Annotated in this window: 50 protein-coding genes and 4 pseudogenes (1 of these 54 cut by a window edge); 34 read left to right on the forward strand and 20 right to left on the reverse strand. The window is 53.2% G+C overall.

Annotated features, from left to right (window positions below):
• The 4 genes and pseudogenes from JCM12308_RS33000 to JCM12308_RS12850 all read left to right on the forward strand — a co-directional run.
• Positions 1 to 1,995, forward strand: a pseudogene (locus tag JCM12308_RS33000) (nitric-oxide reductase large subunit) (it extends 40 nt beyond the left edge of the window).
• Positions 1,995 to 2,129, forward strand: coding sequence for a hypothetical protein (locus tag JCM12308_RS32295; protein WP_280138371.1), 135 nt, complete (start codon positions 1,995 to 1,997; stop codon positions 2,127 to 2,129). Before JCM12308_RS33000 ends, JCM12308_RS32295 begins: the two are co-directional and overlap by 1 nt.
• A 287-nt stretch (positions 2,130 to 2,416) precedes the next feature.
• The gene (locus tag JCM12308_RS12845; protein ID WP_054783989.1) at positions 2,417 to 3,766 is read left to right on the forward strand and encodes an MATE family efflux transporter; all 1,350 of its coding nucleotides are present in this window, start codon (positions 2,417 to 2,419) and stop codon (positions 3,764 to 3,766) included.
• A gap of 143 nt (positions 3,767 to 3,909) precedes the next feature.
• On the forward strand, positions 3,910 to 4,326 hold the full coding sequence (locus tag JCM12308_RS12850) for a hypothetical protein (protein ID WP_054784079.1): 417 nt from the start codon (positions 3,910 to 3,912) through the stop codon (positions 4,324 to 4,326).
• Between the two features lie 8 nt (positions 4,327 to 4,334).
• On the opposite strand, the gene JCM12308_RS12855 is transcribed toward JCM12308_RS12850, so the two are convergent.
• Positions 4,335 to 5,174, reverse strand: coding sequence for a helix-turn-helix domain-containing protein (locus JCM12308_RS12855; protein ID WP_054784080.1), 840 nt, complete (start codon positions 5,172 to 5,174; stop codon positions 4,335 to 4,337).
• Between the two features lie 126 nt (positions 5,175 to 5,300).
• Between JCM12308_RS12855 and JCM12308_RS12860 the strand changes: the two genes are divergently transcribed.
• Complete coding sequence (locus JCM12308_RS12860) at positions 5,301 to 5,537, forward strand: DUF2061 domain-containing protein (RefSeq protein WP_054783990.1); 237 nt, start codon at positions 5,301 to 5,303, stop codon at positions 5,535 to 5,537.
• Between the two features lie 12 nt (positions 5,538 to 5,549).
• On the opposite strand, the gene JCM12308_RS12865 is transcribed toward JCM12308_RS12860, so the two are convergent.
• The 4 genes and pseudogenes from JCM12308_RS12865 to JCM12308_RS12875 form a co-directional block, all read right to left on the reverse strand.
• Positions 5,550 to 5,963, reverse strand: a complete 414-nt coding sequence (locus JCM12308_RS12865; RefSeq protein WP_054783991.1) for an NUDIX domain-containing protein — start codon at positions 5,961 to 5,963, stop codon at positions 5,550 to 5,552.
• A 73-nt stretch (positions 5,964 to 6,036) separates the two neighbouring features.
• Positions 6,037 to 6,675 (reverse strand): peptide chain release factor H, encoded by a 639-nt coding sequence (gene prfH, locus JCM12308_RS12870; RefSeq protein ID WP_054783992.1) that lies wholly within the window; start codon positions 6,673 to 6,675, stop codon positions 6,037 to 6,039.
• Positions 6,672 to 6,917 (reverse strand): RtcB family protein, encoded by a 246-nt coding sequence (locus tag JCM12308_RS32300; protein ID WP_280138372.1) that lies wholly within the window; start codon positions 6,915 to 6,917, stop codon positions 6,672 to 6,674. The genes prfH and JCM12308_RS32300 overlap by 4 nt, the downstream gene beginning before the upstream one ends.
• Positions 6,918 to 6,931: 14 nt before the next feature.
• Positions 6,932 to 7,828 (reverse strand): annotated as a pseudogene (locus JCM12308_RS12875) (RtcB family protein); the annotation flags it as partial.
• 287 nt (positions 7,829 to 8,115) lie between these two features.
• Between JCM12308_RS12875 and JCM12308_RS12880 the strand changes: the two are divergent.
• Entirely contained in the window at positions 8,116 to 9,156 is a 1,041-nt protein-coding gene (locus tag JCM12308_RS12880; protein WP_054783993.1) for an NAD-dependent epimerase/dehydratase family protein, read from the forward strand.
• Between the two features lie 12 nt (positions 9,157 to 9,168).
• On the opposite strand, the gene JCM12308_RS12885 is transcribed toward JCM12308_RS12880, so the two are convergent.
• Entirely contained in the window at positions 9,169 to 9,807 is a 639-nt protein-coding gene (locus JCM12308_RS12885; RefSeq protein ID WP_054783994.1) for an NAD(P)-dependent oxidoreductase, read from the reverse strand.
• Between the two features lie 10 nt (positions 9,808 to 9,817).
• Complete coding sequence (locus JCM12308_RS12890) at positions 9,818 to 10,933, reverse strand: NAD(P)/FAD-dependent oxidoreductase (RefSeq protein ID WP_054783995.1); 1,116 nt, start codon at positions 10,931 to 10,933, stop codon at positions 9,818 to 9,820.
• A gap of 123 nt (positions 10,934 to 11,056) precedes the next feature.
• Between JCM12308_RS12890 and JCM12308_RS12895 the strand changes: the two genes are divergently transcribed.
• The 9 genes from JCM12308_RS12895 (at position 11,057) to JCM12308_RS12935 (ending at position 19,409) form a co-directional block, all read left to right on the forward strand.
• A complete protein-coding gene (locus JCM12308_RS12895) occupies positions 11,057 to 11,500 on the forward strand; it encodes a MarR family winged helix-turn-helix transcriptional regulator (protein ID WP_054783996.1) in 444 nt (147 codons plus the stop codon).
• Positions 11,501 to 11,551: 51 nt separating this feature from the next.
• Positions 11,552 to 12,022, forward strand: coding sequence for a DUF3592 domain-containing protein (locus tag JCM12308_RS12900; protein WP_208609154.1), 471 nt, complete (start codon positions 11,552 to 11,554; stop codon positions 12,020 to 12,022).
• 221 nt (positions 12,023 to 12,243) lie between these two features.
• Positions 12,244 to 12,882, forward strand: a complete 639-nt coding sequence (locus tag JCM12308_RS12905; RefSeq protein ID WP_054783998.1) for a VOC family protein — start codon at positions 12,244 to 12,246, stop codon at positions 12,880 to 12,882.
• A 363-nt stretch (positions 12,883 to 13,245) separates the two neighbouring features.
• Positions 13,246 to 14,694 (forward strand): NCS1 family transporter, encoded by a 1,449-nt coding sequence (locus JCM12308_RS12910; protein WP_208978536.1) that lies wholly within the window; start codon positions 13,246 to 13,248, stop codon positions 14,692 to 14,694.
• 166 nt (positions 14,695 to 14,860) lie between these two features.
• Positions 14,861 to 15,391, forward strand: a complete 531-nt coding sequence (locus JCM12308_RS12915; RefSeq protein WP_054783999.1) for a GNAT family N-acetyltransferase — start codon at positions 14,861 to 14,863, stop codon at positions 15,389 to 15,391.
• Between the two features lie 104 nt (positions 15,392 to 15,495).
• Entirely contained in the window at positions 15,496 to 16,011 is a 516-nt protein-coding gene (locus JCM12308_RS12920; protein ID WP_054784000.1) for a YgjV family protein, read from the forward strand.
• A 64-nt stretch (positions 16,012 to 16,075) separates the two neighbouring features.
• A complete protein-coding gene (locus tag JCM12308_RS12925) occupies positions 16,076 to 17,263 on the forward strand; it encodes a type III polyketide synthase (protein WP_054784001.1) in 1,188 nt (395 codons plus the stop codon).
• Positions 17,256 to 17,777: an isoprenylcysteine carboxyl methyltransferase family protein gene (locus JCM12308_RS12930; protein WP_054784002.1), complete on the forward strand. Its 522-nt coding sequence runs from the start codon at positions 17,256 to 17,258 to the stop codon at positions 17,775 to 17,777. Before JCM12308_RS12925 ends, JCM12308_RS12930 begins: the two co-directional genes overlap by 8 nt.
• A gap of 114 nt (positions 17,778 to 17,891) precedes the next feature.
• A complete protein-coding gene (locus JCM12308_RS12935; RefSeq protein WP_054784003.1) occupies positions 17,892 to 19,409 on the forward strand; it encodes an aldehyde dehydrogenase (NADP(+)) in 1,518 nt (505 codons plus the stop codon).
• Positions 19,410 to 19,601: 192 nt separating this feature from the next.
• Here the strand turns inward: JCM12308_RS12935 and JCM12308_RS12940 are convergent.
• The 8 genes and pseudogenes from JCM12308_RS12940 to JCM12308_RS12970 all read right to left on the reverse strand — a co-directional run bounded on the left by JCM12308_RS12940 (position 19,602) and on the right by JCM12308_RS12970 (position 27,767).
• Positions 19,602 to 20,704: pseudogene (locus tag JCM12308_RS12940) on the reverse strand (ABC transporter ATP-binding protein).
• 11 nt (positions 20,705 to 20,715) lie between these two features.
• Positions 20,716 to 21,585 carry an endonuclease/exonuclease/phosphatase family protein gene (locus JCM12308_RS12945; protein ID WP_054784004.1) on the reverse strand — a complete coding sequence of 290 codons (870 nt, stop codon included), beginning with the start codon at positions 21,583 to 21,585 and terminating at the stop codon, positions 20,716 to 20,718.
• A gap of 30 nt (positions 21,586 to 21,615) precedes the next feature.
• Positions 21,616 to 22,605 (reverse strand): LacI family DNA-binding transcriptional regulator, encoded by a 990-nt coding sequence (locus tag JCM12308_RS12950; RefSeq protein WP_208978537.1) that lies wholly within the window; start codon positions 22,603 to 22,605, stop codon positions 21,616 to 21,618.
• Between the two features lie 11 nt (positions 22,606 to 22,616).
• Entirely contained in the window at positions 22,617 to 24,152 is a 1,536-nt protein-coding gene (locus tag JCM12308_RS12955) for a beta-galactosidase trimerization domain-containing protein (RefSeq protein WP_244271894.1), read from the reverse strand.
• Positions 24,149 to 24,712: an alpha-amylase family protein gene (locus JCM12308_RS31560; protein WP_244271895.1), complete on the reverse strand. Its 564-nt coding sequence runs from the start codon at positions 24,710 to 24,712 to the stop codon at positions 24,149 to 24,151. The genes JCM12308_RS12955 and JCM12308_RS31560 overlap by 4 nt, the downstream gene beginning before the upstream one ends.
• Before the next feature lie 3 nt (positions 24,713 to 24,715).
• The gene (locus tag JCM12308_RS12960; protein WP_008551094.1) at positions 24,716 to 25,537 is read right to left on the reverse strand and encodes a carbohydrate ABC transporter permease; all 822 of its coding nucleotides are present in this window, start codon (positions 25,535 to 25,537) and stop codon (positions 24,716 to 24,718) included.
• Complete coding sequence (locus JCM12308_RS12965) at positions 25,534 to 26,487, reverse strand: carbohydrate ABC transporter permease (protein ID WP_054784005.1); 954 nt, start codon at positions 26,485 to 26,487, stop codon at positions 25,534 to 25,536. Before JCM12308_RS12965 ends, JCM12308_RS12960 begins: the two co-directional genes overlap by 4 nt.
• On the reverse strand, positions 26,484 to 27,767 hold the full coding sequence (locus tag JCM12308_RS12970; RefSeq protein ID WP_208978538.1) for an ABC transporter substrate-binding protein: 1,284 nt from the start codon (positions 27,765 to 27,767) through the stop codon (positions 26,484 to 26,486). The genes JCM12308_RS12965 and JCM12308_RS12970 overlap by 4 nt, the downstream gene beginning before the upstream one ends.
• Positions 27,768 to 28,693: 926 nt before the next feature.
• Between JCM12308_RS12970 and hmgA the strand changes: the two genes are divergently transcribed.
• The 7 genes from hmgA (at position 28,694) to JCM12308_RS12990 (ending at position 41,001) form a co-directional block, all read left to right on the forward strand.
• The gene (gene hmgA / locus JCM12308_RS12975) at positions 28,694 to 30,058 is read left to right on the forward strand and encodes a homogentisate 1,2-dioxygenase (RefSeq protein ID WP_054784006.1); all 1,365 of its coding nucleotides are present in this window, start codon (positions 28,694 to 28,696) and stop codon (positions 30,056 to 30,058) included.
• A 113-nt stretch (positions 30,059 to 30,171) separates the two neighbouring features.
• Positions 30,172 to 31,698 carry a Fic family protein gene (locus tag JCM12308_RS12980; protein ID WP_054784007.1) on the forward strand — a complete coding sequence of 509 codons (1,527 nt, stop codon included), beginning with the start codon at positions 30,172 to 30,174 and terminating at the stop codon, positions 31,696 to 31,698.
• Between the two features lie 271 nt (positions 31,699 to 31,969).
• Complete coding sequence (locus JCM12308_RS29860; protein WP_280138373.1) at positions 31,970 to 35,182, forward strand: beta-ketoacyl synthase N-terminal-like domain-containing protein; 3,213 nt, start codon at positions 31,970 to 31,972, stop codon at positions 35,180 to 35,182.
• Positions 35,164 to 36,516 carry a polyketide synthase dehydratase domain-containing protein gene (locus JCM12308_RS32305; RefSeq protein ID WP_373282362.1) on the forward strand — a complete coding sequence of 451 codons (1,353 nt, stop codon included), beginning with the start codon at positions 35,164 to 35,166 and terminating at the stop codon, positions 36,514 to 36,516. Before JCM12308_RS29860 ends, JCM12308_RS32305 begins: the two co-directional genes overlap by 19 nt.
• Positions 36,480 to 37,508: a hypothetical protein gene (locus JCM12308_RS29870; RefSeq protein WP_208978541.1), complete on the forward strand. Its 1,029-nt coding sequence runs from the start codon at positions 36,480 to 36,482 to the stop codon at positions 37,506 to 37,508. The genes JCM12308_RS32305 and JCM12308_RS29870 overlap by 37 nt, the downstream gene beginning before the upstream one ends.
• Positions 37,508 to 39,640 (forward strand): type I polyketide synthase, encoded by a 2,133-nt coding sequence (locus JCM12308_RS29875; protein WP_244271905.1) that lies wholly within the window; start codon positions 37,508 to 37,510, stop codon positions 39,638 to 39,640. The genes JCM12308_RS29870 and JCM12308_RS29875 overlap by 1 nt, the downstream gene beginning before the upstream one ends.
• On the forward strand, positions 39,640 to 41,001 hold the full coding sequence (locus JCM12308_RS12990; RefSeq protein WP_054784008.1) for an aminotransferase class I/II-fold pyridoxal phosphate-dependent enzyme: 1,362 nt from the start codon (positions 39,640 to 39,642) through the stop codon (positions 40,999 to 41,001). The genes JCM12308_RS29875 and JCM12308_RS12990 overlap by 1 nt, the downstream gene beginning before the upstream one ends.
• 19 nt (positions 41,002 to 41,020) lie before the next feature.
• Here JCM12308_RS12990 and JCM12308_RS12995 read toward each other — a convergent pair whose 3' ends face one another.
• Both JCM12308_RS12995 and JCM12308_RS28305 read right to left on the reverse strand, forming a co-directional pair.
• A complete protein-coding gene (locus tag JCM12308_RS12995) occupies positions 41,021 to 41,788 on the reverse strand; it encodes an SDR family NAD(P)-dependent oxidoreductase (RefSeq protein WP_054784009.1) in 768 nt (255 codons plus the stop codon).
• A 52-nt stretch (positions 41,789 to 41,840) separates the two neighbouring features.
• On the reverse strand, positions 41,841 to 42,110 hold the full coding sequence (locus tag JCM12308_RS28305; RefSeq protein ID WP_164845295.1) for a hypothetical protein: 270 nt from the start codon (positions 42,108 to 42,110) through the stop codon (positions 41,841 to 41,843).
• A 124-nt stretch (positions 42,111 to 42,234) separates the two neighbouring features.
• Between JCM12308_RS28305 and JCM12308_RS13000 the strand changes: the two genes are divergently transcribed.
• The 7 genes and pseudogenes from JCM12308_RS13000 (at position 42,235) to JCM12308_RS13030 (ending at position 49,560) form a co-directional block, all read left to right on the forward strand.
• Entirely contained in the window at positions 42,235 to 43,215 is a 981-nt protein-coding gene (locus JCM12308_RS13000) for a polysaccharide biosynthesis/export family protein (protein ID WP_208978543.1), read from the forward strand.
• Positions 43,216 to 43,388: 173 nt separating this feature from the next.
• Positions 43,389 to 44,753, forward strand: a complete 1,365-nt coding sequence (locus JCM12308_RS13005) for a KpsE/RkpR family capsule polysaccharide export protein (protein WP_054784011.1) — start codon at positions 43,389 to 43,391, stop codon at positions 44,751 to 44,753.
• Positions 44,754 to 44,761: 8 nt separating this feature from the next.
• Complete coding sequence (locus tag JCM12308_RS13010; RefSeq protein WP_054784012.1) at positions 44,762 to 45,529, forward strand: ABC transporter permease; 768 nt, start codon at positions 44,762 to 44,764, stop codon at positions 45,527 to 45,529.
• Positions 45,529 to 46,184, forward strand: a pseudogene (locus JCM12308_RS13015) (ABC transporter ATP-binding protein). Before JCM12308_RS13010 ends, JCM12308_RS13015 begins: the two are co-directional and overlap by 1 nt.
• The gene (locus tag JCM12308_RS13020) at positions 46,185 to 47,504 is read left to right on the forward strand and encodes a capsule polysaccharide biogenesis protein (protein WP_208609152.1); all 1,320 of its coding nucleotides are present in this window, start codon (positions 46,185 to 46,187) and stop codon (positions 47,502 to 47,504) included.
• Entirely contained in the window at positions 47,501 to 48,799 is a 1,299-nt protein-coding gene (locus JCM12308_RS13025) for a capsular biosynthesis protein (protein WP_054784013.1), read from the forward strand. The genes JCM12308_RS13020 and JCM12308_RS13025 overlap by 4 nt, the downstream gene beginning before the upstream one ends.
• 14 nt (positions 48,800 to 48,813) lie before the next feature.
• Positions 48,814 to 49,560, forward strand: a complete 747-nt coding sequence (locus tag JCM12308_RS13030) for a formyltransferase family protein (RefSeq protein ID WP_054784014.1) — start codon at positions 48,814 to 48,816, stop codon at positions 49,558 to 49,560.
• Between the two features lie 41 nt (positions 49,561 to 49,601).
• Here the strand turns inward: JCM12308_RS13030 and JCM12308_RS13035 are convergent, their stop codons facing one another.
• The gene (locus JCM12308_RS13035) at positions 49,602 to 50,507 is read right to left on the reverse strand and encodes a DMT family transporter (RefSeq protein WP_208978544.1); all 906 of its coding nucleotides are present in this window, start codon (positions 50,505 to 50,507) and stop codon (positions 49,602 to 49,604) included.
• A gap of 308 nt (positions 50,508 to 50,815) precedes the next feature.
• Between JCM12308_RS13035 and JCM12308_RS13040 the strand changes: the two genes are divergently transcribed.
• Complete coding sequence (locus tag JCM12308_RS13040) at positions 50,816 to 51,244, forward strand: hypothetical protein (RefSeq protein WP_083417217.1); 429 nt, start codon at positions 50,816 to 50,818, stop codon at positions 51,242 to 51,244.
• A gap of 11 nt (positions 51,245 to 51,255) precedes the next feature.
• On the opposite strand, the gene JCM12308_RS13045 is transcribed toward JCM12308_RS13040, so the two are convergent.
• Positions 51,256 to 51,525 (reverse strand): DUF2798 domain-containing protein, encoded by a 270-nt coding sequence (locus JCM12308_RS13045; protein WP_014290339.1) that lies wholly within the window; start codon positions 51,523 to 51,525, stop codon positions 51,256 to 51,258.
• A 258-nt stretch (positions 51,526 to 51,783) separates the two neighbouring features.
• On the opposite strand from JCM12308_RS13045, the gene JCM12308_RS13050 reads away from it, so the two are divergent.
• The 4 genes from JCM12308_RS13050 to JCM12308_RS13065 all read left to right on the forward strand — a co-directional run bounded on the left by JCM12308_RS13050 (position 51,784) and on the right by JCM12308_RS13065 (position 56,396).
• Positions 51,784 to 53,148 carry a cytochrome P450 gene (locus tag JCM12308_RS13050; RefSeq protein ID WP_054784016.1) on the forward strand — a complete coding sequence of 455 codons (1,365 nt, stop codon included), beginning with the start codon at positions 51,784 to 51,786 and terminating at the stop codon, positions 53,146 to 53,148.
• 74 nt (positions 53,149 to 53,222) lie between these two features.
• Entirely contained in the window at positions 53,223 to 53,735 is a 513-nt protein-coding gene (locus JCM12308_RS13055) for a GNAT family N-acetyltransferase (RefSeq protein ID WP_054784017.1), read from the forward strand.
• Positions 53,736 to 53,839: 104 nt separating this feature from the next.
• Entirely contained in the window at positions 53,840 to 54,799 is a 960-nt protein-coding gene (locus JCM12308_RS13060; RefSeq protein WP_054784018.1) for an ADP-ribosylglycohydrolase family protein, read from the forward strand.
• Between the two features lie 214 nt (positions 54,800 to 55,013).
• Positions 55,014 to 56,396: a flavin monoamine oxidase family protein gene (locus tag JCM12308_RS13065; RefSeq protein WP_054784083.1), complete on the forward strand. Its 1,383-nt coding sequence runs from the start codon at positions 55,014 to 55,016 to the stop codon at positions 56,394 to 56,396.
• Between the two features lie 85 nt (positions 56,397 to 56,481).
• Here the strand turns inward: JCM12308_RS13065 and JCM12308_RS13070 are convergent, their stop codons facing one another.
• Entirely contained in the window at positions 56,482 to 57,444 is a 963-nt protein-coding gene (locus JCM12308_RS13070; RefSeq protein ID WP_208978545.1) for an HAD family hydrolase, read from the reverse strand.
• Between the last annotated feature and the right edge of the window lie 227 nt (positions 57,445 to 57,671).

Here is a 57,671-nt window from a genome sequence, read left to right on the forward strand (position 1 = left end):
ATGACATCGAAGAAGGCCAGAACGTCTGGCAATCTTTGGGCGGTATGCAGCAAGGTAGCATCTGGGGGCATGGCAGCTACGTGGCGCCGGACTGGTCCACGGACTGGCTGCACAGAGAAGCGCTGGCACTGCGGGATGTTTTTCACCGGGCACGGGTCGGCACAGGCTACACCCCACCAAGTGATGAGCAAAAGGCTTTCCTTCAGGTTCTCATTGAAGAGGAGATGCGGCGCAATCGCTACAATCCAGCCAATGAGACCATCACCATTTCAGATGATCGGGCTACAGCTGTCAAACAGGTGGAAGATCATTTCACACGACTGTTTGCCTCCTACGACAACATCGACGGGCAAAACCTTCGCGATGATTATGCCTTTCCTCCCAACATTCTGATCACTCCCGAACAAGCCCAAAAACTCTCCGCCTTCTTCTTCTGGACCTCCTGGAGTTCAGTGACCAACCGTCCAGATGACACCATCACCTACACCAGCAACTGGCCTCATGAACCACTGGTTGGCAATCAACCAAGCGGTGCTGCGTTCATATGGACCATCATCAGTATCCTCTTGCTACTTGGCTGTGCCGGTGCGCTGTGCTTCTACTACGTTCGCCAGTACGATCTGTGGCGTGAGCGGATCATTCCGGAAGGCGGCGCTGCTGCAAAGAACCCTCTGGCGAATGTGAAGATAACCCCTTCTATGCGGGCGACAGCCAAATACTTCTGGGTGGTTGTGGGCCTCATGATTGCGCAGGTCGCGCTTGGCATCCTCACGGCGCACTATGCTGTTGAAGGTCAGGATCTTTATGGCATTCCGCTGGCCGAAATCATTCCTTACTCCATCTCCCGCACCTGGCACACGCAGCTCGCTGTGTTCTGGATCGCGACAGCATGGCTAGGCACAGGCCTGTTCATGGCCCCACTGCTTTCCGGCAAGGATCCCGCCTATCAAACACTCGGCGTCAACTTCCTCTGGATCTGCCTCATCATCATCGTGGTGGGCTCGTTTGCGGGTGAGTGGCTTGGGGTGAACCAGTTCTTCTCCCGCACCATGAACTTCTGGTTTGGTCATCAGGGCTATGAGTATGTTGATCTGGGTCCGTTTCTGGCAGATCTTCCTCTTCATCGGGCTCCTGCTCTGGCTGGTGCTTGTACTGCGTGCGCTTTATCCAGCCCTCAAAGGCGGCCACAACCGCAGCCTTATCGCCTTGACATTGCTCTCTGCCACCGCAATCGGCCTGCTCTACGGTGCTGGTCTGTTCTGGGGGCAGAACACGCATATCAGCGTTATGGAATACTGGCGCTGGTGGGTGGTGCATTTATGGGTTGAGGGCGTCTTTGAGGTGTTTGCGACAGCCATCATCGCACTCATCTTCGTCAACCTGAAGCTGCTCCGTGCATCTACCGCCGCGGTTGCGGTGATCTTCGCCACTATTATCTTCATGTCCGGCGGTGTGCTGGGCACGTTCCACCACCTCTACTGGAGCGGCACACCGATTGGCGTGCTGGCACTGGGCGCCGTATTCTCCGCACTGGAAGTTGTGCCACTGCTGGTGATTGGCTTTGAGGCCTACCAAACTCACAAACTGGAGCAGAACACCAAGTGGATCGAGCATTACAAATGGCCGCTCAACTTCTTCGCCTCCGTTCTGTTCTGGAACCTTGTTGGTGCCGGTTTGCTCGGCTTCTTCATCAACCCTCCACTGGCGCTCTATTACATGCAGGGCCTCAACTCCACACCAGCGCACGGTCACGCGGCCATGTTCGGGGTTTATGGCTTACTGGGCATTGGGTTGATGCTGTTCTGCCTGCGCTCACTCATTCCGGACAATCGCTGGAGCGACAAGTGGCTGCAACAGGCGTTCTGGGGGCTCAACATCGGTCTGGCCATGATGCTGGCGCTCTCCCTGATCCCACAGGGCATCTATCAGCCTATATCAGCTTTACTGAGAGCTACTGGCTTGCCCGTGCACCGGAGACAATCCACGGTCCAGTGATGACCGCGTTGGTCTGGGCTCGTGTTCCGGGAGATCTGGTCTTCGGCTGGGGCATCTTCGCCATCGTCATGTTCATGTATCGCGCTTACTTTGGGGAACCAATAAACGAGAAAGAACAGGCGGCGAAGGCCTGATTGTGAGCTCTTGTAGTCTGCTACAAGACAATTCTTGAGCCTCGCCCGCTTAGCTGGCGAGGCTCAAAAACGTAGCGACCTAAGCCATTTGTGGCACCCCAGCAACACATGCATTCATTCTGTGTATAGCCATGAGCATCGCGTAAAAGTGTCTCTACAACCTTTGATAGCTATATATACTGATTTCGATTTTTAGTTTTATTTCCGTAAGGTACATTTTCTAATTGCTTAGATTTCCGCTGTTTCATCATGAACTGACGCGGGTTCTGCGCATTTCAGGTCCATTGATGCTGGCTATGTCTGGCCGGACTCTGATGATGATTGTAGATCGACTGTGTCTCGCCGCCTATTCAGAACAGACGCTCACGGCTTCCGGCCCCGCTGTCTTCATGGGCATGTCCGCAATCTCCTTCTTCTCTGGTGTCACGCAAATTGGCCGCTCAGTGATAGCTGAAGCATATGCACGCAGCGGGATTGAAGCAGCCCATAAAATGGGGGGCCGGCTGTTTGCCATCGCCATTCTGTGCGTGTTGGGCCTCATTCTCACATTGCCGTTGCTGATGAACATCTCCCAGCTCAGCGGCAGACCAGACGAAGTGGTTGCGCTGGAAAATGTCTACCTCAGCTGGGCCATGCTGTTTGGCTCCATCATGATTTTGGATAGCGCTGCCAGCTGTTACTTCGGCGCCATCGGCAACACCCGCCTCATCTTCAAAGCCAGCCTTGCTGGGCAGTTGGTCGCCATGCCGATGACCTATCTGCTGGTGTTTGGTGCCTACGGCTTCCCTGAGTTGGGTATGGCTGGGTCTGCCATTGGCACGGTGCTCGGCTCTCTGGCGGTGCTGATTGTCTATCTCCGCAAAACACCCCGCGCCTTGCGGGTTGCGGCCTGGAGTGAAGCCCGGGCCTTGCTCAGCAAATCCCGGCGAGCGCTTGATGTCCTCGCCCTGTTCAAGCGTGGCATGCCCCTTGGCGCCCATGACAGCACAGACGAGATCGGCAATACCGCGATCATCTGGGCCGTCGCCATTGTGGGCACCACGGCGCTGGCGGCCAACAACTTCAACGTGATCCTCAATTACATCGGCATCGTGCCTGTGGTTGGCATCGCCAATGGGGCGACGATTCTGTCCTCGCAGGCCATTGGCCGCAACCAGTATGATCGCATCCCCAAGATCATCAGCGCTTCTCTGTTTGTCGCGTTTTCCTATGTGGCGATTGTTACGGTGATCCTGCAAAGCTTTGACCGGGAGATCACCTCGCTATTCTCTCTTGGCAGTTACGGGCAGGATATCTTCGAGCTCTCCGTCTCCGTCACCTCACACATCTGGTACTATGCGGTTGCGTTTGCTGTGTCTTTCATCGCCAGCGGTATGTTGCAGAGCTTTCATCAGAACACGTTTGTCTTCAAAACCCGCATCCTCACCATGTGGTTTGGCAGCGTTCCTGCCTCCTACCTGATCGCCTACAACTGGAGCATCGAGGAAGGGGCGCTTCAGCTCATCTGGATCTCTCTGAGCACCTTTGAACTCGCTCTCGGCCTGCTGTTCACCGCCAAGATCTTCTCGTGCCTGAGAGACCGCAATGTCCCTGGAGAACTATGGGAAACACCTATTAAGAGAACGGAAGTCACTTAATCCACAGCTTAATATTAGATTTTTCTAATTTATCAAGTAACCCCTCTGGAAATTTAGGATCATCCGGTTCTACGCTAACCGGAGCATGAGCAATTGCGCCTGTGCCTCCTCAGCTCAAACTCAAAATTTCCAAAGAGTGCATCATGTTTTCTCAAAGCAGTTACCAACGAATATTCAGGTTCTTTTGCATCTATGATGTTTTGGCGCTGGCACCTTTTGCTGTCCCCTTCATCAACAGTGCCCACATAGAAACGTTGAGCAACCTCAATGTGGCGCTTGGAGGTCAGGCATGGCCTGTTTTCCTACCAGTTCAACTGCTGTTCGGGCAGATGCTCGGTGTATTGGGAACGGGCTGGGCGATTTGGCGTTGGCGCAACTATTCAGTTTCCATCGGCAGATATGAAGGCGTATTGCGGCTCTTCTTCGCTGCCTCCATGCTTTGGGCCTATGCCCTCTCTCCTCACACACTCCTGCTGGTGTTTGCGGTGATCGATGGTGTTGGAGGAGCACTGCATCTGGCCGCACCGCAAAGGCAGCAGATCTGTCAACGAACAGCATAACAGCCAGACTACTGAATGAGCGTCTCCACGTAATCCGCCACATCTCTGGCATCAACGGAGGCCTCGCGCACAAGCCAGTCGAAGTGGTCGGTCAGGGAGCTGACACGCTCTGCCTCGCGGAAGGCGAGGTAATACTGACCCACATAGATCACCGCCAGATTGGGGCCGAAGATAGTGATAGGGGCGCTGAACACCTTGTGCGCATCAAACAGGAACAAGCGGAGCCGTGGGAACATCTGGCGACAGGTGTCCGCAACAAACTGCAGTTGCTCTCGGCGGGTGTCTTCTTCCAGATGCGCATAGTAGCCAATGCCCTGAGCGCAGGCCTGTATCTCATGCAGTGGTATGGAGATTTCGTAATCCGACTGGCGCGAGCGCAGCCAATCCAGCTGGCCGCGAATGGAGCCCACCACTTCTTCCGCATCCAACCCACGAAATGAGGCGTACTCCCAGGCCAGCATTCTGTCTGTTTTTAAGATATCCGGCAGGGTGGCGGGCACGTGGCGCACTTTCAGGCCGGTTGCTTCCTTGTGCCAGTTGAGGATCTGCTCATCGACAGAAGAGCGCTCTGCCGGGCTCATTGCCATGGCTGCCGCGATGATATCACCGGGACGCTCCGGTCTGTTGGTCAACCCTAGCAACCAGTCGGCACTCACGCCGAGGGACGCTGCAAGGTCTGCCAGCAACTGGCTGTTGGGCAGGCGTGGGATTTCGTTGTTCAGCAACTGGCCGATGGTGGAGCGATCCACACCGGCATTTCGGGCCAGCTGGCTGCGCGTCACATCCGCCTGCACCATGGCCTCCGTCAGACGGTTTTTAAACAAAACAGCTCTGTCACGCTTGTCCATGATAATCACCATTGCAGAATAAAATCACCAAAATGAATTTATTGCAGCTCAAATACCAAATGTCCAATCCGCATTTTTTCCGGTAGCAACGAAGATAGGACTTACATTCTTACCCGGATTTCGCAGATGGATTCAGCCTCACGTATTTTTACAAAATCAGTTACCTGGCAGGTCATGGGCCTCGTCTCTATGACGTTGATCGGCTTTGTGTTTACCGGCTCAGTCACCGTGGGCGGAAGCATTGCAATTGTCAGCTCCATCCTCGGCTTTATCTTCTATTTCCTGCATGAGCTGGTTTGGTCCAACATCAAATGGGGTCGCAAAATCGCTGTCCCGGAAGCCCAGCAGGAGAGCCAGAGTTAACCTTCAGGAGTGCTATTGAAGCGCTCCGCCTTCTTTCAGTTTCTCAAAGACATTTTGGTATTCGGCAAAGGCAAGATCAGGCAGTCTGATCGCTTCCTCGAACGCCACCCATCGCACCTCAGAGTGCTCATCGCCCAGGTTCTCAGGCGTGCCCTGCCATTGGTCAACCGTGAACATATGAAAGGTGACTGAGCCCTCACCGCTTGGGGTCGGAGCTGTAAACTCGAAGACCTTCGCAAACCGCTGCGCTTTGACGCCAACTTCCTCACCAAGCTCTCTGATAAGAGCCTGCTCCAGCGTTTCTCCGTCTTCAACGTGCCCACCCACAAAGCTCCAGAGGCCGGGATAGTTTTTTCGCGATGCAGAGCGCAGGCCCATGAGAACACGACCGTTCTGCACCAGCAGGCCGTTCACAATATCAGTCATCTTGGTTTTTCTCACCGCATCGAATCTGAGCCCGAAAGCGCCATCATAAAGAGGCGCTTTCGGGTTGTTGAGATCAGACTTCCTTAAACCGCTCTCCTTTGAAGCACCTTACCGGATTGCCGCGCTCCAGTTGGTGATGGAGCAAGCGCTCGGATTTCCGCAGGCGTGCACCTTCTTCCGCTGAAAGACCTGAGAGCTTTTCCTGCAAACGCTGTATGGCAATCTGCTTGTTGCGGTGTTGGGAGCGTTCGTCCCGCGCCACAACAGAAAGACCTGTGGGCACGTGGGTGACCCGCACTGCACTTTCGGTCTTGTTCTGGTGCTGCCCACCCGGCCCACCAGCCCGCAGAGTTTCAAAGCGCAGATCTTCTGCGTGGAACTCTCCAGCTTCTGCTGCTGAGACTGGTAGCTCATAGACGCCGATGAACCAATTCTGCCGTTTATGGTTGGGGCGGAACGGGCTCTGGCAAGTCCATTTGATCGTGCCGCACCATGCCCTGGCAAAAGCCTTGGCCCCCTCACCTGCAAGTGTCACTTCAGCAGAAGCAACATTTGCGGAAAGGTCAGCGCGGTCCGGATCACTTGCAAAGGAGAGCCCAAGCTTTTTGGCTGTTTTCTCCATGGCTGCAACGCTGTGGCAAAGCGCGAGCCTGCATTCCGCAGGCCCATCTCCAGATGACAACAGCAGACGAACGGATGTTTTCTCCGTCATCGCTTGCTCCTCCGCTCTTCTGCACCGCGCGCGGTTTTGAACGTAACGACAGGTGTCATCACCCCCACACACGTGGCCAGCTCTGCCTCAACCAGCTGCGCAAGAACATCCTCAGAGTTCTTGTAGGCTTGTGGTGCTTCTTCCACGAGGAGCTGTTTGTCCTCACAGACCACACGACCTCCGTAAGAGGTACGTGACAAGGCATTGCGAACTGATTTCTGCTTGGCAATCCGGCCATGCATGGAGCTCGGTCGTACTTACGCCCCGCTCCATGTGCCAGAGATGCCAAGGCCTCCCGTTTGTTGCCGGTTGGCTTCAGCAGATAGCTCTTTGCATCGCGAGAGCCAGCCAGCGGAACAAGGTCCACATCCGCTTTTGCAGCCCCTTTGCGATGCAGGAAGCCATCGCCATAGCGCTCAATGAGGTTATGGCTGCTGTCGACCACCAGCTCCACATCACAACGCAGAGCAGCGGCTGCTCGTTCTGCAATCATTTGACGGTTCAGGCTTGCCCATCGCACAGCCAGATCATGCAGTTTGAGGTAAGCCGTAGTGCGCTCATCCTCTGCGGCCAGCCCTTCCGAACCAACCTCTGCATAGTCCGCAAAGATGCTGGCCCCAAAGGAGCGGGAGCCGGAGTGAACGAAAAGCAGCACGTCACCTTTGGCAACACCTGCTTTGGCAGCAAGCTCCACATCCTGCGTTTCCGCCAGAATCTGCACTTCGCAGAAGTGGTTGCCACCACCGATGGTGCCAATGGCCGTGACTGCAAGATCATCCGGCAAGCCGGCACTGCGCAAATGCGCCTGCCCCTCAACCGGATCCGTGTAGTCCTGCAACGCGCGCAAGCGGTCCGCCAGCTTTTGCGGCTTCAGCTTGTGAGCGCTTAAGGAGGTGCGGAACACAGTCATGCCGCAGCCGATGTCATTGCCGATCATGTGCGGGTGCACCCTGTCAGACAGGATGGCAACCCCCACTGGACCGGGATGAAGATCAGGAAACGCTGCGATCTGGTGGACCGCCTCAAGCTGCGCAAGTTTATTGAGTTGGACTTCTGCATCCCCAAGGATCCAGGCGGAAGTCCCGTAAAATCGATGGATTGGCGCAGGCGCAACTGTAGCGCTGCCCGCACAATCCAAGCGTAAATTGCCCATGAAAATGGCCTATAGTTCTTGAGAGTGTTTCCGAGCGTTGGCTCGAAAGAAGATCCTACAGGCCGCTAGCGCTGGCTCTGAAAAGGATCAGTGCCCTTTGAAGGGCGAAACACGGAAAGACATGGTTCGCTCCATACTGTGCTGCGCACCTATTGCTGCAGCTGAGGGCTGGGGAGATATCAGAGCCTCATCGGTTGGTCAACATTGCTCTGGTTGTGAAACCTGAAGGTGTGGCTGGACAAACACATACATCCCGCTAGGTTGGGTGCACGAATGGGGAGAACATCATGCGGGTTTTGGTTGTTGGTGGAACGGGATTTTTAGGCGGTGCACTAACAGAGGCACTTGCCAGCGCAGGGCACGAAGTGTCCGTGTTGGTGCGCGGCAACACCAGTCGCTCTCTGCCAGCTGGTGTGACGGCAATCGCTGCAGATCGGCATGGTGATCTGAGCATCTTGCAGGAGCAGCAGTTCGACTGGGCTTTCGACACCTGCGCGTTTGAACCGGGCGCCGTACGCCATCTGCTTGAAGCGCTGGGAGACAACCTGCAGCGCTACGTGTTCATCTCCTCCATCTCCGCCTATGGAACCTTCACCAAGCCCTTGCTGAATGAGCAAGATGCGGTGCCGCTTCCAACTGAGGATGATCTGGCATTGGCCCGCAATCTGGACCCGCAGGATCGCAGCTCAGCGAACTCCTACGGTGCCTCTTATGGACGCCTCAAGCGCGCTTGTGAGCTTGAGGCGGAGGACACGCTTGGAGATCGAGTGACGTCTCTGCGTGTAGGTCTGCTGGTCGGTGCGGGAGATTATACGGATCGGTTAACCTGGTGGGTCCGCCGGATTGATCAGGCCACAGCTGACAAGCCAGAGGTACCAGCCCCTGCTCCAGCCTCCCGAAATGTGCAGATGATTGATGTGCGGGATGCGGCTAGTTTTGCCCTGGCCTGCGCAGAGGAAAAACGCGGTGGGATCTGGAATGTGACCAGCGCACCAATGCAACTGGGCGATATGCTTCAGCAGATCATCTCAGTCTCCGGCTCTCCTGCTCGCCTGAAGTGGGTGGACGAGGAACACATTCTGGAAGCTGACATTCAGCCGTGGACGGATCTTCCCGTCATGATCCCTTCGGCCTCCGACTACACACACTTCATGAACGTGGACACCGCCCGCGCAGAGGCCGCAGGATTGACCTGTCGGCCCCTTTCCGAAACGCTTGAGCCGTTGCTTGCGTGGGATCGGTCACGGTGGGATATTCCGCTGAAGTGTGGCCTATCAGCAGAGCAGGAAGCAGCTCTGTTGGAAGAGCGCTCTGAGGCAGAGGCTTAATGGACGGGACGACTACCGCGTCCCCACAAACGGCGCAGTTTTGAACCAGCGCTCATCGTGAACCGCCCGCAGCATGAAGGCGCAGAGCTGGGTGACGTCTACACGGAAGCCTTGTGTTTCCGTTTCGCTGGTTTGCAGCTGGCCTTTCACATTGGCGGCGATCAACGGTGGGCGAATGGAGGTCCAGTTGAGGCCGGACTCTGCCAGCACGCGCAGTTCCGCTTCCTTAGAAGGGATCACCACTGGCACGATCACGCTGAGAATGGAGCGCATCAGTTTGCGGCTGAGAGTGAGCGGCTCCTCACCGTACCGCGTACCTGCGCTTGCCAGATGGATCACGCGACTTACGCTAGCCTCTTGCATCGCTGCCACAAGCTGCTGCATGGCTTTTTCAAAGTCCGCAGGTTTCAGCGGTGAGCGCCGTGTTTCTGGTGGGCCGATGGTGGTGAGCACGGCGTCGACGCCGTCCACTAGTTCCCGCAGGCTTGCAGCACTGAAGTAATCACCGAAGATCACCTCAACACCCTCCGGCACCTGCTCAGCAGAGCGCGCGCTGCGGACGAGGGCTCGCACGTCATGTCCTTGCGCAAGCGCGGCTTTGCACAGCTCCCGGCCTACAAAGCCGGAAGCGCCCAGTATTCCCAGTTTCATGAAGCTGCCCCTAAGCCTTCGCGGAGGCGCCGAGCGCTTTGCGGCACATGGGGACCAGCATGGTCTTCGCCTTGGCCATGCGCGCAAACCAGTTTGCCTTTACAGTGCCAACCGGCGGAATATCCGCAACACCGCCCTCACTACCAAGAGTGACCAGCATCATGGTGTCGTTGGTTTTGGGCTTGTAGCTCTTCAGCTTCGCCTGCGGGTTCTTGAGCAATTGCTGCACGTTGTGAGCCACAGTCTTCACATGTCCGCGCACATAAAGCGCCTTCTTCACCTCATCGATCCCGGCGACGTCACCAAGAGCAAACACGTTGATCTTGCCCTTCATCTGGAACGTTTCTTCAACGGCGATGTAACCGCGTGCGTCCAGCAGATGAGCCAGATCCTGCTGCATGTAGTCCGTGTTGGGTTTGCCACCGATACACCAGATGATCAGGTCATACTCCACCACAGCCCCACTCGAGAGCTTGGCTTGCCCGGCCTCTGCTTTTTGGGAGGAGGACGGCTCCGGCGAAAGCACCCGCTCGCCGAGCATGAACTTGACCCCGCGCTGCTGCAGCACCTTCACCGCATGATTGGCCGTTTTGCGGGAGGTTCCCTTCAACACCTCACTGCTGGATTCCACCAGAGTTACGGATTTGCCCGGAAAGCTCTCACTGATTTCACCGGCCAGTTCAATCCCAACCGGGCCACCACCAACCAGCAGGATCTTCTGAGCAGCCTCAATGGCGCCGTGGGTTGATTTGAACATCGCATGCCGCTCTTTCGTGGAGCCCTCAATCGGCCGGATCAGGTCAGAGGGATAACGACTGCCAGTGGCAAGAATGGAGATGTCCGCCTGAATAGCGCGCTCTGTGCCATCCGTTGACACCACATGCCCGGTCTCTCCAGTGAAGCGCTCCAGTTTGCCGTGAATGAAATCCACGCCCGTTAGAAAGGAGTGAAACGGGATAACCGCCTGATGGGCATAGTCTGACTGCACAGCCACCCGCGGCATCGCCATGGGCACCTCAAAATAATCAAGCGGACTCACAAGCTGCACTTTTGCGTGCTTTGCAAGCTGCGTGGCAAGGACCGCACCGGCAACACCACCACCATAAATCACAACTGACTTGGACATATCTTCACTCCGTTCTGTTGCGCTTTATATACTCCAATCATTTAATAGTTCAATATTATAAATATTACTTTTTTAAAGCAAACCTGCTAAAACGCCACCTGCAGACGTGAGGAAGCGAGCAAAATGAACGACTTACCAGCCAGCATGCTTGTGCTTTTCCAGTTTCAGGAAATTCTGGGCCGCATTCACAAATCCTACTCTGAGTATGCTGATAAGCTCACCCCCACAGAAACCAATATGCTGCTGCACTTGGGCACGCCCGTGCGCATGGGAAAGCTGGCAGACCTGCTGTTCTGCCTGCCCTCCAACGTGACTGTACTGGTCGATAAGTTCGAAAAACTCGGGCTTTTGCAACGCCAACGCTCGGAAGAAGACCGCCGCGCCATCGAGGTCGCTCTGACAGACAAAGGCCAGGAGCTGCGCACCCAAACAATCGCGCACATCTCAAAAGTCATCGAAGAGCAATCCGGTCTTGATCAGGGAGACTTCGAGAAGATTCTGGAGGTCCTGAAGCAAAAGTCAATTATTGCCGGATCCTGTGGGGCTTGCCCATCAGTTGAGGGTTAAGAGTTAGCCTGCTGTCTTGGCAGCAAACACTTTTCAACCTAACCTATGCATATGACTGAGTATTTTGAACTACTTGCCGCAGGCGACCGTGATACGATTTTACTGACAGCCGCCGGATACTTCGCACTGATGGGCGTGTACTCGTTGATATACATGTACCGGATAAGCAAATGGCCAAGTGTCATCGGTAAATTGCATGAAGAATCGGTCCATGGCTGGGGTGGTGGTTCAGATGATGGAACCAACTACAGAGCGAAGGTGCTTTACAGCTACTCTGTTGATGGTGTGCCCTATGAAAGCGACAGGATTAACGTCTGGCACGTCCAAGTATCCTACAATCTGCGGGCACTGTTGAAATGGCAGCTCCGCTACATAGATCACCACGACAACTCAGAGGTAACAGTATTCTACCACCCCGGTAAGCCGCAAAAGGCTTACCTGGTTGCTCCTGGCTGGAAGCAAATGGCACTGGTATTCATCCTGAGTTTTGGTAGTGCAGCGCTTATCCTTTCGGCGTTATAGAGCATCTGCCAGTTTGTCTCTTTTCCAGCTTAGACCTCTCAAGTCCAACACCGCCAGAACCTCTAAACATATGCATCTACCGCTAGCACTGGACACCTCCGCCAAGGTGTTCCAAACCGTTACGCGTTCTTAAGCCACACATCCCCCGTGGCGATTGCACCCTGTTCGTGGGGTGCACCCATAATCCTCAGTCCTGCCGTAACTTTTCAGAGCCTCACAGCATGTTAAAATTTGACCATATCACGGTGATTGCGCCGACCTTAAGGGATGGCGTAGAGCACGTTGAAGACTGCCTTGGTCTTCAGGTTCCTTTTGGCGTTTGTCATGATTACATGGGAACACATAATCATCGCCTCCAGCTCGGTGGAACGCTCTATCTTGAAGTGGTTGCACTTGATCCAACCAGCACCGCTCCCAACCGCGCACGATGGTTTGGTCTGGATGAACAGAAGACGATAAAAGCCGAGTGGGATGCTGGACGCCGTTTAAGAGGCTGGGTTGCTGGCGTGGAATCCATCGATCCAGTCCTCACCAAACACCCTAACATTTTTGGAGAGCATGTTCCTCTGCCTCAGGGCGATCCTGAGTTTGCCTTTTCAATTGCTAAGGATGGAAGCCTGCCGCTGGAGGGTGCAGCGCCTTCGTTGATTGACCGTTATGGCGTGCCTGAAAACCCTTCAGACATTCCGGATCTGGGTGCACGGCTTGAGACGTTTACTCTGGAGCATCCTGAACCTGAAACCATAAGAGCGTTCTATCGCGACCTCGCGATTAACTTTCCAATCGAAGTTATTTATGGCCCTAAAATCAAATACACAGCCAAGATCCGCACACCTAAAGGGTTGAGGGAGTTAACGTGAGCAGAACTCCCTCTGCTACCTTCAAGAATTACCCCAGAAAATACTTTTACCAACTGATCAAAAAACTTGGTTTTGAAGTTTTCTTCGCCCTTGATAAATATTTTCACTCTAATACTTTTGCGAAAATCTAGTAAAATTTGCTCTGACCTACTTGCGCAATACATATTTTCAGGTTAGTTAGCCGACTTTAGCAGAACAATCTCATCAGGCTGTATTCAGCCTCACAGTGCATGTAGTGCAACTACCGGCAAACGGTAATGTCATCACTACTTCTTGCTGTGGGCGCTGTTTTTGCACGCGCATACTTGCGCCCTGCTAAGATTTACTGTCTCAGAAAATTAGATATACATCAGGATCTAGAACATGGCGCAAACCCAAGTTATGGATGAGACTTCGCGCGGCCAATCCCGCCTCATGGAGCCAGCCATCCTTCCCGTCTGGCTTAATCAACGTGCCATCTCCAATCGCGGTTACATTGGACTTTGGATCTCGATGGCGGTGATCATTGCAACCTTCCAGCTGGGTGCTGGCGGTGTGGCGGGTCTCCCTCTTCCAATCGTTATTGCAACAATCTTTTTCGCCAACCTTCTGCTTGGCATCGTCATGGCGATGACAGCAGACATCGGCACCGAGCACGGCATTTCCTTCGCCGTTTACCTGCGCGCGCCGTTTGGCACTGTGGGCACACACATTCCATCCATCACCCGCGGCATTGTGGCAGCCATCTGGTTCGGCATTCAGACCTACCTTGGCGCACTGGCGCTGAACGGCATCTTCTCCTACCTCACCGGTTTCGATAACTGGGTGATCTGGTACATCGGCTTTGCTGTGCTGCAGGTGATCAACACCGCCATGGGCATCCGCGCCGTGGAGCGTCTTGCGAAAATCGCAGCTCCGGCAATCATGGCCATCTCTGTGTGGATGTACTTCACCCTTGATGGTCTGGCCACAGCAAGCGGAAAAGACATCTGGTCCTTTGCAGGCGACGCAGAAATCTCCATCGTGGCTTTGTTTGTTGCCAACATGGCCTTCTGGTCTTCTCTGGCGGTCGACATTCCAAACATCACCCGCTTCCTGAAAGTAGAAGCTGGCACCAAGAGCTTCTTCAAGCGCAATAAGAACGTGTTTCTGGCACAGTTCATCGCCCTGCCAGTGGTGCAGAGCTGGATCGCGCTGATTGGTGCTGTCTCCTTCATCGCGGCAGGTGACTGGAACCCGATCACTGTTATTCAGGGTCAGGGCACAGGCATCACATTGGTGGTTCTGCTGGTCATGGTCGTGCTGGCACAGTGGTCCACCAACACCAGTGCAAACCTGATCCCGGCCGCGCTGACCTTCGTGAACGCAGGCGCTCCATGGATCACCTACGCCATGGGTCTGGTTCTGGCAGCAATCGTCGGCACACTGGCAATGCCGTGGCTGATCCTTGACCACCTCTTCACATATCTCGGCCTTTACGGCGCCATGCTCGCCTCTCTGGGTGGCATCATGATCTGCGATTACTTCGTGATCCGCAAACGCCGCCTGAATGTGCCAGAGCTTTATGAGGAAGAAGGCCAGTTCAAATACATCGCAGGCTGCAACCCGGCTGGCCTGATTGCCTGGGCCGTGGGTGGTGCACTGGCGATCTACGCCATCGACCTTTCCTACTTCGTTGGCTTCTTCACCGCCTTTGCTCTCTACTGGGTGCTGATGAAGCATGGATCTTGCCGAAGTTCAAACAGGATGAGCTGGTGCACACAGATGATGAGAAGTATCTGGCAACCAGCATCAACCGCAACTGGGTATATCTGGACGGTCAGGGCATGGTGAAAATGGATTGCTCCAGCATTCCGGCCCACGCGCTTTCCCGCGAAGACCTCTAGGCTTTTTCTGAGACTGACATCGAAAGCCCCTTGCGCCCGCCGGCGTGAGGGGTTTTCTCTTTGCACGGATATGCTGTAGGCTGCACCTGTCTTTTTTAATCAGTGCCTGTTTTATGAATACACCCAGCGACCTTGCCTTGCCGCCCCTCACTCTTCACGAAATCTGCGAGGAGGATGCTCTTGATGTTCTGGAGTTTGAGAGCAGCAACAGCACTTTCTTTGAAAAATGGGTACCAGCCCGCGGGCCAGAGCATTTTGAGGAAGAGTCTCTGAAGCAGGTCATTCGTGATCTGATGGCTGATCCAGATCGGTTTTATCTGATGCGTTCTGAGGCGGGTGAACTGGTGGGTCGCATCAACCTGCGCAAGCTGGGTTCCGAGCCTTTGGACACGGCAGAACTGGGCTACCGCGTGGGTGAAAAACACCTTGGCAAAGGCTACGCCAAAGCCGCGGTTGTTGCCGTTGCGGATCTGGTGCGGGCGCAAGGGGATTTGACGGAGCTGGAAGCCTTTGCGGCAGACAACAATCCGGCCTCCTCCAACGTGCTGCGGGCCTGTGGTTTCCGTTGGGATAAAGACGGCACCAAGACCGTCCACCTGAACGGCAACCCGTTGACATTGCATCGCTTTACTCTGACGCTCTGAGCCACAACTTATCCAGCGCGTAGTATCTCTGACCCGCGCTATTACAGACGATCTGCCGGTCTTTCACGCCTACACTCCTCTTCCAATAAGAAAGAAAATGGAAGATGGATCCACTCGTCATACAGGGCTTTGGGCTGGCGGCCTATGCCGTCAACATGGTTGGTTTTTCCACCAAGCGTGATCAGCTGTTTCGCGGCCTGCTTTTTGTCAGCTGCTCCCTGTTCTGCATCCATTATGTGCTCATGGGCGCGTATGTGGCAGGCGCAAACCTTGGCATCAATGGTGTACGGTCCTTCGTTTCCCTGCGCTTTAAAGGCTACACATGGTTTGGCATCTTTGCTGTCATCCAAACCATCATGAGTGTGATGGTGTATGAAGGCCTCATTGATCTACTGCCATGGACAGCCTCTCTCATGAGCGGCTTCGCGCTCTTCTGCCTCAGCGGAATCCAGATGCGCATCGCCATGTTCTCCTGTGCCCTTACATGGATGGTCAACGCCCTCATCGTGGGATCCTGGGGTGGGTCGCTCAACGACATCACCAATGCCACGCTGCTGGCAATCACCATCTACCGTATGAAATCCGCAACTGAACGGGAGGCCGGGCAAGCCGCACTCTGACAATCCGTAGCACTCAATCTCACCCCACCAAAACAACCCCAAAAAACGCCGGATTTTCAGCAGTTTGGTCAAGGCCTATAAAGTTGATGATGCATGTTCTGGCAAGAAAGAAAGCAGGGTTGGAGAGCCGATGCCCGTTTACCTGACCGGCCTTGCGACAGCGGTGCCGCCCTATGAATTACCCCAGACTCTGGTGCTGGACTACGCCCGGCGGATTCTTGGGCCAAAGTTTGCGCAGTTCGAGCGCATGGCTGGCACGTTTCTGACCGCCGGCGTCAAAACCCGTTACTCCTTTGCGCCACTGGAATGGTTTCTGGAACCTCAGGACTGGAAGACCAGAAACGAAACCTATGTGCGCGGCACAACGGAGCTGTTCATCACCGCCGCCCGCAAAGCGCTGCTTAAAGCGGGGTTGCGCGCGGATGAGATTGATACGGTCGTCACCGTCTCTTCCACCGGAATCGCAACACCAACGCTGGAAGCGCAGGCCTGGAAGCAAATGGGCTTCCGGCAGGATATTATGCGCGTGCCGGTGTTCGGGCTGGGGTGTGCTGGAGGTGTTTCCGGCCTTTCCATCGCGCAACAGCTGGCGCAGGCGAAACCGGGCAGCAACGTGCTCATGGTTGCGCTGGAAGGCTGCACGCTCTCCTTCCGCAGTGACCGGCTCACCAAGGCCGATATCATCGCCACCGTGCTGTTTGGTGATGGCGCCGCTGCCGCCTGCCTTTCCACCAGCAAGCCGGAAGGATCTAAACCAGTGTTTCAGCTGGGGGCAGGTCATCAGGAGATGTGGTCGGATACGCTCAACATCATGGGCTGGAACGTGGAAGAACATGGCCTTGGCGTGGTGTTCGACCGCTCTATCCCCGATTTCGCCACTGAGCACTTCCGCGATGTAACAGAGCGCAGTCTCAGTGCCCTTTCCATGGAAAGGACTGGCGTTGACCGCTTCGTCTGTCATCCGGGCGGCGCGAAGGTGGTGCAGGCGCTGGAAGGCGCGTTGGATCTGCCCACCGGCGTTCTGGATGTGGAGCGCGAGATTCTGCAGGAGTTCGGCAACATGTCCGCTCCAACTGTGCTGTTTGTTCTTGAACGAGTACTGGAGCGCACTGCACAGGGCAGCATGGTTATGTGCGCCCTTGGCCCCGGTTTCACAGCTTCCTTCCAACCGGTCAGTGTCGTTCCCTCAGGGGCTGGCGGGCACCGGGACACAACTGACTTTTCAAAACCAGAGGGGGTGATCAATGCCTGATGCTTCCTTAGCTGCCCTGCTGTTTTTGGGTTTCATCATCCTCCAGCGTCTGTCCGAGCTGGTCATCGCCCGCAGCAACACCAAGCGCTTGCTGGAGGAAGGGGCTTATGAAGTCGGCGCCTCTCACTATCCGCTGATTGTCAGCGTGCATGTGGCGTGGATCATCGCGCTTGTTGTGTTGGGCTACGACAAACCGGTCTCCATTCCGTGGCTGATGGTGTTCGCCGTCTTGCAGGTGTTCCGCCTCTGGATTCTGCTCAGCATGGGCCGTCGCTGGACCACACGCATTATTGTGGCGAAAACGCCGCTGGTGACCAAGGGACCGTTTGCGTTTGTGCGTCATCCCAATTACTTGCTGGTGGCACTGGAGATCTTCACCGCGCCCATGGTGCTCGGCCTGTTCCCGATTGCCTTTCTATTCTCCGGCTTTAACGGTGCCATCCTTGCCCTGCGAATTCGCGTGAAGATGAGGCCCTTACGGATCTGCGGTAGAAAAGACCTTTGCACAATATGAAGTTATCGGCTTGAACCTGATAGAAGATAGTGATATATCACTGTCAAGATTCAGCTGTGGGCTGCACATCAGCGCCGCAGCGCCTGCCAGATAACTTCATGTGCCGAGGAAACGATGCTAACAGGTTGCCATCTCATCGCCGGAGAATGGGTCGATAACGCCCAGAAATTCGAGTCATCCCCGTTCTCGGGCTCTGCCCAAAGCTATGCCTGCGGCACCACCGAACTGGTTGACCGCGCCGTCAAGGCTGCCGAAGACGCCTTCATGACCTTCGGCTGGACCACCCGCGCAGAGCGCGCCAAGTTCCTGCGCGCTGTGGCAGACGAGATCGACGCGCGCGGCGCAGAAATCACCGAAGTGGGCTGCGCGGAAACTGGCCTGCCGGAAATGCGCCTCAACGGTGAGCGTGGCCGCACCGTTGGCCAGCTGCGTCTGTTCGCAGACCATATTGAAAAAGGCGAGTATCTGGATATCACCCACGATGAAGCCATGCCGGATCGTGCACCTCTGCCGCGTCCTGATCTGCGCCTCAGCCAGCGTCCGGTTGGTCCTGTGGCTGTATTCGGCGCCTCCAACTTCCCGCTGGCGTTCTCCACCGCAGGCGGCGACACCGCCTCTGCGCTGGCGGCAGGCTGTCCGGTGGTTGTGAAGGGCCATGAGGCTCATCCGGGCACGGCGGAGATCGTGGCACAAGCCATTGACGCAGCGATCAAATCCTGCAGCATGCATCCCGGTGTGTTCTCACTGGTGCAAGGCGGCAGCCGTGAAGTTGGCACCGCCCTTGTGCAGCACCCGCTGATCAAAGCCGTTGGCTTTACGGGTTCTCTGGCCGGTGGCCGCGCGCTGTTTGATCTGTGCGCCTCTCGCCCTGAGCCGATCCCGTTCTTCGGTGAGTTGGGCTCCGTCAATCCAAACTTCATCTTCCCGAATGCCCTTGCCAACCGTGGTGATGCCATTGCGGCTGGCTGGGCTGGTTCCCTGTGCATGGGCGCAGGCCAGTTCTGCACCAATCCGGGCGTGGTTCTGCTGGTGGAAGGCGCTGAGGCAGATGCCTTCATCACTAAGGCTCAAGAAGCTCTGGGCGCTACTGGTGAACAGCCAATGCTGACCGACGGCATCGCAGCGGCCTACCGCTCCGGCGCTGAAAAGATTGCTGGCGAAGCCGGTGTTGAGGAGCTGGTGGGCACAGCCTGCGCAACCCGTGGTGCCAAGCCGTATATGTTCGTGACGGATGCTGAAAACTGGCTCGGCAACAAAGACCTGCAGGAAGAAGTGTTCGGCCCGCTCGGCATTGTCGTCAAGCTGAAGAACATCGAGCAGATGCAGGATGTGGCGCGCACCATTGAAGGCCAGCTGACCTGCACCATCCACATTGATGCTGCAGACCACGCAGAAGCCCGCAAGCTGATGCCATTGCTGGAACGCAAAGCAGGCCGCATGCTGGCAAATGGCTTCCCGACTGGCGTGGAAGTGTGTGATGCGATGGTTCACGGTGGTCCTTACCCGGCCTCCACCAACTTCGGCGCAACCTCTGTCGGCACCATGGCGATCCGCCGCTTCCTGCGTCCGGTTTGCTATCAGGATATGCCGCTGGAGCTGGTTCCGGGTTTTGAAATGGAAGAAATGGCGTAGGCCGGCCTCCCTATAGGCTAAAGCAGCGCGTCCTCCTGAAAACCAGAGCCGCTTTTCGGGAAGGCGCGACAACGGCAAAAGCCCTGAGCATCAGCTCAGGGCTTTTCTTTGTTTACGTCAATCCAGCAGTTCAAGCTGCGGCCTTGCCAAAAAGTGGTAACAGGCTTTCGGCAAGGTTCGCCCCAAAAGAACTTAAGCTGCCAGATTGCGCAGGGTCTCTCCATCAAACACATGGCATTTATCAAGGGCCATGTTGAAGCTCAGCGTTTCCCCAGCATGCACTGTGCGCGGATTATACATGATGGACTGAACCGGAGAGCCTGCCAGTTCCGTAAACAAAGTTGCCTCTGAGCCCAGGTCTTCAGAGAGCAATACAGGCAGTTGCAATTGCGCGATTTCACCGGCTGTCGGCAGGGCATTGCCTTCTGGCGAAATGTCTTCTGGCCGCACGCCCAGCTTCACCGCTTTGCCTGCTTCCAGTGTGTTACGCAGCCGGACCGGCGCACTCAGCTCACTGCCGTCACCCAGTTTCAGCACCGGGTCACCATTGCTGCTGGCCACATGGGCATCAATCAAGTTCATGGGCGGAGACCCGATGAAGGTTGCCACGAACGTGTTGTTCGGCTTTTCAAACACTTCACGCGGGCTGCTACCTGCTCAATGATGCCGTCCCGCATGATCACGATCCGGTCGGCCAGTGTCATGGCCTCCACCTGATCGTGGGTCACGTAGATGATGGTGTTGCCCACGCGTTGGTGCAGCTTTTTGATTTCGATACGCATCTGGGTGCGCAGCTTGGCGTCCAGATTGGAGAGCGGTTCGTCAAACAGGTACACATCTGGATGGCGCACGATGGCACGGCCCATGGCAACACGCTGGCGCTGGCCACCGGAAAGCTGGCCCGGCTTGCGCTTCAGGTAGGGCTCCAACCCCAGAATAGCTGCCGCATCTGCCACACGCTTTTCAATCTCAGACTGGGAAACACCAGCGATCTTCAGCGAGAAGCCAAGGTTTTTGGCAACCGTCATATGCGGGTAGAGCGCATAATCCTGAAACACCATGGAGATGTTGCGCTGGCGTGGTGGCATGTCGTTGACCACCCTGTCCCCGATGAACAACTCGCCGCCCGAAATCGTTTCAAGGCCAGCAATCATACGCAGTGTGGTGGATTTTCCGCAGCCAGATGGGCCAACGAAAACAACAAACTCCTTGTCTTTGATCTCCAGATCAATGCCATGAATGACCTTGGTTGGACCATAGGATTTTTCGAGATTTTTCAGAGTAACTTGTGCCATGCTTTCCCCCCTCAGGCATCCTTCAGTTCCAGCCAGACCGGCAAATGGTCAGAGCCTTTCGCGTCTTCATCCACCCACATGCCTGCAATGCGGTGGCGCAAAGAGGCGCCCACAAACACATGGTCAATGCGGCGGGTGTCAAAATGCGCGGTCTTGCCACTCATCTCCTCATTGCCCAGCCACACCCACGGGTCGACAAAGCCATCCAGCGTCTGCACGCGGCCACCTTCTTCTGATGGCGGGCCGGTGAACACCTCATAGACCGGCGTGCCCGGACCGTTGTTCATGTCGCCCAGCAAAATGCAGTCGGTTGGCATGGTTGGCTGCGGTTCGTCGTTGAGCCAGTGGGCATCGATGCCCGGACCACCACACCATGCACCACCCTCAGACGGAGCTGTTTTGATGCGATCCCTCACAAACTGCGCCTGTACCAGCGCAAAGTCTGGCGACCAGTAAAACAGGTGGGTGTTGTAGACCCGCAGCGGGCCTCCCGGCGCATCGATGACAGCTTCCAGAAGAGCCGCTTGAATGGCGTGACGGGTGATGGAGCCCATCTTAGGCAAAGGATAAGTGCGGGTGGAAATGATCGGGTATTTGGAAAGGATCATTTCCCCGTGCTGACGGCGGCGGTTGACCAGCTTGCCGTTTTCATCGTGAAACGAGGCGTCCATATCAAGACCCGGGCCATAGACCCAGCGATATCCGCCCAGCAAATCGGCCAGTTCCGCGGCCTGATCCACATTGCCGTTTCGTTTCCAGAAGCGGTCAACTTCCTGCAGGCCGATGATGTCGGCCCCTTCAAGTTCTCCTGCAATTCTCTCCAGATCGACTTTACCGTCGATGCCGGTTCCGTATTGAATGTTGTAGCTAACTATCTTCATGGGTTTTTCCGGAGGCTTTCCGAGCAACTCCTAAGGAGCCGCGCAGCTTGAGCGCGCAATTGACGCGAATATTGCGAGGTGGTCAGGCGCCGTTCCATCCAGCCGGCTCAGCACGATCTCCGTCAGATGACGGGCAATCTGCTCAATGGGCTGTTCAATGGCGGTGATGCCCGGCGGGATCAGTCGGAACATATCCGGGTCATCAAAGGTGACAAGATCAATGTCTTTGCCCACCTGTTTGCCGTTGCTGGACAAACAGTCCAGACCACCAATGGTCATCAGGTAATTGGAGAAGAACACAGCACTTGGCGGATTTTCCATGCCAAGGAACCTGTCCATGGCGGTGTATCCATCCAGCTGGCCCCAATTGCCAACGTAAACCAACTCCTCATCAACACTCAGGCCTGCTTGCTCATGGGCTTTTTTGTAGCCCTGCAACCGGTTTTGCCCTGTGCTTCCATTCAGGTCCCCCGTCACCACGCCAATGCGGGTGTGGCCAAAGTCGATCATGCGGCTCACTGCATCTTGCGCAGCAGCCTCATCGTTGACCAGCACCTTATCCGTTTCCACGCCCGGTACATCATTGTTGAAGATGATGACCGGTTGCTCCCCGGTCAGCAGCTCCTGCACCTTCTCCGTCACTTCATGTGTGCCGGACAAGATGATGGCATCGATGCGCCGCGAGGAGGCTGATTCCAGCGCCTCGTTGATGGCATCCGCTTCATCGGAATGGTGAAAGGTTACAATGGAATACCCACGGGCACGCAAAGACCGCACCAGTTGGGTCAAAATCCCCGAGTTGAACTCGTCAAACTTGGGAACCAGATACCCGACTGTGTTCGTGCGCTCTGTTTTCATGGCGCGGGCAAGCGTATTGGCCCGGTATCCCAGATCGGCAATCGCTTGTTCGATCCGGGTCCGATTGTCCTTCCTGATGCGTTGATCATTCAGATAGCGTGAAACGGTGCCAACGGCGACGCCTGCGGTATCTGCTACATCGAGGATGGTTGGTTTCTTCACTGCACTGCCCTTTATTCCGCAGCCACAGCGTTATCTGCCTGTGAGATAACGGCGGCCCCATGGATATGAAGGCTAGGAAAGACGATGTGCAGCTTTTTGTCGAGGCTGTCATACTGCCATGGCAGTGTTTTACCCGAATAAGCGCAGGTCACGTCCGCTGGCTCTTCGTCCATCCGCACCCAGGCTTTGGCTTCTTTCAGCTCCGGTGCATCCTCAATGATCTCAACCGCACGGGTCTGACCATCATTGTACGGCACACCGCTGCCGCGCAGCTGGGTTGGTGCGTAAAGCACGTGCAGCACCTGCCGTTGCTCGTCAGCCTGCTTCATCAAGGACATGCGGGTCGCCGATGGCAGCTCGGTGCCGATCAGCTGGCTTGGCATCAGGCGGTTGATGAGACCGCGCACCAGATACTTGTAAAGCGTCTGGCCCGTTGTGCCGTAAAGGCGGAACAACGGATAAGCCACATACGCCACACTGCCCTTTTGCAGGATTGCCGGACCAAGCGGCGCTGCATCCGGGTCTTCCGGCGTGTGAAGATGCGAGCAGAACTTGTCCCATGTGCGGTTGAAATAGGATGGACGGACGTCAGCCAGCACATCACCATCTGTTGCGCGCAGAGATGCCCCCTTCTCGTACATAACAACAGAAGCATCGACCAGATCATCGTCCAGCTTTCCCCGACAGGACAGATAGCTCGGGTCGTACTCCATTGGTGTGTCAGACAGTTCTGCTCCGATGTCGAGGAGGTATCGCTTGCCCTCAACATCAAGGCCGGACTCGCCAGTGGCCAGAATGGCGCCGCCCGCGTCCGTAAACGCTTTCAGGCGAACCGCAAGGTCGTCATTCAGGCGAATGCTGTCCGGCAAAATAATCAGCTTGTAGTCATCAAAGCTGCTGGACGAAGAGATGAGATCAAACGGGATCTGCATTTCCAGCAGCATGCGGGCAGACGCAGAGTCGCTCGGCTCGCTGCGGTGGCCCAGATGGCTGCCAAGCTGGGAGACCTGCGCCTCAACAGAAAGGATTGCCACTTCCCGCTGGTAGGTCGCGTTGCTCGCATATGGCTCCAGCGCTTTGACGCGGGAATAAGCCGGGCGGATCAGGTTGTAGGTCGCAAAGTCCATATGCCCGTTCGGGTGCAGCTGATCGCCGATGGAACAGCGCGCACCCAGAGACACCATCAGGCAGCACTCATAGGTTAGCGCGTCAGCCCGCTTGAAGCCGCCAAACTCACCCCAGTGCGTATGGAAGCGTCCCGTCATACCAAGGTACGGCAGGTTCAATGTATCCGCGTACCGTGCTGAGACGGGAAAATGGTCATAGCCCCAGCCACCCGTCGGCAGGCTCTCCAGCTCCAGATGACCGTAATATTGGTAGCGCTCATCCTGACCTTTGTAGATGTGGCCAGAGTTGAAGAAAATTCGCGTATCCGGGAACTCTCCGTTGACCGCTTGCGAAAACCTTTCAAAAAAACGCAAAAGAACGCGTTTATCGTGACTCTTGCGATCATCCGCGCTCAGCGGGTCCAAACCCTCTGATTTCATTGAGGAAAGGCAGGCGTTACAGGTGCATTCCCACGAGGCAAGGATGTCCATGAACAGCGCTGGCGGATTATAACGCGCGCAAACTTCCTTCGCGATGTCGATCTGCCGCTGGATCGCGCTTCATGGTTCAGACAGATGGTGTGCCATGTGGGAGTAAGCTGGTTCATGGCGGAGGGTTCGGTGCCCGGATAGTTGGCCGCCGTGTTCTGCGCCTGCATCACACGCCACTCCGGATGCTCGCGGGCCGTCAGCTCATCCCATTGAACTGTCAGGTAAATTGGGGTCGCAATGTCGGCAGCATGACAGGCCTTGATCATGTCTCCCAACAGGTCTGCATTCTGCAGTTCCGGGTGTGGCTTGCCCACGTTGGTGGGGTAATAACTCCAGCCGTGATGGCAGCGGGCGAACAGGGTGACAGAGTCCACCTCGCCATGCTTCAGCGTTTCAACAAACTGCGTCGGATCAAACTTGGACCCGATCCCTCCAATATGTTCAGAGGTATGAAAATCCAGATGAATCTGGCGGTATCGGAAGTCTTTTACTTCTTTTTTCTGGCACATGATTTAGCCCTTGGAGCCGCTGTTATTTTTGCCGTCAGCGGAGAAATACTTCTGGAAGAACAAGAAGATAATGAGTGGTAAGATGGAGGTGATGATTGTCGCAACCGCGCGCTGATCCCAGTTGGGTTCATAGGTTCCGGAGATCGTGGAGAGCATCACCGGCAGCGTCGCATTTTCCCGCAGGAACAACATCGGCAGCAGAAGCGAGTTCCACGTCCACATAAACTGCAGAATGCCAACCGCCGCCATCGCCGTTAACGTGTTTGGTAGCACGATAAAAAAGTAGGTCCGTAAATGCCCACACCCGTCCACCTGCGCCGCATCAATCAGCGAGCGCGGGAAGTTGGAAAGGAAGTTTTTGACCAACAGAACCGACCAGGCGAAGGACAGACCCACGAACGGAATGACCACGGACCAGTAGGTGTCGATCAGCCCCATCTCGCGCCACAGCTTGAAGAGGGGAATGATAACCACCTGATTTGGAACAACAAATGCGTTCACAAGGATCAGCAGTAAGATCCGGCGGAACGGGAACTTGAGATAGTGGAACGCATAGGCCGCTGCTGGTGCGAACAGAACCGGCAGGATGGTCGCGAAGCTGGCCACGGCCAGAGAGTTCAAAAACGCACGGCCAATCGGGTAGTTGACCCAGACCTCACGCCAGGCTTCCAGCGTGAACGTGAAAGGCTCAATCGTCCACCAGCCATTGACAATCTCGCCTTCCGGACGGATCGACATGGCGATGATACCCACCAGCGGCACAATCCAGATAACTGCAACAGACCCCAGTACAAAAACAGGCCATTTTGGAGTTTGGTTGATCATTTGCTCTCCGATGCCTTGTCCAGAATGAGTGGGATGGAACAGACTATAACCGCGAGCAGAAGCACCACCGTACTTGCAGCACCATAGCCCTGCTTGAAGTAGACAACAGACTCCTGGTACATGAAGTAACCAACTGTTTCTGTTGAACGAATTGGCCCACCAGCTGTCAGGATGTGGATCATGTCAAACGCTTTGAGGCTGTTCAGCAGGTTGATGAAGATCGCAATGCGCACACCGGGAAGGCTGAGAGGCGCCATGATGTAGCGCAGGATCTGAAAGTGGGTTGCCCCATCCATATGCGCCGCTTCAATCTGGCTTTTCGGGATCGCCTGAATAGCCGCATAGCAGGTGAGCAGAGGCAGACCAGCCTGTGTCCAGACATAGGCCGCAACGACACCCCAGATCGCGGTGGACGGCTCGCCCAGCCATGGAGACGCCCAGCCTTCCAGCCCAACGATGCGCAGCACGCCGTTGAGAAGACCAAAATCCGGCTGCAAAATGCCCAGCCACATCAAGCCACTAGCGGTTTCAGAGATGCCATAGGCTGCAAAGATGGCCACGCGGAACGGTGCGGTCTGCTTGGGAGCCAGACCGGAAATCAGCGCAACACTCCAGCCGATAAAGACGGAAATACCGGTACAAGCCAGTGTCCAGGTCAGCGTGACACGCAGCGCATTCCAGAAATTCGCGTCATTGAACAGCTTGATATAGTTAGAGAAACCTGCAGGTTTCGGTTGGCTCAATCCGGTCCAGTCAAGAAAACTCACACGGATCGTCTCAAAGAGCGGATACAGCACACCAATGCTGAAGAAGATCAGTGTTGGCGCCAGCAGTGCAAATGCAATCCAGTCGGCGCGGCGCAGGTTACCTCCGAAGAGCCGGGTGGCGAGGCCCGCAAAAGGCCCCGCCTGGGTCTGGGAGGTTAAGATAGACCCATGTTGTACACTCATTGATAAAGCTCACTCGCTTTAGCTTCGAGCGCTGCAGTGACAGCATCAATGTTCGCATCGCTTGGGTCGCGAAGGAATTTCTGCAAGCCAACGCGGAACTCACCGCTCAACTCAGCTGGCAGAAGATCATCAAGAACAAAGAAAACGTCTACGAGCGGCAAAATCTGAGCGTATTTACGCACGATTGGATCGTAGGACGAGGGATCCACGTGCGCGCTCGGTGTTGCAAGGTTCTGCTCTGCAATGATTGCAGCGCCTTCCTTGCTCAGAACGAAATCAATAAACAGTTCTGCACCTTCCGGGTTCTTCGCTTGCTTCATCACAAGGAAGTTCTTTCCGTCAACACTCATCGCGTTGCCGTATTCCGGCTTGATCACCGGGAACTGCATGAAGGAGTAGTCTTTCACCGGAGTCAGTGAGTACTCATTCTTGGCACGCTGGTTTGCCCAGGAACCAATCAGCATGAAGCCGGCCTTCTTGTTCTTCAGCACGGCATCAGCAGCATCTGTCCAGTGAGAGCTGAGCATCGCACCCGGCTCTGCGCAGCAGTCCGCTTCCAGCATGTCACGCAGATTGCGGAAGGTTTCCTTCACACGGTCATCCGTCCACGCCACTTTGTGCTCAGAAAGTTCCTTTGCAAAGGCTGGACCAGCAGTGCGCAGCAGTGCGTTTTCAAACCATTCTGTCTGCGCCCAGCTCCGTGCACCGATGGAAACAGGCAGCATGCCGATTTCTTTCAAGGCACTGAAAGAGCTCAGGAAGTCCTTCCACTGGGTTGGCTCCCCCGCGATACCGGCTTTGGCCAGTGTATCCGGACGATACCAAACACCGGAACGGTTGCCCGCGATGAAGTATGCCCCATAGGTTTTGCCATGATAGGTTGCCAGATTGCGCCAGCTGTCGTTTAGCGCAGATGACCAGCCATACTGCTCCCATGCAGCGTCAATCGGACGGATCAGATCAGCATCCACCAGCTCTTTCTCAAAGGACGGCCAGGTGTTGAGCAGGAGATCAAACTGTTCGCCAGAAAGCATTGCAGAACGAATGCCGGAGCGCGGGTCATCCCCACCCGCTGCTGGATTGATGTCCTTGATCTCATAGTCTGGATATTTAGCGGTGAAACCCTCTTCCAGTGCGATGATCAGATCACGTTCTGAGCCACCCAGCCAGTTGAAGATTACCAGCTCTTTGTCAGCTGCAAATGCGGTCCCCCCGCAAATGTCATAGCGGCAATTGCGAGCGCAGATGCCGAATTCAATATTTTCATAACAAGCTCCCAAATATGAAACGTTATCAACTTAGATAGATTTTCGGAGCGCTGTCTAGAAAAATTTACGTATTTTTGATGAGTGAATGCTACTTGCTACGTCGAATTAGCACAAATCTGCGGCTTTTCTCAGGAGAGTTCAATTGAAATTTCTCATGTATAAATATTTGAGAAATACGATTCTGAGAACTAGTTTGAGAGAATCTGGCTTCAAGGCAGCTCTAAACCGCATCAGATTACAAGCTTAATTGGAAAGGTTTCAAGTTGCTCATCAACAAGGATGCGCGCTTGAGAGACGAACACTCTAAAGCATGACGCAATTAGCTACCATCCCCGACGAAGAGTAGTGAAACTGCACTAAGATTTAGAAGAGTTAGCGCTCTTAAAGGAGCGTAGCGGATGCAAGGTCCGCTTTCAGGATGACAACCACGAAAACAAGCCCCCACTCGCCTTCGCTTTTACGCGCCCAACTCAACCTGAAAACGGACCTAAACGGAGAAATCCCCCATCATCCAGGACAACTGAGAAGCCCTGACCTCCAAAAAATGAACAAATGACTTGCGAGATGATCCATTCACCCACCAGCCCAAAATGGAAGGCGCGCCTCCATGTAGCAGCGGCGAAATTCACTCTCTCACTTGCTCTTTCAGACAAGCTGCTCAGTTGCTGGCTATCACCCTACTGTTATTGAAGAATTAGCCAATCCACGGATCATGGGTGCCGCAGTTTGAAGGGTCAGGATTGTTGGCAGGTAATTCAGTAAAGGCTCATGGCCCCGACATTTTCTTCCCATAGTTTTCGGGAGATGGATTACCTCCACCAGATCGCGTTGATTGCGTGCATCTGGTTCTGTGCTCAGATGCCTTTGCTCGTTCAAGCCTGAGGATTGAACCACCCTCTCTACCCGACCCTAAATCGCTGGCGATGCCCGGAGTGACCATGGAAAAACCAACTGATCAAAACCCAGAGAGCACCCATGACAGCCGCTATGGAACCACACCGGGATACATGGCCGGGTTTGGCAATGATTTTGAGAGCGAGGCCCTAAAGGGGGCCTTGCCACAAGGACGGAACTCACCGCAACGAGTTGAATACGGCCTGTATGCCGAACAGCTCTCCGGCTCCCCTTTCACCGCACCCCACAGGACACTGGAACGCTCCTGGCTCTATCGCATCAGGCCCTCCGTTAAACACTTAGGCCGCCTGCAGAAAATCGCACATCCCTACTGGAAAACCGCCCCCAACAAGATCCCGGATGTCGTGTCTCTTGGTCAGTATCGCTGGGACCCCGTCCCCTTTCCTGAAGGCCAAAAGCTCACGTTCATCGATGGCATCCGCACCATGACCACAGCCGGAGACGTCGGCATACAGATGGGCATGGCAGCACATGTGTATCTGGCCAACGCGGATATGAAGGATGAATACTTTTATAATGCCGATGCAGAGTTGCTGGTGGTGCCCCAGATCGGTCGCCTGAAGATCGCAACCGAGTTCGGCCTGATTGATCTGGAACCGCTAGAAATCTGCATTTTGCCGCGCGGTATGGCGTTTAAAGTCAGCCTGCCAGACGGCAAGGCCAGAGGCTTCATCTGTGAGAATTACGGCGCCAAGTTTACGTTGCCTAACCGCGGTCCCATCGGCGCCAACTGCCTTGCAAATCCAAGGGATTTCAAAACGCCAGTAGCGCAGTTTGAAGACATCGAACGCCCATGTCATGTGACGGTCAAATGGTGCGGAGAATTTCACCGAACAACCATCGACCACTCACCGCTGGACGTTGTGGCATGGCACGGCAACTACGCCCCTTTTAAATATGACTTGCGCCACTTCTCACCTGTGGGAGCAATCAGCTTCGACCACCCAGACCCTTCAATCTTCACTGTGCTTACAGCCCCAACCTCAGAGGAAGGCACGGCCAATATCGACTTTGTGATCTTTCCGCCCCGCTGGCTACCGCAGGAAGATACCTTCCGGCCACCTTGGTACCATAAGAACATCATGTCTGAACTGATGGGCAATATTTATGGGCAGTATGATGCCAAACCACACGGTTTCGTTCCCGGTGGCATCAGTCTGCACAACTGCATGTTGCCCCATGGCCCGGATCAGGAAGCTTTTGAAAAAGCCTCTCACAGCAACTGGGATCCGGTGAAGTTGAAAGACACCATGAGCTTCATGTTCGAGACCCGCTTTCCGCAGCAATTGACTGAGTTTGCTGGAAAAGAAGCTCCTCTACAGGATGATTATGTGGATTGCTGGTCTGGCCTGGAGCGCAAGTTTGATGGCACTCCCGGCTTAAAATAACGCTTTTTCACAGGAGCTGACTGTTATTCGGAGTTTACTCTGAAAAATGACAGGTATTCACATAAGTCTCCCTCTGCGCTATCTTTCGTAACAGTTTTTCATGGGAGCAGTGCATGAGTAAGCCTTTTTCACAGGCCGTAACAGTTTTTCACGAAAGCTGGCTCCCCGTACCTGCAACCCCAGCAGGCTACTCAGCGCTAATTGATGCGTATGACTTAAGAGTACCACTTCCGCACAAACTAAGTGCCATCGGAGATCGACACAAGATCATCGATCAAGACGGCTGGCGCATTTTCACACCTCGCCACGCCCCGGAAGCCACACTGCTGGGCCACCTCACCTTTGCATTGAAAAACGAAGGACTGGATCTGGCACTGCTCAAGCGCTTGTTCCTTGCCTGCGGTCCGGAACCCATTGAAGAACTGGTAAGATCCCGCCCGACGGGCCGCTATACACGGCGCATCTGGTTTCTCTATGAATGGTTGCTTGGCGAGCAACTAGACCTGCCCGATGTTGAGACAGGTACCTATGTGGATGCACTGGATACAGACAAGCAATTCGGTGGCAGCTCTGTCTCCTCACCCCGTCATCGCGTGCGCAACAACCTGCCCGGAACACCTCTGTTCTGCCCTCTCATCTTCCGCAATAAGGATCTGGAGGCCTTTCAGCAGGCCAAACTACAAGAAAAAGCAATGGATGCAGCTGCATCCGTTCCCAAAGATCTGCTCGCTCGCACTGCAGCCTTTTTGTTGCTGAAAGACAGTAAGTCCAGCTTCGCCATTGAGGGAGAACGCCCGGCACATGACCGTATTCAACGCTGGGGCCGCGCCATCGCAGAGGCTGGCAAAACACCGCTGAGCATCGACGAGTTCCTTCGCCTCCAACGCATCGTGATTGGTGACGACCGCTTCGTTCATCTGGGTCTGCGTGAAGAAGGCGGCTTCGTCGGCATGCATGACCGCGAAACCCGTATGCCCGTGCCAGATCATATCAGCGCTAAGCCGGAAGACCTGCGAAGTCTGATGAAAGGCATGATCGACTTTGCACATGACCACGCCAAACATCTGGACCCTGTTCTGGCAGCAGCTGTTCTCGCCTTCGGCTTTGTTTACGTGCATCCATTTGAAGACGGTAACGGAAGGCTGCACCGCTACCTGATCCACCACGCACTGGCACAGCGCGGCTTCAACCCACCCGGTGTGGTGTTTCCGGTCTCCGCAGTGATTCTGGAACGAATCGATACTTACAGACAAGTGCTGGAAGATTACTCAGCTCGCCTCCTCGGCAAGATTGACTGGCAACCCACATCCCACGGCAACCTCACCGTGACCAACGAAACAGCAGACTTTTACCGATTCTTTGACGCCACCGCTCATGCAGAGTTCCTCTACGCCTGTGTAAAACGTACGGTTGAACACGATTTACCCGAGGAAGCCCGCTTCTTACAAAACCACGACCGATTCCAACGCGAGCTCTCCCAACTCATCGACATGCCCGCCCGCCTGTCCGACTTACTCTTCCGATTCCTGAATCAAAATAACGGAAAACTCTCCCACCGCGCGAGATCAAAAGAATTCGAGGCGCTGACCGAAGAAGAAACAAAGCGTATTGAAGAGATTTATGAGCGGTGCTTTGAGTAGAAACGTTTACTTAAGATAATCATACTCGCAACACACAATCATAAAAATAAAAATTAATTTAAATAATACAACAGAACACAATATACACTTAAAACAAACCAACAACGCACCATAAAATAAATTAAAATTAATAAACCAATATTTTACAAAACTAAACCATCAAAAAAGCTAACTCCAAGATTTCAAAATTTTCATCATAATTAGAATTATAACTAAAATCATCAATCTAAAATCTCTGCCATTACATTAGATGATATAAAAATATCTGTTGATGCGTTCTTTTTTGAAAGTACATTCGCGTCTAGGTTATATATGGAAATTTAACTTTAGATACAGGCATCACAGATCTAGATGCCATCCCTGTTTGAGTGAGTTTTGCTGCGTGTTGGAAATTGTAGGCCTATCAGTTCGTGTACCCGGTGCTTCAAGTAAAGAAGCTCTATGGCATCTGCTGAAATCAGAACGGAATAGTATTTCAGAAATACCTTCTGATCGTTGGTCACAGTTCAGATACCTCCATCCGCGCGTATCTGAGCCAGGAAAGGCGTATACATTCAAAGCAGGGATTGTAGAAGATCTCTGGGATTTTGATCCAACCGCATTTGGTATATCCCCCCGTGAAGCAGAGCAAATGGATCCACAGCAACGGATCCTTCTACAGCTTGCTTGGGAGGCAATTGAAGACGCTGGTATTTCGCCAGAAACTCTGGCTGGAGATCATGTTGGCGTTTATGTAGGCGCGTCTGCTCTCGATTATGCTAACGAGAGCCTATTCGATCCGAACGTTGCAACAGGTCACTTCATGACCGGCAACACGCTATCCATTATCTCAAATCGTCTTTCTTACATCTTCGACTTGAAAGGCCCAAGCTTTACGGTCGACACTGCGTGCTCCTCTTCTCTGGTTGCACTTCACGAAGCCTATCGGGCGCTGAGTTCCGGTCGTATTGATTGTGCCATTGTAGCGGGTGTGAACGTACTTGCGAGTCCGTTCCCATTTGTCGGTTTTGCGCAGGCAACCATGTTGTCTCCAGATGGTCAGTGTAAAGCCTTTGATGCCAACGGTAACGGCTACGTGCGTTCTGAAGGTGGTGTAGCACTCGTCATCAAACGGAAGAACGCCCCTCGTTGGAAAGGTCAGCGATCACACGCTGACATTGTAGCTGTTGACGTCAACTCTGATGGTCGCACTGTCGGCATGTCCCTTCCATCGGATGTGGAACAAGCCAATCTGCTTGATCGCGTTTACAAAACGCACGGAATTGATCCAAACCAGCTCGCATTTGTTGAAACCCACGGTACAGGTACTCGTGTTGGCGATCCGGCTGAAGCTGGTTCCATTGGTCGAACTCTTGCACAAAAACGACGCGCACCACTGCCTATTGGCTCAGTGAAAACCAATGTTGGTCACTTGGAGCCGGCATCAGGGTTGGTTGGACTAGCAAAATCTATTCTGGCTCTGCAAAATGATTACTTCCCGGCCAGTCTGCACTTTAAAAATCCAAACCCGGATATCGATTTTGATGGCTTAAACATTAAAGTCGCAGGTGAAGGCGTTGAGCTTCCTCGTACAGGTGCTCCGCGTTTTGCTGGCGTGAACTCGTTTGGTTTTGGGGGTACCAACGCCCACGTCATCATTAGCGATCCGGATACGCCAGCTGAAAATGTAACTCAGCTCAATACTCAGCAAAATCAGAGTGCTTTGCTTCTTAGCGCGCCAACCAAAGAAGCACTCGTTGAGCTCGCACAAAAGTATGCGCAAGAAAACCTTTTGACTGAAAAAGACAGTCGAAAGATTTGTGCAGCAACATTTCATCGGAAGCGGGCTTTTCAAGAAAAAGCCGTCTTTACAGGCGCAGATCTAACCTTGTTGAAGACGGCACTTTCCGACTTTGCGAATGATCAGAAAAACACGAATGTCATCTATTCCAACAAAGCTGCAAGCACTGGAAAATGCGCGTTTGCATTTTCTGGAAATGGCGCTCAATGGGCAGGCATGGGCCGTGATGCCTACGCTGCAAACGGATCGTTTAAGCAGGTCTTTGATAGTGTAGATACAATCTTCGCAGGCTTGTCTGGCTGGTCATTGAAGACTGAACTCTTCAGTGAAACGCTTGAAGAAGATCTTAAAAAGACCAGCATCGCGCAGCCGCTTCTGTTTGCTGTTCAGGTTGCCCTGTGCAAGGCTCTGGAAGATTACGCACTCAAACCAGACATGGTACTGGGTCACAGCATCGGTGAAGTCGCTGCCGCTCACATTGCAGGCGCGCTCACTCTGGAAGCTGCTGTAAATCTAGTTTTCCATCGATCTGCGGAACAAGAAGTGGTTGCTGGTCACGGCACCATGGCAGCACTTGTGCTCCCTGCCGATGAAGCGCGCCGCCTTGTTGCTAAAAGCGGTTTTGATTCCATTGAAGTTGCAGCTGAAAACAGTCCAAAGTCGGTCAGTTTGTCTGGCACCAAAGAAGACATGGACGGCTTTGCTAAGTTTGCCCGTGCCAACCATGTTGCCTTCAGAAAAGTTGCGCTGAACTATCCATTCCACAGTCAACTTATTGAACCCGTTGAGCGGCCATTCCGCAACGCAGTTGGAACGGTTGAATCTACATCAAGTCACATCCCATTCATCTCCACTGTCACAGGTGCTGTCGCTGATGGTGAGGATTTGAATGCTGATTACTGGTGGCGAAACCTTCGCAAACCAGTGCTCTTTTCAAAAGCTGTTGCAACTACTTTGGATCTTGGTGCTGAAACCATCATCGAGATTGGTCCAAAACCAATTCTGCAGAGTTATCTCCGCCAGGTTGCAGCTGACAAAGGCGGAAAAGGTTCCGTCCTTTCCAGCTTATCCAATGAGCAACTGAATGGAGCCGATCCAGTCATTAATCTGGTGGCACACGCTTTTGTTGCAGGCATTAAAGTCGATACAGACAAGCTATTCGGCAAAAACCCAGAGGAGCCAGTCAATCTGCCACCTCTGCCTTGGCAAAACAAAAGCTTCCGCTTTGAAAACAGTCATGAAGCCAACATGGGCATCTTCCGGGGGGGAGAACACCCTCTGCTTGGATGGCGCCCAAACAACAATTACAATCTCTGGACGACCCATCTGGACCGCTTCACCGTGCCATTCCTGGAAGATCACGTCATTAACGGCCAGATGATCTTCCCGGGTGCTGGTTATGTTGAGATGGCTCTTGCAGCAGGCGCTTCTTTGTATGGCTCTGAAGCTGTTGAACTCCGGTCCATGGATATTCTGCAAGCACTTGTCTTAAGCGACGAGTATCTGACGGAAGTTCAAACTGAAATCTCTGGGGAAACAGGCACAGTTAAAATCTCCAGTCGCATGCGCCTGAGTGGTGATGACTGGAGCTGCACGCCGTTGGCCGCGTTGGGAAGCTGGAGACGACAGCTCCTGACATTCAGCTGGATTTTGAAGCTGCGAGCCTCATCAATAGCGGCGAGGAAATTTATAAAGCTGCTCTAACCTACGGCTTAGAATTTGGACCACGCTTCCAGCGCACTCAAAACGTTTCTCAGGTCGATCAAGGTACCTTTATCGTCCATCTTTCTGCACTGGACGAAGTTGATCAGGTTTCTGCTTTCGGCATTCATCCTGCTGAGCTAGATGGGTGTTTCCATGGATTGCTGTCTTTGTTCAGAGAAACAACGACACAAAACAGCCGTCCCAAGGCTTACGTGCCGATCTTCTTTGATAAAGTTCGTCAATATAAATCAGGCTCATCCCCTGCTTATGTGCGCATACAGGTAAAACGTGCGTCTGATCTCTCAATTCTGGCGGATTTCCAGATCTTCGATGAAGATGACAACGTCATCATCGCAATCAGAGGCGGGCGTTTCAGAGCAACCGAGCTCGGCAGAAAAGACAATCCCTCTGATCTGATTTATCGCGTAGAGTCTGCTCTGCAGCGTAACCCATCAGCTCAAGCAAATAAGCTGGCCCACGTCTTCCCTGCGATTGAGGATTACGTTGCTGAAAAGTTCAGGACTGTTGAAGACGAAGCAGAGCGTGAAGCTTACTTGCTGCTCAACGCAGCAGCACAGCGGACGGCTTTCGATATCATCTCAAAGTTTGCCGATGATGATCAGACCGTCACCATCGAAAGCCTGCCTGTCAATCACCGACGCTATTTCATCAATCTTCTGAGCATTCTGGAAGAAGCCGGTGCAGCAACAGACTGTGGTGCAGGTCGATTTGATCTGAACAGTGATTTTGAACTTCCAGAGTTCGATTTGCTGGTTGAAAGTGTGCTTGAGGAAAGTCCGAAAGATATCGCTGCGGCCACAATCCTTGCAACCACCCGCAAGCATGTACTTGAGAGTCTTCAACACGGTACCGTTGATGAGGAAAACCTCGAGCATTCCAGCGCGATGTTGGAACAGTATTGGTATTCCTCTCCAGAGGCACAAACGCGCAGCAAAAGCGTGTCGCAATGGTTGAAGACTGCGCTTGCTGATTGGGATCTGAACACGCCACTACACGTTTTGGATCTGAGCGGCTCTGGCCTGAATCTGGCAAAGGATGTTCAGCAACTTCTTCCAAATCGGATCACGCGTATTTCTATCGCGGACAGCAATCATAAAAGTGCTGCACGCTTGACTGCCAGTGTCCTGGATGAGCCGAACATTACTGTTTTCGACACCAGCAATCAGGATAGCAATCACACTTGGGAAGCAGCGCTGGAACAAGGGCCGTTTGACATTATCGTCTCTTCTGGCCTGCTCCACACAGCGTGTCAGAGCGAGCTCAGCTCTTCGATAAGTTGGGGCAATCGCTCTCAGAAGGTGGCCAGTTCCTAGCGATTGAGCCTCTGACCGACGTCTTCCATGACGTTGCCTTCGGCTTATCTCAAGACTGGTTTGCAGGTTCGTTGTCCGATGAGTTCCCAGTCGGCCCACTTAAGTCAAGCAATGATTGGCTGGATCAGTTCGGTAACACGTCTTTTGAGGCACCGATTGCAATTGAAGCACTGAAAGATGGGGCTTCCGTTGTTCTGCTTAATGCAACGTCTATTGCTTCTAAAGCTGAGCAGCAACCAAATGCACGTCTTGATCTGACAGATAATGATGCTCTCCTTGTTCTTACCGGCAATGCAAAGCAGGAACAGGAGATCGCCAAGGCGATCAAAACAGACGAACGTCTCGCCTCCTGTAATGTCACTATCCTCGATGCTGACAGTGATCAGTTTGATCTGAATGAAGCAAGCGGATGGAAGACTGCCCTGGCGGGGTCTGCCTTCCTCGATGCTGATCAGAAATCGATCATCCACCTTTATGGCCTGGCTGAAACTGGCGATAATCCTGTCGACCAGGTGATGAAGCGCTGCGCAACCTGCGTCGGTCTTGTCAAAGCTTATCCGGGGCTTGCTGGGCAGCTCGCATTCGTTGCTCCTGGCGGCAGTGGTCACAGTTCAAAACAGGAAGCGCCAGTACAAAGTGCTGCATGGACGTTTGCACGTGTGCTTGGAAACGAAGCTCCAGAGCTTACACCTCTTACGCTGGATGTGGGGCTTGAAAAGTCCATAGAGGACATTACCTCAGATGTTCTGGAAGCTGTGTTCTCACAAAATCAGGAGAACGAGCTTCTCCTACCGCATGAAAATCAGGTGGTTTCACGCGTTAAATCCGGTTTTGGCCAATCGTCCTGGGTGCCAGCAGAAAACGTTGAACTTAACTTCTCTGAGGCAGGATCCCTGAACCATCTGGACTGGCGCGGACAGGAGCGTATTGAGCTACACAGGATCAGGTTGAGATCAAGGTCGCAGCAACCGGCCTTAACTTCCGTGATGTGATGTGGACTCTGGGAATGCTGCCGGAAGAAGCTCTTGAAGATGGATATGGCGGTCCAAATCTGGGATTGGAGATCTCTGGTACGGTTACCCGTGTTGGTGAGAATGTGAGTGATGTCTCAATTGGAGACAAAGTGGTCGCCTTCACTTCTGGTGGTTACTCCTCTTATGTAACATGCCCTAAGTTCGCGGTCGCAAAGCTTGATCAGAGCCAGGAGCTGGTATCTGCTGCAACTTATCCTGTTGCCTTCCTGACAGCTTACTATTCTCTCATTCACCTTGGAGAACTCAAAGAAGATCAATGGGTTCTCATTCATGGTGGTGCCGGTGGCGTTGGCCTTGCAGCATTGCAGATTGCAAAACACGTTGGCGCCAAAATTATCGCAACTGCAGGTTCAGAAGAGAAACGTGAGATTCTGCGTCTGCTTGGAGCAGACCACATTCTCGATTCTCGCAGTCTCGAGTTCCCTGACAAGGTCATGGAAATCACAGATGGGAAAGGCGTCCATGCTGTTCTGAACTCCCTCGCTGGCGAAGCGATGGAAGCGAGTATCAACATTGTTCGCCCATTTGGCCGCTTCCTCGAGCTGGGTAAACGCGATTACTACGCAAATACCAAAATCGGCCTGCGCCCATTCCGTCGCAATGTGTCTTACTTCGGCATCGATCTGGACCAGATCCTTCTGCATGACAGTGATCTGGCCCGTAAGCTGATTGAAGATGTTTTTGAGCTGATCAAAGATGGCACCTTCACTCCACTGCCATACCGCGTCTTCGAAGGTCGCAATGTGCAGGATGCCTTCCGACTAATGCAGCGCTCCGGCCACATCGGTAAGATCCTGATTACACCTCCTCAGCCAGAAGAGGTCCGCGTCCCTCAGGAACGCAAGCCTCTGGAGTTCTCCGCTGATGGGCATCATGTTGTCATTGGCGGCCTGGGAGGCTTTGGTCTGGAGATCTGCCGCTGGATGGCGGACAACGGCGCACGCCGTATCACTCTGACAAGCCGCTCTGCAAACATAAGCGAGGCTCATGAGAAGCTGTTTGAGACACTTGCCAACAAGGGCGTTATCGTCTCTGCAGTCAGCTGTGATGTGACCGACCGGGCTGCGATCAACACTCTGTTGACCGAACTGCGCCAGTCTGCGCCAATCAAGAGCGTTACCCACGCAGCGATGGTGCTGGATGACGGTATCATTCAGCAACTTGACGAAAAGCGCTTCCGCAAGGTTCTGGAACCAAAAGTTCAGGGTGCAAGTCTGCTTGATGAACTGACGCGCGACGACGAGCTTGACCAGTTCATTCTGTTCTCTTCGGCGACAACGCTGATTGGTAACCCTGGTCAGTCTCATTATGTGGCTGCCAATGGTTATCTGGAAGGCCTCGCAAGAGCGCGCCGTAAAGCGGGCAAGCCTGCTACAGCAGTTGGCTGGGGTGCGATCGGTGATGTGGGCTTCCTTGCCAGAAACGCAGATGTTTCCAACAAGCTTTCCCGTCACCTTGGTGAGGCAACTATCAAAGCACGCGAAGGCTTGGATATCCTGAAGCTGGCGATGGAACAGGATGATGGATCTGCCCCAAGCGCAGTTGTCCATATCGGCCGCTTCGCATGGGCTGCAGCACATCAGTCTTTGTCTCTGCTCAGCAAGCCTCTCTTCCAGGAGATCGTGGGCCGCACTGACGTTGATGGCGACAGCGATGGAGCAACAGACATTCTTTCCCTGATTGAAGGTAAGTCTGATGCTGAAGCCAAGGAAGTCGTTGCGCATATTCTTGCCGGTGAAATTGGCCGTATCCTGCGCCTTCCTGCGGAAGACATCTCTCATCAGCGCCCACTGGCCGAGTTCGGTATGGATTCGTTGATGGGACTGGAACTGCGCATGGGTATTCAGAAGCGTTTCAATCTGGAGATTCCGCTGGTTTCTATCTCTGGCGGGACATGCTTGGATGATTTTGCAGCTCAGATTCTGCAAAAGCTCCGCAAACGTGAAGGTGGTGATGCCTCTGCTGAGGATGGCTCGCACAATGTTCTTGCAAGCCAGCACCTTTCTGATGATCTCGATGACGCTCAAAAATCAAGCGTGCGCGAGATCCTCGATACTCATCAAGACAAGAGTGCAAGAATTTTGAATTAATGGCCAAGTCAGAAAAGAAAAAACTGAGCAAAGACGACCGTTTAAATGCTTTGAGCGCTGTGCGGCGCTCAAAGTCGGCTGCTCCTAAGCCAAAGGCAACCAAACCAGCTCAGACACAGGCAATCGCTCCAAAATTTGCTGACTTGCCAGGTTTCAAAGAAATTCGCCTTCAAAAAGCCGCGGCGGATCTGTTGCAGATCAACAATCCGTTTTTCCGCGCCCATGAAGCACGTGCCGGAGCAACAACCCAGATTGATGGAGAGACGTACCTTAACTTCTCATCCTACGATTATCTTGGATTGAACGGCCACGAGAAGGTTCAGCAAGCGGCAAAAACCGCCGTTGACCACTATGGCATCTCTGCCAGCGCAAGCCGAGTTGTAGCTGGTGAGCGGGTGATCCACACAGAGCTGGAAGAACTCATTGCGAAGATGCATGGTGTCGAGAGCTCTGTTGCATTTGTCAGCGGTCATGCCACCAACGTCACCAGTATCGGCCAGCTGATGCAGCCGGATGATCTGATCATCCACGACAGCTACATCCACAACAGCATTGTAACCGGCGCCAAACTCTCCGGTGCTGTGCGCCAGTCCTTCCCGCACAACAATCTGGATGCCCTTGAAAATATTCTGGAATTGCGTGCGCACAAACATCCACGTGTACTGATTGTGGTGGAAGGCGTGTACTCCATGGATGGCGATTATCCGGATCTGCCACGCCTTATCGAGATCAAGAAAAAGTATGGTGCGTGGCTCATGGTCGATGAGGCACACTCCATCGGCATTCTTGGCAAAACTGGTCGTGGTATCGCTGAGCACTTCCAGATTGATCCAAAAGACGTCGACATCTGGATGGGCACATTCTCCAAGACACTGGCTGGATGTGGCGGTTATATCGCCGGCTGTAGTGATCTGGTTGATTATCTGAAGCTCACCGCTTCTGGCTTTGTGTTCAGCGTTGGCATCGCCCCACCAATTGCCGCAGCCGTATGTGAAGCCATTCGCCTAATGGAAGCAGAGCCAGAACGTGTTCAGGCAGCACAATCAAATGGCCAATACTTCCTGGAAAAAGCACAAGCGGCAAATCTTGATACCGGTGTAAGCCAGGGCTGCGCAGTGGTTCCGATTATGGTTGGTGATTCCTTGAAGGCAACCGTTTTGGCTGCTCGCCTGCTGGATCGCGGCCTGAACGTACTGCCGATCATTTATCCAGCAGTGCCGGAAAAATCCGCTCGTCTGCGCTTCTTTATTACGTCAGAGCACACTGAGGACCAGCTGGACCAAGCAATTCAGCTGGTGAATGAAGAGATGGCGACTTACAACAGCAACCCCATCTCCATACAGCAAGTCATGTCGGCTTAGTTGACGCTAACCATTTGAATCAGCGCTGATAATTGAAGCGCTGATTTCCAAGCCGCCGTAACTGCCATGGCAGCAGTTTTCCAATCCGAATGCTCAAGGCAAGCTGCCACGGAAACGCATAAAACGCCCTCTTCCGCGCAATCGCCTTCTTGATCTTTTCTGCCGCCTGTTCCGCAGTGAACTCATAGGGGCGCCAACTCTTAAACTGATCTGCCATCGGTGTGAGAATATAACCGGGGCAAATCACCGAGACGAACACTCCCCACTTATGCAAGTGATCGCGCATTGCTTCCCCATAAGCAATGATGCCCGCCTTTGAGGCCCCATAAGCAGGACCGTCTGAAATCGGCTGCATTCCGGCAAGCGAACTGATCAAAGCAATACGCCCGCTTTTACGCTTTTGCATGTAGGGGGCTACTGCAGTGAACAGGTTGACTGTTCCCCCAAGATTCGTCGCAATCTGTGCATGCGCCGTCTCGGCAGTTTCAACAGAACCATCGATGCCATGAGAACCCGTAATGCCCGCATTGGAAATCACCAGATCCAGTGAAATCTCCTGCTCCAGTTCATCGATCCAACTTTGAACGGCTTGTGCATTGCAAATATCCAGCGGCTTCCAAAGCACCCGGCAGCCACGGTCCTCCGCAGCCCGCACAGTCTCCCCCAACCGCTCCTCATTTCGCCCGGTCAAACAAAGCGTTACACCCACCTCAGCATACCCCAGCGCAATAGCCTGCCCTAAACCCGAACTAGCACCAGTGATGAGAATCGACTTGGGTTTGAACATGTTGAAACAGCCTCCAGACACTCACACCGCGCCATTCATGGCAAACAGATGGTTAATTTCCAACGCGGTCTTGTAACTGCGCACAGCTATGACCGCATTCTCCATAGAAAACAACAGTGAGTTGCATCTGCTTGGGCAGACGCATTTGTTTTTTTGCTGCAAATGGGGTATGAAAGCCCTCATATATGGACTGAGTATTTATTACAATCTCAATTCGATTTTGACGGAAACGTGGATAGAGTTTTATGAAGTTTTCTAGTCGTTTAGCGAATGCAAACAAGATCTCAGATAAGTCTCGACTCTTTAAATCTGCAGCCGTCATTACACCTCTTCTCGCTCTACTAGCTGGATGCGCAGCGCTTCCGTCTGCAGGACCTGTTTCCTCTGAGATCCAAGCAGCTTCGTCTGATCGACGTGCCGAGCCTTTTGACTACCATCTGATTGATTTGGATGACAATGTTACTTCAGTCCTTTCAGCTTACCAGCCGAACGGTCTGGCAAAGGTGTTTACTGGCGGGAAGTGGGCGCCTAAGCATATTGTTGGGATCGGCGATACCGTGTCTGTTGTCGTTTGGGAACAAGGTAATGATCGCCTGTTTACTCCAAATGGTCAGGCCGGTGGCGTCGAACTCGGTCCATTCATGGTCAACCAAAGCGGTGCGATTACAATCCCTTACGTCGGTAAGGTACACGCGCGAGGTAAATCTGTTGAGCGGCTTCAGGAAGCGCTCCAGGTGGCACTCGATCGCAAGGCAACCAACCCGCAAGTAATCGTAACTCTGAAGCAAAACGCCAGCAGCCTTGTGACTGTGAATGGTGCCGTTCGCAAGCCAGGTCAGTATCCATTAGATCTTAGCGGCAAGAAACTGCTTGATGTTGTCGCCAATGCTGGAGGCAATGCGTCACCAGCAACAGAAAGCTATGTCTCAGTCTCCCGAAATGGTAGACAAGCAAAACAACTCCTGAGCAACGTTTTCCTCAACAACGATGAAAATGTCTACGTGCGCCCGGGTGATCGCATTTTTGTCACACACGATCCGCAAACGTTCACAGCATTTGGTGCCGTACCAAAGGTTGGTGAGTACCCACTACAGGCATCCAACGTCTCACTTGTTGAAGCATTAGGCCGCATTGGTGGGCTGGATAAGAATGCAGCGAACTCTCAAGGACTCTTTGTATTCCGCTATGAAGATCCCCAGGTAATTACGCAACTTAAAACAGAGTATCGTGGCACAAACTCTGGCAGGGTTCCAGTGATCTATCGCCTAAACATGCGAGATGCCCGTTCCTACTTCAAGGGGCAGCTATTCACTCTTAGAGATAAGGACGTTGTCTATGTCTCTAATGCTTACGGGGCAGAACTCAACAAGTTTATCAGAATTTTGAGCGGAACTCTTGCGATTGGAAAAACTGCAAGTACATTCTAAGCTGAGGGATTTTGAGCACAGTATAAGCCTCGACAAAGCGGGTTGCCTCTAACAAGGCTTCTCAACTTAGCTTTGCATGGTATGCTGTGTTTAAAGTTCACTGTTCTTATTTTACGAGTTTGGCGTTTCCTTGCTTCGATGAGCATGTGATTTTGAAAAGGCAAAGATGCACTATGGAAAATGGATCAACTGCAAAAGTTGCTGAGATTCGCCCTGAGGCGTCGAAGACTTCAGAAAAAGAGCCCTCAAAACCCGCATCTGAAGCAAGTAAAGCTAAACCAGCAGCAAAATCACCTTTAAAGAGGGTTGCTTCTGTTATTGCTTTGCCCATTGAAAGAACTGAGCAGCAAGGCAGTTCTGCTAAGACAGGTTTCTTCTATTTCAAAGGACTTAGACCTCAACACCTTCGGCGTCGGCTTTTGGCACTCTCTTTCGCTCTTATGGTCCTTCTTCCAAGCTTTCTGGGCGCTACTTACTTTTTGCTTATCGCTTCAGATCGGTATTCATCGACGATCGGTTTCTCAGTCCGTGGAATGGATGGAACCTCTGCTGGAGGAGATTTTTTTGGAGCGCTGACTGGTTTGGCTAGCGTGGGAACAACCACAACAGATTCATTCATACTGATGGATTACCTGGAAGGCCGTGAAGTTGTGGAGCGACTTTCAAACGATGAAGACATCTTAAAGCACTTCAGCAGTAACGAGGTTGATTTTATTTATCGTTTGGAAGCAGAACTACCAATCGAGGAGCTTGTTCAATATTGGCGTGGAATGATTAATACTAGTTTTGACAACACCTCAAGCATCATTGAAGTAGAAGTACAAGCATTTACGCCAGAGATGACACAGCGGATTGCCTCTCGTGTCCTCTCTTACGGATCTGAACTGGTAAACACACTCTCTCAAAATGCCCGCCGTGATGCAGTAAAGTTTGCAGAAGAAGAGGTTCGTCGCGCAGAGCTACGATTAAAAATGATCCGCATGCGTATGAAGGATTTCCGTAGTACAGAGAGCTCAATCGATCCAACCAAAAATGCTGAGGTTCAGATTGAACTCATAGCAGGGCTGGAAAAACAACTCTTAGATACACGCTCACGCCTTGCTACGCTTGTTGGTACAATAGACGAGAGCTCACCAACAATACGTCAACTGCGTAAGCAAGAAGACGTTCTAATAAAGCAAATACTAAACAAACGCGATGAAATCAGCGGTAGAGAACCTGTACAATTAACCACTATAACTAATGGAGCTGATCGCCTCTCTTCTTTGTCTTCATTACTTGCAAACTATGAAGAGTTAGTTGTAGAGCAAGAGTTTGCTCAGCAAGCTTACACTGCAGCGCTCGCTGGTTTAGAACGCTCAAGGGCTGAGGCAGATCGTCAGCAACGATATCTCGCAGTATTTAATCCACCTTCAAAGCCTCAAGACGCAATTTATCCGAGACGTTTGATAAACTCACTAATTCTATTCATAGGGTTATTAGCCATTTGGGGTCTGGTCACTGTTATCGCCTATTCTATCCGCGACCATCTTAAATAAATTGAAGTATGGAAAGCGTTATCATAACTCAGGCACGAGTAATTGGTGCACTAGTTCTTCGTGAAACAAGGACTGCATTTGGGGACACCCAGCTCGGTTATCTTTGGGCTGTAGTTAATCCCGCGCTTAGTACTCTCGTATTAGTTCTCATATTCTCTAGTTTTGGCCGTTCACCGGCCTTTGGAACCAGTTTCGCATTATTTTTTGCTACTGGGATTCTCCCTTTTCAAGCTTACACAAAGTTATCGAATTCACTCATGACAGCTATTAACGCAAGTCGAGGGCTTCTCAGCTATCCATTAGTGAATGAAACTGACATACTAATCTCAAAGTACATCTTGTTAACTCTTACTTATTTTATGATACTGCTTGCTTTTTTTGGGTTAATCATATTGTTTGACGATGCACCATTACCTTTGAAGGTTGAGGAATGTGCTGCTGCTTTCTTAGTACTTTCAGCTCTAGGTCTTGGAGCAGGTACAACAAATGCTGTTTTATTCAGACTGTGGCCAACTTGGAAGCAGCTGGAGTCAATTATTAGTAAACCATTATTCTTTCTCTCGGGTATTTTTTACGTACCTAGCGATTTTCCAACACATATCGTAAAATTATTATCTTGGAACCCGATACTTCACGGCATCGAGTGGTTCCGAGAAGGTTACTACGGAAACTATGATAGTATTATTTTGAGCAAATCTTATCTTTTAGGCTGCTCCATGGCCCTCCTTCTGATCGGTTTTCTTGGCGAACGTTTATATCGAAAGAAATCTATCTAATGATTGAGTTTCAAGACGTACGAAAAACATATCGCATGAAAGGGGTGACCAAGACCATTCTCAATGGTCTAACACTGAAACTTCCTGAAGGACGAAACATCGGAGTTCTTGGCCACAACGGCGCAGGGAAGTCTACATTTATGCGTTTGATTGCAGGGGCAGAGTTACCGGATAGTGGTCGCATTAAACGTAATGTCAAAGTATCCTGGCCGCTTGGCTTTGGTGGAGGCTTTGCTGGTCAGATGACTGGCATCGAGAATGTGCGTTTTGTTGCTCGTATGTACGGTGAAGATACCGAACGGATGGTGGAGTTTGTTGAGGAGTTCTCTGAGCTAGGCAAATCTATGACACTCCCAATACGTACTTATTCGAGCGGCATGAAAGCACGTTTGGCCTTCGGTGTAAGTATGGCTGTGAACTTCCAGTGTTATCTGATCGACGAGATCACGCTGTCGGAGATGCACGTTTCAAAAAGAAGTGTGATGAAGTTTTTGAGACAAAGCTTAAACACGCAAACATCATCATGATTTCGCACTCAGAAGCTACAATTAAAAAGCTCTGCGACAGCGCTTGCTTATTACATGAAGGCGAGTTGACTATGTATGACTCTGTCGATGAAGCACTTGCTCAACATCGTAAAAATCAAGAAAAGTAAATGAGCAGAGTTTCTATGGCGGCTCGGTCAATTCTTATTTTGCAGTCTCATCCATCAGGGTTTTGTCGGGCGTTGGTGAAGGAGTTTGAGGCGCAGGGCGTTGCTTGTACTGTTGTTAATTTTTCACTGAGTGACTGGTACTTTCGGGTTGGGTTGGGCGCGAAGAATTATTGGGGGCGGTTGAAGAACTGGCGGGCCAGGCTTGAGAAGCTGATTGATGAGAAGGGGGTGACGGACATCCTCTATTATGCGGATCGGCGGCCTTATCATCGTATTGCGCATGATGTTGCCATGAGGCGCGGCATCAACACCTTTGCCTATGAATTTGGGTATATGCGGCCAGACTGGATCACGCTGGAGCGTGGCGGGATGGGGGTCTATTCTCACTTCCCCAACGATCCTGAGCAAATTCAGAAATGCGCAGCAGATCTGCCGGACCTTCGGGCGGCGGGGCGGTTTCCGCATGCCTTTTTGCAGGAAGCAACCAATGAGGTGATCTGCAACCTCATTCCGGTATTCTTTCCCTATCTCTACCCGTTTTATCAACGTGACCGGTATTATCATCCGTTCCGCGATTACTTCAGTTACATTCCGCGGTTGATGCGTCAGAAGCGGCTTGGTGTGGAAGCGGAAGAGACAATTGCGCGGCTAGTTGAAGAGCATGCCAACTACTTTGTGGTTCCTATGCAGATGCAGGGGGATTATCAGATCCGGCACCACTCACACTACAAGCACCTTTCCAGCTTTATTCGGGAGCTTTTCAGCACGTTTGCGGAAAGTGCACCTGCTGACAACAAGCTGGTGTTCAAGCTTCATCCGTTTGACAACAACGTGGAGAACTGGCCGCAGGTTATCCGCGATGTTGCGGCGGAGTTCGGGTGCCAGGACCGGACGATCATCATCGATGGCGGAAACCTGAGAAAGCTGCTCAAGCACTCCCGTGGCTGTGTGCTGGTGAACAGTACGGTAGGGATGGAATCCCTTAGTATCGGCGTGCCGGTGAAGGCGATGGGCACTGCTGTCTATGATATTGCCGGATTGACGGATCAGCGCTCTTTGGGTGAGTTTTGGAAGGAACCTTTAAAGCCGAATGCTGACCTTTATCATGATCTGGAAAAGCTTATGGGACATACCATTCAGGTGCGTGGAAGCTTTTTCAATCCGGAAGGCCGGCAGCTGGCTGCTAAAGAGTTTGTGAAACGCATATTGAATGACGGCGTCAACGGGCATGACGCTTATGTTGAAACACCGCCACGCCTGGCGCAAGCCAAAGCGGCGGGTACTCCTATTCCAGATGATTGTTACTGGAGTGACAAATGACTTCAGAAAACAACCGCTGCATTTTGCTGCTGCAAGGGCCGCTCTCCAAATACTACGCACGTACAGCGCACCACCTGGAGCAACTGGGTGCGAAGACGCTGAAAGTGCATTTTTGTGGCAGCGATGTGCATGACTGGGAGCAGACTGACTCCATCCATTTTGCAGAGCCGGAAGAGAACTGGGAGCTGTTTCTGGAAGCGCTTATCGTTGCGCATGGGGTGACGGATATCCTGCTGCATGGAGATCGTCGCTACTATCACAAGGTGGCCATTGGCGTTGCCAAGCGGCTGGATGTGAACATCATCGCCACTGAGCTTGGTTATCTGCGTCCTGACTGGATGACAGTGGAGTTTGGCGGCTGTTCCGCTCTCTCGCACTTCCCGCAGAGCAAGCAGGAGTTGATGGCACTGGAAACGCCTGCGCAAGAGGATAGCAGCGCCGTTGTTTATCCGGGCAGTTACAAGCAGATTGTGTTGCAAGAGCTGGGGTTCACCTTCTACAACGCACTGCACGCTCGCAAGTTTCCGCATTATCGCAATCACCGCACAGAACCACGCACGCAAGTTTATGGTGGTTGGCTGAAGGCTCGGATGCAGGCCAAGAAGCGGCGTCAGGAAGCTGAGGTGATATGGGAGCAGCTGAAGCAGAGCGGCATGCCTTATTACCTGTTTGCACTGCAGCTGAATGGTGATTTTCAGATCAGGGACCACTCCCCGTTTGGCAGCATTTATGAGGCCATTGAGAAAGTCATCGCTTCCTTTGCACGCAATGCGCCGGATGGAACGCTGCTGCTGTTCAAAAGCCATCCGCTGGAGTACCGCTTCAAGGATCTTTCCCGCGCTATCGTTGAGGCCAGCCGTATGCATGGGGTTGAGGGCCGGACGCAGCTCATCCATGGGCGGACGATCAAAGAACTGGCAGAACCCTCCCTTGGCATGCTGACCATCAACAGTTCTGCAGGTATTGAAGCGCTGGAGTATGGCGTACCGACCTGCTGCATTCTGCCAACTATTTACGATATGGATGGCCTGACTCATCAGGGCGATTGGGAAGAATTCTGGCGTTCCGCGACACCGCCAGAGCCGGATGTGTTCCGTAAGTTTGTCGAGGCGCTCAAAGCCACCATTCAGGTGCGCGGCACGCTTTATAACGCCGAGGGGTTGGAAGCTGCTGCAAAGGGAACGGCAGAGAAGATCCTCTCAACCGCTTATGCTGAGCAACGTTTGAAGCGCATGGAGCCGCCGCGTATGGCCAAGGCGCGGAAGATGGGCGTTACTTACGATCACTTTATGTAGTTTGAGGGGGTGCAGTGCAGATCTGTCTCATTTCCAACGCGAGTGTCTACACAGATGCAGCCCTGCATTCATTGCTGGCTCACCCTGAGATCAAGATCGCGGGGTTGGTGAAGTGCACCTCTGTCGTTGGCAAACGGGATGACTGGCGGGCCTATAAAGATCTGATCCTTCGCTCAGGCCCGCTCTATGCAGGCTATCTGGGTGCAGTGACCAAGCCTGCCTACCGGCTGCCGCACGTCCCAAAATGGAAGAGCATGAGCGTGTGGGCGCATAGCCTGCAGTGCCCTATCCTGCGCACGACGGATGTGAGTGCCCCGCAAACATTGGATTTCATTGAAAGCTGCCAGCCGGACATCATCCTGACGGTGCATCTGGGGCAGATCCTGAATGCCGCGTTTTATGAGCGCTTTGCGGGTAAGACCTACAACATCCACCCCGGCAAACTGCCGATCTATAAAGGGCCGGATCCGGTCTTTCATGCGATCATGGAAAATGAGCAGGCCTTTACGGTGAGCTTGCATGAGAGCATTCAGAAGATTGATGCGGGCAAGGTGCTAGCGGAAAAGACGGTGGTGCCTGTGAGGCGAACGCTTTTCCGTACCAATCTGGAGCTTTTCAGCAAAGCGGGGCAATTGGTCGGCTCGCATTTTCTTGGCAAGAATGACTGCATGCCCGTGCCGGACGATAGGGCCCCGCGATATCGCAGCTGGCCCACCAATGGCGAGGTTCTGCGGTTTCTGGCGCGAGGCCACAGACTCTAACCTCTGATTACGCGTGTTCTCACAGAACCTGCAAACGCATTCTAGTCAGCTCTGACAGCCACCTTCTCAGCCGCTTCCGGCTCGCCAGCTGCCGCCTTTTCCGCATCGCGGATGCGCTGACGGGAGAGGGAGAACAGGCCTGCGCCAACAACGACGATTGCGCCAAGAATGGTGCTCCAGACCGGCAGATCGGAGAACACAAGGAAGCCGATTGGGATGGACCAGACGAGCTGCAGATAGTTGAACGGCTGGATATCGCTCGCCTGAGCCAGCGAGAGAGCCTTCATCAGCAGGAAGTGCGCGGAGGTTCCCGTGGCACAGATGCCAAGTAGCAGAACCCACTCCACCTCATCAAACGCCATCATGTGCTGGGAGCCGATGATGGTGGAAAGCACAGTGCCCACGATGCCCACGTAAAGGAAAGAGGTCAGCGCGCTGTCGTCCTGGCTCGCAAGGCGCGTGAACAGCTGGTAGAGCGCGAAGCTGACGGACGCAGCCAAAGCCACAACAGCACCCCAGCCGCCGATGTTGCCATCTGGCTGCAGCATGATCAGCAGGCCCGCCATACCGCACACCATTGCCGTAATGCGGCGCCAGCCAACAGTTTCACCCAGAAACACAGCAGCGAGGCCGGTGACGATCAATGGATGGGCTTGAAAGATTGCAGTCACATCCGCCAGTCCCAGCATGCTGAAGGCAAAGGTAATCAGACAGATTTCGGCAAACAGCAGCAGACCGCGGAAGATTTGCAGGCCCGGGCGCTTTGTGCGCACCACGTTGTAAAGCCCCTGCTCGCTGATCATGGCCCAACCGACAGCAATCGCCAACAGCACCCAGAAACGCACCATCATGATGAACCAGATCGGATGATCTGACACCAGCTGCTTGGTGATCGCATCCTGCATCGCGAAGATCAGCGTAGACAGGATTGTAAGCGCGATACCCATGTTTCGCTTGCTGAGGAACTGAGCCATTTTTTGTCCTTGCTAGCAGCACAAATCCGCTTACGGAGACGAACCAGAAAGCGAATGAAGAGGGAGGAAATGTGCTGAAAAGTAATTCTGAATGCCAATCGACATTAATAATGCACGTATACTCTGATGCATCACAAAGCAAATGCAAAAAACGCAGAGCAGCTATTTTTGCATCACAGTTCGTTTAGGTGGTGTCGTTTTGCGGAAGTGAGAGCGCTTATGCGTCGGTTCTGATTACGTTTGCGATAGCTCAACAGCGGCTGAAACCAAAGGATTTGAGAATGAAACACCTTTTCCGGCTATTGGTTTTTCTCTTTCTCGCTCTGCCCTCAGTCAGCGCAGTCTCTGCTGATCAGCTGGATTCAAACATCGCCGTAGCCAGAAGTTCTCTGAAGGACTTTGCCCTGATCTCCTGCCTCATAGCCATTGATCCGGGCAGCTCGCTTGCCAATGATCTGGCGCTGTCCAAGCGGGCATTTTCCTTTGCGGGCAAAGGCCACTACATGATCATGCAGGATGAGTATACGCTGGAGATGACGCACGATCCCTACTATGAAACGGTCGTGTTGATGCTTCAGGAAGCACAGAAGTTTATCGGGATCATGAAAAGCGGAGAGATTTCACAGAGCTACGGGTGTTTTCAGGTCTATCACTCGCAGACCTTTGATGCGTTCATTGCCACGCAGGATGAGTACATCTTGCCGAACTAAAGGCCACCCCGTTAGCAGCCTTCTGGTGCCTCGTGCAGCTCAGCAGGTTCGTCGCAAACACGCACCACTTTGGAGAGCAGCACAGTCACAAACGGGAAGACCAGCGAGCTGATGACCACGGCCAGTGCGAAGGCGACGGAAAAGGATTTGAACCACAGGGCCATAAAGTTTTCAACGAACCCGAGGTTCAGAACCAGCATGGCAAAGGACATCAGCAGGCTCATAAAGAAGGAAATGCTGATCCGCAGCAGGTAGCCATAGGTTCGTGGGGAAACATTCATACACTTATCTCTTTTTTATTTTGAACTCAAAATATATGAAATCAAGTCAAACTGTCAAGGTATCCCGTTGCATGGCAGATATGCAGTTTTACGGTTACATCCGCCCCTTCAGGACCACCAGCAATTGCATTGTATTTTCAATATGATCCGAAGTTTATTTCAGCGAATTATTAAAAAGGCCGCGGCTACACTCCGCCATCGGGTCAATCCCGCGAGGACCCTCGATGTGACCAGTATGATGCAATCGAGTCAGGCTCTATGGATACAAACAACAGCTTATATCGCCCCCCGGCACCTCACCCTTACACCGAAGGTACGGGGGATTTTGATGGCGTTGAAACAAACCTCCTAAAGCACCTTCCCGAAGAACTTTACAAAGCAGATGTCGTTGATATCTCTACCTCTGACCGCACCAACTATCTGGTCAACGACCCTGATCTGATCTCCGTTATTTTTGAAGAAAAGCCCGAAATCTTCGTCAAAGCAGAAGGCATGATCGAGCTGCTGCGCCCTTTGCTGGGTGACCACCCGATCGTGACCAGCAACAACCGCTGTCTGGACCAGCGCGACATGATCCGCCCCATTGGCACCATGCGCACGCAGCAGGTCAACTTTGAACATATTCAAGATTCCATTGGCCGGTTCAGCGATTACTGCGAAGAAATTCGGAACGAAAACCGGGTCATCGACCTGTCTTTGCTGCTCCGCCGCCTCAATGCAGACATCGCCTACCGCATGTTGTTCTCAAACGAGCTGCCCAAAGACGTGTTCAAGGAGATCAACTCCCACGCCCGCGATTTTGAGCTGCGCATCTCACAGCTGATCCGCGAAACGGCTGAGCAAGGCGTTGCCTGGCAGTTGCCCAAGCTGCCGCAAACAGCCATGTATGCCGCGCAGCAGCTGCGCTATCTGGTGAGCATGCTCATTGATGGTAACATCCAGAGCAACAGCTTTTCTCACCACAGTTTCCTGCACAAATTCCTCATCGCCCGCTCCCCTGAAACCAATATTCCCTTCACCCGCAAGCAGCTGATTGATCACGTCACCACCATCCTGAACAGTCAGGAGCTGGCCGCTGCCGTGCTGATGTGGGCGTTCTTTGTGCTGTCCCAGTGCCCTGAGGCCAAGCAGAAGATCAGAGAAGAAGTGCGCAAGGTTGCAGGGCATGACGACATTCACTTTGAGCAGCTCTCCCGCCTCAGATACACCCGCAATGTGTTCCGCGAGATCCTGCGCCTTTATCCGCCGATCCCACACCTGACGCGCCGCGCCAGCAGGCCGCTCAAGCTGGGCAAACTGGATTTGCAGGAAGGAACGCAGATCACCGTTTCTCCATGGATCGTGCACCGGCACAAGCAATACTGGTTCAACCCGGATCGCTTTGATCCTGAGCGCTACATGCGCAAGGATCAGCACATCATCATGAAGAGCTTTCTGCCGTTTGGCCGTGGCCTGCGCATGTGCACCGGCGCCAGCTCCGCCATCCTGCAAGGCACCCTCATCCTCGCCCGCATCGTCAGCAAGTTCGATATAGACATCCTCAATGCCGACAAGGTGGAGCCGGAAGGCGTCCTCTTCCTGGAACCAACCCGCCCCATCGTCTGCAAGGTCACACCGGTTTAAACTCCAATACCCCTCGACGTCCCTTCATCATCAATGCTAGGGAAGCGCAGTGCTGCGCGCCGGGGGGAAGAGCGATGTCCATTGAACTGAAACCGATGACACAGGCCGATGTGTCTGCGCTGATGAACCTGTTTCAGCTCTACCTCTATGACATGTCAAAATACATGCACTGGCCGATCTCCCAGGAAGGTCGGTTTGAGTTTGACGAGAACATCGTGCTTGCCTACTTCCGGCAGGCAGATCATCACCCCTATTTCATCATGAGCAACGGCGAGATCGCAGGGTTCGCGCTGGTCCGGCGCTATCCTTATGATGCCGATCTCATCGACATGGGCCAGTTCTTCATTCTTGGAAAGTTCAAGCGGCAAGGGCTGGGACAGGCCGCGTTAAAAGCCTGCCTGCAACGACACCCCGGCGATTGGCAAGTGCGTGTCCTGCCCCAAAACGCAGGCGCCCAGAGCTTCTGGACCAAAACCATCACCACCCTCACCAACAACGCTCATCACACCAGCACCGGCGATTATCAGGGCACGGAGATGACCTTCATCCATTTCTCCAGCGAGAGCGCTCTTTGCTCTGCGGATTAGCAAAGTCATAGGAAGATCAATCACAAACGGGTTACAGGGGCTTTTCGTTGGCGGGAGCTCTGCCTATTATCTCTTCAAAATTTGAGTGGTGATTGGAGAATTGAATGAGCCAGCATGCGGTTAAGGCCCACAGCCTTCTTGGTGCATTTGTTGCGGATGCAGCGTCCCTTGGGCTGCACTGGCTTTATGATGTTGAGCGCATTCACCATGTCACGCAGGAACAACACGATTCCGCTGCCTTTGTTCCGTTGACGCCATCCTACTTTGAGGGCGTCCCTGCTTACTTCGCCCATGCGAACAGGCAGGATGGTCAGTTCACCCAATACGGTGAAAACCTGCATCTGGCGCTTCAACACCTGCTGGCGCATGACAAGCACCTGAAGATGGAAGAGTTTCAGCAGGCTTTTGCCGCACACTTCGGTGCTGGCGGCACCTACAACGGTTACATCGACCGCCCAACCCGTGGCACCCTGGAAAACATCGCCAATGAGAAGCTGACGCCTTCCGGTGTTGATGACGATCAGCTCCCGGCCCTCTCCAAGATCCCCGCAGTGCTGTTTGCCTACGATCAAAGCGATCAGATGCAGGATCAGGTGGAAGCCATCATCCGCTCCACCAACAACAACGAAGAATCCGTCGCTTACGGCTTTGTGTTCGCGGACCTTCTGGACCGAGTGGTCAATGGCGAAGAGCTGCAGGACGCTTTGGCAGCAGCCGCCGACGGTGCGCACCCTGACATTCAAGGCAAACTGAAAGCTGCGCTGGGGGCAACCGAAACTGACTCCGTCAGCTACGGCGAAACCACAGGCCGCGCATGCCACCTGGAAATAGGCGTCCCACTCAGCTTCCACATTTTGAAGAATACGGCGTCTTATCGAGACGCCGTAGAGACCAACATTCTGGCAGGCGGCGACAGCGCCGGACGCTCTATCCTGATCGGCGCAGTGCTTGGTGCCATCCACGGTCTGGACGCCGACAAAGGTATCCCGCTCTCATGGATCCTGAAGGTGCAAAACAACGCCCACCTCTGGCAAGAATGCTGCGAACTGGCAGGGCATAGCTAGGGGAAATTTCTTGCGGTGTTTGTTCAGCATCGCAGGCCTTCTTGTTTATTTATGCATGCTGCGTGAATTCGATTAAACGCAGGGTTTTCGGAGAGGTTTGAAAGTGTCTCGACGCTTTCTCGGTTTGTTAGGGCTGTCCCTGAGTTTCCCTTGTGGGTGGAGATAAAACACCTCAAGGTTGCAGGCGCATCTCTTTCAAACCAAAGTGTTTCCCATGGTCATTCCTCCCCGTAAACGCAGCATTAGCCGCCGGAATTTCCTAAAGACATCAGCATCTTCCATTGTGGTTACCAGCTTGTTTGAGCTGAATCTGAACAAACCCAATGTGTCCTCCAGCGGCAAAAGCGTCATCATTGTCGGCGCTGGTATTGCCGGTTTGACCGCCGCCCGCGATCTGATGGATGCGGGCTACACCGTGCTGGTGCTGGAGGCCAGCAACAAGATCGGCGGTCGCATCCGCACTAACCGCGCGCTTGGCGTGCCTATAGAGGAAGGGGCTGGTTGGATCCACGGGCCGGATGACAACCCCATCATGAAACTCGCCGACCAGATGGGCCAGAAAACCTTCGTCACCAAGGACTCCAACTTCACCGTCTATGACCATCGTGGCCAGACAGTTTCCAACGAGATGATCTCGAAGATGGGTGAAGAGCACTATCAGATGCTGGATCTGATCAGCAACGGCATGACGAAGGATATGCCCCTTTCTGAAGCGTTGGAGCATATTGCGCCGAAGATGTCCCGCGATCCGGTGTTCAAGTGGATGACCTCCGCCTACACCGAATTTGATACCGGCAGCCCGGTCAACGAGCTCTCGGCCATGTACTTCAGTCAGGATGACATGTTCGAGGGCGAAGATGTGGTGCTGGTAGATGGGTACGACCGGCTTTTGGAACCACTCACCCATGGTATCGCGATACTCACGCGCAAACCTGTCCGCCGCATCGCGTACCATGATCGCGCAGGCGTGTTCGTACAGACGGACCGGGAGATTTTTGAGAGTGATTTTGTGATTGTCACGGCCCCGCTCGGGGTGCTCAAGTCAGAGGACATCGAGTTCATCCCGCCGCTGCCCGAAACACATAGGAACGCAATTGAACGCGTTGGTATGGGAGACGTCACAAAAGTTGCGATGAAATTTGATGACCTGCACTGGCCTGAAAACACTCAATATTTTGGATTAATGACGCAAACGCAGGGCCGCTGGAATTATTTTCTCAATCATAAGCCCTTTATCGACGCAAACGTACTCACCGCACTCAGCTTCGGCAACTATTCCCGTATGATCGAGACCATGGATCACGACTATATGCTTGAAGATGCTATGAAAGCGGTGCGTGTTATGTTTGGTGCAGACACACCGGATCCCCGTCACTACATCGCAACCCGCTGGTCGCAGGATCCTTACACCAAAGGCGCTTTCTCCTACGCCAAAGTCGGCTGTAATCCTTATGATTTCAATGTGTTATCCGAACCTGTCGGCAAATGCCTGGCACTGGCGGGAGAGCACACCAACTTCCTATACCACGGTACCGTCCATGGCGCTCATTTGAGCGGAAAAAAGGCGGCAAAAATTGCAATGAAAACAATGATGTAGCATTGACAGCATTTCATGCAAAAAGCCGCAGAAAATGACTTCCGCGGCTTTAGAGTATTTGAAATTACGCTTTCACATCAGCGCCTTATGCCTTGGCATCAATATCTTCAAGCACGTCCAGAAGCTGGTGTGGAAGGCCGATTGTGTAATCCGGCACTTCATCCTGATTGGCAGGCTCTTTTGGATAGCGCGGGGTCCAGTTGATCCAGACAGATTTCATCCCCAACCGGTTTGCGCCAGCCACATCACGCTCAAGGTTATTCCCCACCATGACGCAGCCTGCATAATCCTGTTCTTCGAGTCCCAGAAGCTTCACGGCTTCAAGGAACATGCGCGGATCGGGCTTATGGCAACCCACGGCTTCGGAGATGGAGCGCGCATCGAATTTATGCCAGAAATCCATAGCCTTATGGACGTTCTCAAAGCTCTCGACCAGACCATCAGCCACCAGCGCCACCATGTAGCCGCGCTCCTTGAGCCAGTCCACCAGCTTATCCCCGCCCGGGATCGGCTCTGCGGAGAGCACTAATTCCCCCTCCACGAAAATCTGGGAGCTCTCATCAATCAAAGTATCCCCGCTATCAAGGAACACCGCCTTCACGCCTTTCGCCTCACTGCGCAGCTCTTTCAAAACAGCGCGAACCCGAGATGGAATTGAAGCCTTCAGCTCCTCCCAAGGCATCATCTCAACAGAGCGCAGATCGAAGATCTGATCGAAATGATAGGATGGTTTGAAGGCCTTAGATTCCATATACTTACGCGCAACATGGTGATCATAAGGCTTCAGATCAGCCAGCTCCGCGGCAAACATATCCTGCACCAGAATGGTGCCAGAACCTGCCCGCTCACCACAGCAAATGGTCGTTATCGCAAAGTTGGAGCGCAGCGCTTCAGAACTTGCTGCAAAAGCGTGTTTTCCCGGTTCAGAATAAAGGGTTACACGCCCTTCTTCCATCGGCACCTGACCGTTCCAAGTGCTCAATTCCCCCGCACAGCCATGGGCGCTGCCTTCTACACGCACCACTTCACCCACTTCGGAGAGGTACACCCAGATGTGTTCCAGCTCATAAAGGTGTTGGATATCCCAGTCCCACCAGATGGCGTATTCAATGGCAAGTGCAGCACCGTTTAGTTTTATCTTCTGGGCACTTGAGACGGAAACTCCGTCCTGATCATAGAGCGTATATCCCAGTGCAGACGGAGGAAAGGTTCTTTGTCATCAAACCGGATAACAGGCGCATGCTGCTTCACCAGCTCTGCGATATCTGCTGATGT

Source organism: Pseudovibrio denitrificans JCM 12308, assembly GCF_001310815.1.
GTDB classification, from domain to species: Bacteria; Pseudomonadota; Alphaproteobacteria; order Rhizobiales; family Stappiaceae; genus Pseudovibrio; species Pseudovibrio denitrificans.

Coding starts and splice junctions, on each gene's coding strand:
- JCM12308_RS32295 (WP_280138371.1), top strand. CDS start 1,995: ATGACCGCGTTGGTCTGGGCTCGTGTTCCGGGAGATCTGGTCTTCGGC.
- JCM12308_RS12845 (WP_054783989.1), top strand. CDS start 2,417: ATGCTGGCTATGTCTGGCCGGACTCTGATGATGATTGTAGATCGACTG.
- JCM12308_RS12850 (WP_054784079.1), top strand. CDS start 3,910: ATGTTTTCTCAAAGCAGTTACCAACGAATATTCAGGTTCTTTTGCATC.
- JCM12308_RS12855 (WP_054784080.1), bottom strand. CDS start 5,174: ATGGACAAGCGTGACAGAGCTGTTTTGTTTAAAAACCGTCTGACGGAG.
- JCM12308_RS12860 (WP_054783990.1), top strand. CDS start 5,301: ATGGATTCAGCCTCACGTATTTTTACAAAATCAGTTACCTGGCAGGTC.
- JCM12308_RS12865 (WP_054783991.1), bottom strand. CDS start 5,963: ATGACTGATATTGTGAACGGCCTGCTGGTGCAGAACGGTCGTGTTCTC.
- prfH (WP_054783992.1), bottom strand. CDS start 6,675: ATGACGGAGAAAACATCCGTTCGTCTGCTGTTGTCATCTGGAGATGGG.
- JCM12308_RS32300 (WP_280138372.1), bottom strand. CDS start 6,917: ATGCATGGCCGGATTGCCAAGCAGAAATCAGTTCGCAATGCCTTGTCA.
- JCM12308_RS12880 (WP_054783993.1), top strand. CDS start 8,116: ATGCGGGTTTTGGTTGTTGGTGGAACGGGATTTTTAGGCGGTGCACTA.
- JCM12308_RS12885 (WP_054783994.1), bottom strand. CDS start 9,807: ATGAAACTGGGAATACTGGGCGCTTCCGGCTTTGTAGGCCGGGAGCTG.
- JCM12308_RS12890 (WP_054783995.1), bottom strand. CDS start 10,933: ATGTCCAAGTCAGTTGTGATTTATGGTGGTGGTGTTGCCGGTGCGGTC.
- JCM12308_RS12895 (WP_054783996.1), top strand. CDS start 11,057: ATGAACGACTTACCAGCCAGCATGCTTGTGCTTTTCCAGTTTCAGGAA.
- JCM12308_RS12900 (WP_208609154.1), top strand. CDS start 11,552: ATGACTGAGTATTTTGAACTACTTGCCGCAGGCGACCGTGATACGATT.
- JCM12308_RS12905 (WP_054783998.1), top strand. CDS start 12,244: ATGTTAAAATTTGACCATATCACGGTGATTGCGCCGACCTTAAGGGAT.
- JCM12308_RS12910 (WP_208978536.1), top strand. CDS start 13,246: ATGGCGCAAACCCAAGTTATGGATGAGACTTCGCGCGGCCAATCCCGC.
- JCM12308_RS12915 (WP_054783999.1), top strand. CDS start 14,861: ATGAATACACCCAGCGACCTTGCCTTGCCGCCCCTCACTCTTCACGAA.
- JCM12308_RS12920 (WP_054784000.1), top strand. CDS start 15,496: ATGGATCCACTCGTCATACAGGGCTTTGGGCTGGCGGCCTATGCCGTC.
- JCM12308_RS12930 (WP_054784002.1), top strand. CDS start 17,256: ATGCCTGATGCTTCCTTAGCTGCCCTGCTGTTTTTGGGTTTCATCATC.
- JCM12308_RS12935 (WP_054784003.1), top strand. CDS start 17,892: ATGCTAACAGGTTGCCATCTCATCGCCGGAGAATGGGTCGATAACGCC.
- JCM12308_RS12945 (WP_054784004.1), bottom strand. CDS start 21,585: ATGAAGATAGTTAGCTACAACATTCAATACGGAACCGGCATCGACGGT.
- JCM12308_RS12955 (WP_244271894.1), bottom strand. CDS start 24,152: ATGAAATCAGAGGGTTTGGACCCGCTGAGCGCGGATGATCGCAAGAGT.
- JCM12308_RS31560 (WP_244271895.1), bottom strand. CDS start 24,712: ATGTGCCAGAAAAAAGAAGTAAAAGACTTCCGATACCGCCAGATTCAT.
- JCM12308_RS12960 (WP_008551094.1), bottom strand. CDS start 25,537: ATGATCAACCAAACTCCAAAATGGCCTGTTTTTGTACTGGGGTCTGTT.
- JCM12308_RS12965 (WP_054784005.1), bottom strand. CDS start 26,487: ATGAGTGTACAACATGGGTCTATCTTAACCTCCCAGACCCAGGCGGGG.
- hmgA (WP_054784006.1), top strand. CDS start 28,694: ATGGAAAAACCAACTGATCAAAACCCAGAGAGCACCCATGACAGCCGC.
- JCM12308_RS12980 (WP_054784007.1), top strand. CDS start 30,172: ATGAGTAAGCCTTTTTCACAGGCCGTAACAGTTTTTCACGAAAGCTGG.
- JCM12308_RS29860 (WP_280138373.1), top strand. CDS start 31,970: ATGCGTTCTTTTTTGAAAGTACATTCGCGTCTAGGTTATATATGGAAA.
- JCM12308_RS29875 (WP_244271905.1), top strand. CDS start 37,508: ATGTGGACTCTGGGAATGCTGCCGGAAGAAGCTCTTGAAGATGGATAT.
- JCM12308_RS12990 (WP_054784008.1), top strand. CDS start 39,640: ATGGCCAAGTCAGAAAAGAAAAAACTGAGCAAAGACGACCGTTTAAAT.
- JCM12308_RS12995 (WP_054784009.1), bottom strand. CDS start 41,788: ATGTTCAAACCCAAGTCGATTCTCATCACTGGTGCTAGTTCGGGTTTA.
- JCM12308_RS28305 (WP_164845295.1), bottom strand. CDS start 42,110: ATGACGGCTGCAGATTTAAAGAGTCGAGACTTATCTGAGATCTTGTTT.
- JCM12308_RS13005 (WP_054784011.1), top strand. CDS start 43,389: ATGGAAAATGGATCAACTGCAAAAGTTGCTGAGATTCGCCCTGAGGCG.
- JCM12308_RS13010 (WP_054784012.1), top strand. CDS start 44,762: ATGGAAAGCGTTATCATAACTCAGGCACGAGTAATTGGTGCACTAGTT.
- JCM12308_RS13020 (WP_208609152.1), top strand. CDS start 46,185: ATGAGCAGAGTTTCTATGGCGGCTCGGTCAATTCTTATTTTGCAGTCT.
- JCM12308_RS13025 (WP_054784013.1), top strand. CDS start 47,501: ATGACTTCAGAAAACAACCGCTGCATTTTGCTGCTGCAAGGGCCGCTC.
- JCM12308_RS13035 (WP_208978544.1), bottom strand. CDS start 50,507: ATGGGTATCGCGCTTACAATCCTGTCTACGCTGATCTTCGCGATGCAG.
- JCM12308_RS13040 (WP_083417217.1), top strand. CDS start 50,816: ATGAAACACCTTTTCCGGCTATTGGTTTTTCTCTTTCTCGCTCTGCCC.
- JCM12308_RS13045 (WP_014290339.1), bottom strand. CDS start 51,525: ATGAATGTTTCCCCACGAACCTATGGCTACCTGCTGCGGATCAGCATT.
- JCM12308_RS13050 (WP_054784016.1), top strand. CDS start 51,784: ATGGATACAAACAACAGCTTATATCGCCCCCCGGCACCTCACCCTTAC.
- JCM12308_RS13055 (WP_054784017.1), top strand. CDS start 53,223: ATGTCCATTGAACTGAAACCGATGACACAGGCCGATGTGTCTGCGCTG.
- JCM12308_RS13060 (WP_054784018.1), top strand. CDS start 53,840: ATGAGCCAGCATGCGGTTAAGGCCCACAGCCTTCTTGGTGCATTTGTT.
- JCM12308_RS13065 (WP_054784083.1), top strand. CDS start 55,014: ATGGTCATTCCTCCCCGTAAACGCAGCATTAGCCGCCGGAATTTCCTA.